This window comes from Streptomyces iconiensis, from assembly GCF_028657195.3.
In the GTDB taxonomy this organism is placed as follows: Bacteria; Actinomycetota; Actinomycetes; order Streptomycetales; family Streptomycetaceae; genus Streptomyces; species Streptomyces iconiensis.
On record NZ_JANCPR020000016.1, the window covers coordinates 1 to 57,671 of the forward strand.

A 57,671-nucleotide genomic window follows, 5' to 3' on the forward strand; every position below is an offset into this window, starting at 1 on the left:
TCGAGCTGAGCGGCTGGAGGGCCGTGCAGCCGGCGCACCGGCCGCACCGGGGCCGGGTGCGCGGCTGGCGGCACGGCCGCTACTTCGACGGGCCGTACGTGGCCGCCTACGGGGCCGGCGGCGGCAAAGCCACCGTTGCCGAGATGCGGGACGCGATGGGCATCGACTGGACCGACGTACGCGAAGAACTGACCGAAGCCATCCCACCCGCCTACACCCAGTGGATCGGCCGCGCCTTCCTCGCCTCCCGCATGGAGGTGGCCGCGTGAGTGCGCGTGTAATGCCGCTGAGGCGGGCCAACGGGCTGCGCCTGCTGGATCTGTGCTGCGGCGCCGGGGGCTTGGCCATGGGCTACTACCTTGCCGGGTTCGACGTTGTCGGCGTTGATATCACCCCGCAGCCGAACTATCCCTTCACCTTCCACCAGGCCGACGCGCTCACCTTCCGGCTGGACGGCTTCGACCTGGTGCACGCCTCCTGGCCCTGCCAGCACTTCGCCCGCGTCACCTCCTGGCGAGGCAGCCAGGGCAACCACCCCGACCTGCTCACTCCCGGCCGCGTGCGGCTGGAAGCCTCCGGGATTCCGTGGGTCATCGAGAACGTGCCCGAAGCACCGGTGCGCCCGGACTACCTGCTGTGCGGCACACAGTTCGGCCTGAACATCCGCCGCCACCGGGCCTTTGAGACCTCCTGGGGCGGCGGCGGTGACCTGGTCGCCCCGTGCTGGCACCGGCCCGGCCTTCTCGCCTTCGCGCACAAGGGCGAGCGCGCCTACGCCGACGCCATGGGCTGCACCTGGATGACCAACCGCGAGGCCCGCCAGGCCGCACCCCCCGCCTACACCCAGCACATCGCCCGCCAGTTCCTCACCCACGAAGGGAGGGCAGCCGCATGACCACCGACCTGTTGAACGCCGCGCTGGCCGCCGCTGGGCGCGGCCTGCCCGTGCTTCCCCTGCGCAGGGGCAAAGTGCCCTTCGGGAACTGCCCGGCCTGCGTGCGGAACGTCTGCGGTGGCCGGCCGAACATGAAGACTCCCGGCCCCTGCGCCTGCCCGGCCCCCTGTCACGCCTGGGCCGCCGCCACCACCGACCCCCACACCCTCAACTCGCCCGCGTGGGCACGGGTGTGGCGGGAGGCGGCGGCGGTGGCCTACCACCCCGGCGGCGCCGGGCTCACCGTCGTGGACCTCGACCATGCCGGCGCGGTCGGCTGGGCCCGGACCACGTTGCCGGCCACCCGGACCGTGGCGACCACGCGCGGAGAGCACTGGATCTACCGGGGCGCCATGCGCTCGGTGAACGGAGTGCGTGACGGCGTGGACATCAAGTCCACGATGGCCTACGCCCGGTGGCTGGGCCCCGGCGCCGGCACCGTGACGGCGCTACCGGATGCGGTGCGCGCGCTGGCCGTAAAGGAACCCGCCCCGGTCCGGCCGGCGCCCGTCGTCACCGTGCCCGCAGGGGCCGGGAGCGGAGAGTGCCCGCACCGCACGCCGGTCTTCCTTGAGCGTGGCATCGCCATGGCCGTGCAGTGCATCTCCGAGGCGCGCAGCGCGGTGCACGCGAACGTCTACCGCTCGTTCCTCGCCGTGCTCTCCACGCACGGCGGGTGCGGCTGCCTCACCGAGAACCACATCAACCGGCTGTTCGCTGCCGCGCAGGCCAGGGGCGAGAGCGCCCGGCACTGCGCCGACGCGTGGAACAACGCCCGCACCCGACTGGGGGTGTAGCCATGCCCGACGAGGAAAAGACTCCTGGCCGTGAGGTCATCACCGACTACGCGCAATCCCACTTCCGCTACTTCCGCACTGCCGACGGGACCGTGTACGCGCAGAAGAACGGCCACCCCGTCGCCCGCCCCATCCGCTCCCAGGGCACAACCGGCAGCCACCGGCAGGAACTCATGGTCGGCCTCTACCGCGACGGATGCGGCGTGTTCAACGGAACCGCTCTGAAGGAGGCGTTGGACTTGATCGAAGCACTCGCACTCACCGAGGACGTGCAGCCCGTGAACATCCGCGTCGCGCCCGGATTCGACGGGGCAACCTGGCTGGACCTGGGCCGCGCCGATGGGCAGTCCGTCCGTATCCACCCCACCGGCTGGGACATCACCACCCCCGACCCCCGTGAGGTGTGCTGGCGGCGCACCCAGCTCACCGGGGAACTCCCCCTGCCGGCCAAGGACAACGACGGCAAGGGCATCGACCTGCTCCTGCGGCTGTGCAACTTCGCCGGCGCGGAGACCGAATGCCTGGCCCTCGCCTGGCTGATCGGCTGCCTGGGCCCGTCCGTGCCGGTTCCCGCGCCGTTCCTCACCGGTCCGCAGGGTGCGGGTAAGTCCACGGGCGGGCGGATGCTTATCAGGGTCATCGAGGGCATGAGCGGTGATCTGCGCCGGGCGCCGAAGGATGAGGAGAACCTGATCGCGGCGGTGGCGGCAGGGTGGGTGACCGCGCTGGACAACCTCTCGCACATGACTCCGGACCTGTCGGATGCGATGTGCTGCATCGTCACCGGGGCCGAGAACGTCAAGCGCGCTCTGTTCACCGACGGGGATGTCTTCCGCGCCCGCTACCGCCGTCCCCTGCTGCTGACCGGCATCGACGTGGGGGTCATCCGGCCCGACCTCGCTGAACGGCTCCTGCCGTTGCGGCTGGAGCGGCCAAAGGTCCGCCGCACCGAGGCGGAGCTGTGGGCGGAGTACGCGGAGGTGCTGCCCGTGGTTCTCGGGTCCCTTCTCGACCTCACGGTCAAGGTCCGCGCGGCCGAAGCGGAGACCCCAACGGATCTGCGGATGGCGGACTTCGCGCACCTGTGCGCGCAGCTCGACGCGGCGACCGGCTTCGGAGCGCTGGCCGCCTACCGTGCCCGCCTGGACGACCTCAACGACGACGTGATCGAGGGGGACCTGCTCGCGCAGACCGTCCTCCAACACGCCGCCACCATCGAGCCGGGCGCAGAGCAGCGGATGACATCCACCGAGTGGCTGGCCTGCCTCAGTCGCCTCTACAGCGGCGAGGACCTGCGTCCTCTGCCCAAAGGGTGGCCGACCACGGGCAAAGTCCTCTCCGACCGCCTCAAGCGCCTTCAGCCCACCCTCGCCGCCCGTGGCGTGCTCATCGACTCCGGACGCACCTTTGAGGGCCGCTACCTCGAAATGACCCGCCAACCGACCCCGCCCCCGAGTGAACAGAAGCGGATGTTCTGACCGCCGCTCGTTCGGACAAGCAAGAAGAGCACCACGGTCGCAACGAGGGTGGTGCTCTTCTTGCTGTTCGGCGCCGTGCGCCGCTCAAAAGACGTGCCGCGCAGCGGCTCCTTCTCACGTCTTGAGCCGCCCGCACCACAACAGACACCCCTCTCTTTTTCCTAAGTAGAGGGACGCTGCGTCATGTGCGTCATGCGAGCCGAAAAACGGCCCCTGACCTGCTGCTACAGCCATGACGCAGAGGGCAACCCCTGCGTCATGGCTGCGTCATGTGCGTCATGGAAGCCGGACCACCTGCGTCATGGATGACGCAGACCAAGCCCTCTGCGTCATCCCAAAACCGCAGGTCAGACACCGTGCATGACGCAGATGACGCACATGACGCAGAAATCCGCACCTCAGACACACGCGCAGAGCCGCTCGCGGCACCCGAACCCACCGCGTAGACCCCACCCCAACCGACGAGGAGTCGCACCATGGCCCGCCCCAAGATGCTCAAACTCCCCGAAGTCCTCGAAGAGATCGGCATGAGCCGCCCCGCCTTCTACCGCATGCGCGCACGCGGCCAGGCCCCAAAGCTCATCAAGCTTCCGAACGGCCATATTCGCGTGCGCCGCAGCGACCTTGACGACTGGTGGGACCGCCACGAGGACGAAGCCGCCTGACCAACCATCCATACGGGGCCCGGCTCGCGCCGGGTCCCGCTCAGTGAAAGGCCCCGAATGGGCAGCACGTACGACGTTCGTATCTGGGCCGTGCGGCAGCGCAGGGACCGCAAGCAGGCTTCAGCGGAACTCCGCTGGAAGACGGGCAGCACGCCGCACTCGCAGACCTTCCAGACCAAGACCCTCGCCGACGGCCGCCGGGCGGAGCTGCTGCGAGCTGTGCACGCCGGCGAGCCGTTCGACGAGGAGACCGGCGTACCGGTCAAGGAGCTGCGGGACCGAAACGATGTGAGCTGGTACCAGCACGCTCGCGACTACATCGCGATGAAGTGGCCTCACTCCCCCGGTTCCACCCGTCGGACGCTGGCTGAAGCGATGGCGACCGTCACCCCGGCGCTGGTGAAGGACACCAAGGGCATGGCTGACGCCGAGACAGTGCGCACAGCGCTTTATGGCTGGGCCTTCAACATCACGCGACGAGATGAGGAACCGCCTGCCGACGTGGCCAAGGTGCTCGACTGGTTCGAGCGGAAGTCGCTGCCGACATCGACACTGTCCGACCGAATGCGCGTCCGGTCGGCCCTGGAAGCTCTCACCAAGAAGCTGGACGGTACAACGGCTGCGGCGAGCACCATCCGCCGGAAGCGGGCCATCTTCCACAACGCGCTCGGCTACGCGGTGGAGGCCGAGCGACTGCCCGCGAACCCCCTCCCCCAGGTTCAGTGGAAGGCCCCTGAGCAGGTGGCGGAGGAGGTAGATCCTGCCTGCGTACCGGGACCGCGCCAGGCGGCGGCCCTGCTCGACACCGTGCGGACGCAGTCCCCGCGTGGCCGTCACCTGGTGGCGTTCTTCGGCTGCATGTACTTCGCTGCGGCACGGCCGGCGGAGGTCATCGGGCTCCGTCGGGACGACTGCGACCTGCCGCGCCGTGGGTGGGGCACGCTGCGACTGCGGGAGACGCATCCCCGATCCGGTTCGGCATGGACCGATACCGGCAAGCCGCACGACAAGCGGGGGTTGAAGCACCGGCCCCGCAAGGCGGTGCGGGTGGTCCCCATCCCCCCAGACCTGGTGGCGCTTCTGCGCTGGCACATCACCGCGTACGGCGTCGCTCCTGACGGCCGCCTCTTCCGGACGCTACGCGGCGGGCTCATCCAGGACACCGGGTACGGAGAGGTCTGGGCCGAAGCCCGGAAGCGCGCTCTGACACCCGCCCAGCACGCCTCTCCGCTGGCCAAACGACCGTATGACCTCCGCCACGCGGCCGTGTCCATGTGGCTCAGTTCCGGGGTGGAGCCACAGGCAGTTGCCCAGCGCGCCGGCCACAGCGTGGCCGTGCTGTTCCGCGTCTACGCCAAGTGTCTTGACGGGGCGGCGGCGGATGCGAACGCCCGGATCGAAGCCGCGCTGCGGGATGGCCAGCAGCCCTCGGGGGCTGCCCCACGGGGGTCCCACACGCGCTGGTCAGTACGTGATTCAGGGTGAGACACACCGGGATATTCCGCATATCCCGCCCCTGCAGCCGAACCGGACAGCAGAAGGGGCCCGTGACCAGCTTTTCCGCTGGTCACGGGCCCCTTCAATACTGTGGCGGCGCTAGGATTCGAACCTAGGAAGGCTAAGCCGGCAGATTTACAGTCTGCTCCCTTTGGCCGCTCGGGCACACCGCCTGGGATTGCTGCCTGGCGCTCGCGTGAGGCGGTGCGCCGTGGCAACGGTGTAAACCATACCCGATGGCGGGGGGTGGTTCGCCACCCGGTTGATCAGCCGCCGCACGGACGGCGGCGCGGTCCCGCGTGAGGTGTGGGTGGCTAGGCTTGCCGCACGGTCCGCCGGGGACCGCCATTCCGACACACTACGTACGAGGAGCCAACTCACCATGGCCGACTCCAGTTTCGACGTCGTCTCGAAGGTCGAGCGGCAGGAGGTCGACAACGCGCTGCACCAGGCGGCGAAGGAGATCTCCCAGCGTTACGACTTCAAGGGTGTGGACGCCTCGATCGACTGGTCGGGCGAGAAGATCGAGATGCGGGCGAACTCGGAGGAGCGGGTGAAGGCTGTGCTCGACATCTTCCAGTCGAAGCTCGTCAAGCGGGGCATTTCGCTCAAGGCCCTGGAGACCGGGGAGCCGCAGGCGTCCGGCAAGGAGTACCGGATCACTGGTTCGCTCCAGCAGGGGATCTCGCAGGACAACGCGAAGAAGGTCGCGAAGATCATCCGGGACGAGGGCCCCAAGGGCGTCAAGGCTCAGGTCCAGGGCGACGAGCTGCGCGTCTCCGCCAAGAGCAGGGACAGCCTTCAGGAAGTGATCGCGCTGCTGAAGGGCAAGGATCTCGACTTCGCCCTGCAGTTCGAGAACTACCGCTGACTGTACGGCGCTTCCTGAGCGGCCACGTCCCCGACGGGCGTGGCCGCTTCCGTGTGTACGGGGGCGGCACCGCTCGCGTCACCCGCGCCCCCTGAGCCTCCGCCCGCGTGCGCCGCGTCGTCCGGAGCCAGGTCGTCCGGAGCCGCGTCGTCCGGGGCATCGGTGCCGCCCGCGTTGCCTATGCCGACCCCGTACTGACCGCCCGTGGCGCCCGCGTGGCGGAGTCGGCGGAAGCTGAGCAGGGCTGCGGCGAGGCTGACGGTCAGGCCGGCGACGGCCGCCGTGCGCATGCCGTGGGTGAAGGCGTCGCGGGCCGCGGTGAGGACGGCTTCGCCTGCCTGGCCGGGGAGTTGGTCGCTGACGGCGACTGCTCCGCCGAGGGTCTCGCGGGCGTGCTCGACGGCGGACGCGGGAACGGAGGACGGGACGGCGTCGGTGAACTCGCGGCGGTAGACGGCCGTTCCGACGCTGCCGAGCAGGGCCATGCCGAGCGCTCCGCCGAACTCCTGGACGCATTCGAGCAGTCCGGAGGCCGCACCCGCCTGTTCGGGCGGGGCCGTACCGACGACGAGGTCGGTGATGAGGGTGGAGACCATGGCGACACCTGTCGCGTAGACCCCGGCGCCTATGAGGATGCCCCACAGCGGGGTGTCGGACTGGAGGCGGGAGAGGGCCAGGAATCCCGCTGCCGCGACGGCGAATCCGGCGCCGATGATGTACGCGCGGTTGATCCGCCGCGCGAGCTGCACGCTGAGCGGGGCCGCTATACCGACACCTAGTGAGGGCACGAGGCTCCACAGGGCCGCGCGGAGTGGGCTCATGCCCAGGACCGATTGCAGGTACTGGGTGGTGAAGATCGCGAAGCCGACCATGATGAACATCGCCACGAGGTTGGTGGCCACCGCGGCGCCGAATCCGGGCCGCCGGAAGAGCGTCAGGTCGAGCAGCGGGTGCGTGACGGTGCGTTGGCGGTGCACGAAGTAAAGCCCGACCGCGCCGCCGGCTGCGAGGGCGAGCACGGAGGTGGGCGCGTACCCGTCGGCGGCCAGTTCCTTGATGCCGTAGATCACCGGGAGGATCGCGGCGAGGGAGAGCAGGGAGCTGAGCCAGTCGAAGCGGCCGGCACCGGGGTTTCTGAACTCGGGGACCAGCACCGGTGCGAGCGCGAGCAGCAGAACCATCGCCGGCAGGTTGACCAGAAAGACCGAGCCCCACCAGAAGTGCTCCAGGAGCACGCCGCTGATGACGGGGCCGACCGCGACGCCCCCGACCATGACGGCCGACCAGATGGAGATGGCGGTCGCGCGCTGGCGTGCGTCGTGGAAGAGGTTCCGGATCAGCGCGAGCGTGGAGGGCATCAGGGTCGCTCCGCCGACGCCGAGGAGGGCGCGGGCCCCTATGAGCATTTCGGGGCTGGTGGCGTAGGCGGCGAGGACCGAGGCCAGGCCGAAGGCGAGCGCGCCGCTCAGCAGCAGCCTGCGGCGCCCTATCCGGTCGCCGAGCGCGCCCATGGTGAGCAGGAGACCACCGAGCACGAAGCCGTAGATGTCGAAGATCCACAGCTGTTCCGTCGCGCTGGGCGCCAGTTCTCGGGAGATGAAGGGGACGGCGAAGTACAGGACCGAGACATCCATGGAGACCAGAAGCAGCGCCAGGAGGAGGACGAGGAGGGCCGTCCACTCCCGGCGCCCAGCGGTGGCGGCGTGCACGGCAGCACGCGGCGGCGGTGTGACCATGCGCAGAACTATACGTACGTCTAAGACGCTTGTCTATGACGTTTGTGTAAGACGCCCGTCTAGGCGCTGCGGTACCGTCTGGGCATGGGACATCGCGAGGATCTGCTGGAGGGCGCGAAGCGCTGCCTGCTGGAGAAGGGGTACGGGCGCACGACGGCGCGGGACATCGTGCAGGCGTCGGGGACGAACCTCGCCTCGATCGGCTACCACTACGGCTCGAAGGACGCCCTTCTCCGAGAGGCGCTCTTCGCATGGATGGGCGAGTGGGCCGACGAGGTGGAGGCGGCCGTCACGCGCCAGGTGCGGCCCGGATCGACGCGGGTCGAGCGGTTCATGGCCGGGTGGACGGCCATCGCGGAGCTGGTCGGCAAGCACCGGCGCATGTGGGACGCGTCCATCGAGCTGATCCTGCGCTCCAGCGACGACAACGACGTGCGCGCGCACTTCCAGGCGGCGCTGCCCGAGGCGCGCGGCGGGCTCGTCGCGATTCTGAACGGTGTGCCGGAGGACGAGGTCACGGAGGAGGACCTGCGGACCTTCGGGCGGCTCTACTACCTGCTGATGTCCGGGCTCGTGCTGGAGGGGACGCTGTCCCCCGGCGATCAGGTGCCGGGAGAGGCGCTGGTCGAGGCGATGCGCCGGATCTCCGACGACACATGAGAGGCCGCGCCTGAGCGGCGCGGCCTCGGGAGAAGCAGAGAAGCACGGGGACACCGGAGCGCCCGGGAGCACCGGGGACTCCTGGCGGGCCGAGCACACCCGGCGTGCGGAAAAGGGCGTCTACCAGCGGTAGTGCGGGTAGGCGGCCGGCGTTTCGGTGGACACGATCTCGCGGCCCAGCGGCACCAGCGAGACCGGCACCATCTTGAAGTGGGCCACGCCGAACGGGATGCCGATGATGCTCAGGCACAGGCCGATGCCCAGCGTGATGTGGCCCAGGGTGAGCCAGAGCCCCGCGAAGATGAACCAGACGACGTTGCCGATACCGGAGGCGGCGCCGGCGCCCGGCCGTACGACCGTGGTGCGGCCGAATGGCCACAGCGCGTAGCCCGCGATACGGAAACAGGCCAGGCCCCACGGGATCGTGATCACGAGGATGCAGCAGATGACGCCGGCGAGCAGATAGCCGAGGGCCATCCACAGCCCGGAAAAGATCAGCCAGATGATGTTGAGGAGGGTCTTCACCCGCGCCAGCCTGCCATCTTCTCCAGCCGGGCAACACGCTCGGCCATCGGCGGATGTGTGGAGAAGAGCTTGGAGAGTCCCTCGCCCTTGCGGAACGGGTTCGCGATCATCATGTGTCCCGCCGTCTCCAGGCGGGGCTCGGGCGGGAGCGGCAACTGCTGTGTGCCCAGCTCCAGTTTGCGCAGCGCCGAGGCGAGCGCGAGGGGGTCACCGGTCAGCTGGGCGCCCGCGGCGTCGGCCTCGTACTCGCGTGAGCGGGAGACGGCGAGCTGGATGAGCGAGGCGGCGACCGGGCCCAGGACCATGATCAGCAGCATGCCGAACAGACCAGGGCCCTCGTCGTCGTCCGAGCGGCCGAAGGGGATCAGCCAGGCGAAGTTGACCAGGAACAGCACAACGGAGGCGAGGGCTCCGGCGACCGACGAGATGAGGATGTCGCGGTTGTAGACATGGCTCAGCTCATGGCCGATGACGCCGCGCAGCTCGCGCTCGTCGAGGAGGCGCAGGATGCCGTCGGTGCAGCAGACGGCCGCGTTCCTGGGGTTGCGGCCGGTCGCGAAGGCGTTCGGCGCCTGGGTCGGCGAGAGGTAGAGCCGGGGCATGGGCTGGCGCGCGGCGGTCGACAGCTCACGCACCATCCGGTACAGCTGCGGCGCCTCGAACTCGCTGACAGGGCGGGCACGCATGGCGCGCAGGGCGAGCTTGCCGCTGTTCCAGTAGGCGTACGCGTTGGTACCGAGCGCGATCAGCAGAGCGAGGATCAGACCCGTCGTGCCGAAGAAGCCCCCGATGACGAGGATGAGCGCGGACAGCCCCCCGAGAAGCAGAGCTGTCCTCAGCCCGTTGTGTCGGCGGTGCACGGTACGCCCTCCAGATGGTGCGGCAGGGGCCCCAAGCCAGGTGGTGTCAGGAGGTGCCAGGTGGTGCCTCCACCTCCAGCGGCCCCTTCCAGTGGACCCTCCCTCCCCAGGTCAACGGATCGCGGGTGGGCGCAGTTCCCTCACGCCGCCTGCCCGGACCCTCCTCACCTGCCCGCACCGCCGGCAGGGATCACTGGTAGGCGCTCTCCACCAGGCGTGCCTTGTAGAGCCTGCCGCCCGGGCGCTGGGTGGCCGCCGAGGGCCAGCGGAAGTGCACCCAGGAGGTGCCGAACGGGTTGCTGGCGTCCTGAGGTGCCGAGGTCCACAGTCCCTCGCCGCTGCTGTGGCGTGAGAAGGACTTCACGTACTTACGGGTACTGCTGACTTCCATGGCGGCCGGATTCCGTTTGTCGACCTTGTAGACGTGGCCGCTGTCGGTGACGTACAGCACGTTGGTGTCCGTGTAGTCGGGCTGTACGTCGTGGCCGTTGCCCGCGATGGCCCACTCCCCCGCCTTGACCAGCTTGATGTTCTGGTACGTCCCTTCGACGCGGTAGGAGCGCAGTACGGTGCCGCCGACGGCCCACAGGAGGTTGAACAGCGGGTCCCACAGGACGCCGTGTGCCTGACGGAAGGGATAGGAGCGCAGGTATTTCAGCGAGCTGATGCTGCCGTTCGCCGGCCCGTACAGATGCAGCGAGCCGCCGTTCTTGCCGGGGTCGGTGCGGGTGCCGGCCACGACGACGGCACCGGGGCCGCGTACGCGCTCGATGCAGTGCGGGTAGTTGTTGAACGTCGCCTGCCACAGGAGCTTCTTGTCGCTGCGGCGGCGGATCTCGGCATGCCCCTTGCCGTTGCCCGGGCTGCCTCCGGCGACCATGAAGACCGGTCCGTCGTTGTTGGTGTCCCGGAAACGGGTCTCCAGGACGTCTCCCCAGCCGGGGTTGAAGCTCCACTTGATGTTGGCGTCGGTGAACTGGTCACCTCTGTTGAAGACGCAGACGTTGTTCCTGTTCACGTCGAGCACGGCGAGTTGGTAGGCGGGCGCCGCCTGGGACTGCCCCGTGGCCAGTGCGCCCAGTGGCAGGGCCGCACCCGCCGCCACGGTCCCTCTCAGCAGGCTGCGTCTGTCGATGCTCATGTCGCGTGTGTCCCCCTCGTCCGGAACGGCCCGATGACCACCCTCGTACCGGAGACGCCCCCGCACAGCGGGAGGTTACGGCTCCGGTTGTGCGGGTTCCGAGGGGGCGGGAGAGCGGTGCCTCGCCCGGCGCCGTACCGGGCGGCCAGGGGCGGGAGCGGGAGCGGGTGCCGGCCCCGCGGGGTCAGAAGAGCGTGGTGTCGGCGAACCGCAGGATCAGCTGCGGGGCGCCGGAGACCGCGAGCGCGAGCACGCCCGTGAGCGCGACCGTCACCGTCAGCGGCACCGTGAACCTGACCGGCACGGGTCCCGCGCCACCGGGGGCGCCCGCACCGGCCATGAGGGGCTCGCCGGGGACGCGCTCGCCCTCGCCGGCTCCCGCGCCCGTACGGAAGAGGATGGCGGTCCACTTGAGGTAGTAGACGAGGGCGATCACGACGTTGACCGCCATGACGACGGCCAGCCAGCCCAGGCCCGCGTCGACGGCCGCGTCGAAGACCGTGACCTTGGCGAACAGGCCGATGATGCCCGGAGGCAGTCCGGCGAGGCAGAGCAGGAAGAAGCCGAGCGCGAGTGCAGCGAAGGGGTGCGCGTCGACCAGGCCCCTGTAGTCGGTGATCCGGTTGCTCCGGACGCCGCGGCCGACTACGGCTGCCACTCCGAAGGCTCCGAGGTTCACGACGGCGTACATCAGCGCGTAGGCGACCGTCGCGCCCACGGCCCTTCCCGGGTCGTCCGCGTACGCAGCCGAGGCGATCGGCACCAGCAAGTAGCCGGCCTGTGCGACGGAGGACCAGGCCAGCAGCCGTACGGCGCTGTGCGCGCGGTCGGCGCGCTGGCGCAGCGCGGCGAGGTTGCCGACGCTCATGGTGAGCGCGGCGAGCACGGCCAGCGCGGGGCCCCAGGTGCCGGCGTAGGAAGGGAACGCTCTGACGGTGACGAGGATCAGCCCGGAGAAGCCCGCAGCCTTGCCGATGACCGACAAGTAGGCGGCGACCGGCAAAGGCGCACCTACGTAGGTCTCCGGTACCCAGAAGTGGAAGGGCGCGGCGGCCGTCTTGAACGCGAAGCCCACCAGGGTCAGTGCGACGCCCGTGGCGGCGAGCGTGCCCAGGCGGCTGTCGGCGGCGGGGAGCCCCTCGGCGACGGCGTCCAGGTGCATGCTGCCGGTGGCGGCGTAGACGAAGCTGACGCCCAGGAGCATCACGGCGGTCGCGGTGACCGAGGACAGGAAGAACTTCAGCGCGGCCTCGGAGGACAGCCGCTGCCCGCGCCGCAGGCCCACCAGAGCGAACGCGGGGAGCGAGGCGACCTCCAGTGCGACCACGAGCGTGGCCAGGTCGCGCGAGGCCGGCAGCAGCGCGGCCCCGGCGGCCGAGGACAGCAGCAGGAACCAGAACTCGCCCGCGGGCAGCCGCTCCTCCTCGACGGCCGTCAGGGACAGCAGCGCCGTCACGAAGGCGCCGCCGAGCACCAGTAGCTGGATGGCGAGCGTGAACGGGTCGGCGACGTAACTGCACGCGCGGGAGCCCTCGGTGAGGCAGAAGGTCGTCCTGTTCTCGCCGACGAGCGGGATGATCGCCAGTCCGGCCACCGCGAGCCCTCCGGCGGAGACCCAGCCCAGGAGGCGCTTGTGGCGGTCTTCCAGGAAGAGGTCCAGGACGAGCACGGCCAGCGCGACGACGGCCGCGACGGCGGGAGGTGCCAGGGCGGCCCAGTCGACGGACTGGACGAGGCTCTGGTCGCTGGTGAGCGTCTGCCGTCCTTCGGAGGCGAGGGCTGCGAGTGCGGGGGGTGTCATCGGGTCACTCCTGGCAGGAGGCTCTGCACGGCCGGGTCGGTGAGCCCCAGGAGGGCCGCGGGCCACAGCCCGGCGAGGACGGTGAGGACGACCAGGGGCGTCCAGGCAGCGAACTCGTACGTACGGACGTCGGGCATCGTGGCGAGGCGTGCCCGGCCAGGTGCGGCCGGCCGGCCCGCCTCGGCCGGTCCGCCCGGCCCCGTCGGGTCGGGCCGGGAGCTGTCAGCGGCGGCCGGTTCCGCTCCCGCGGGGTGCGGCGCGTGATCGGGCTCGGCGGGGTCTCCCATGCAGACACGGCGTACGACGACGAGCATGTAGGCCGCCGTCAGGAGGGTGCCGACGGCTCCGAACGCCATGAAGACCAGGAACGCGGGCCGGCTGAGCCCCGGGGCCGGGTCGAAGGCGCCCAGGAGCGCGAGCAGTTCGCCCCAGAAGCCGGCGAGCCCCGGCAGGCCCAGGGAGGCGACGGCTGCGAAGGCGAGGAGCCCGCCGAAGCGTGGTGCCTTGCCGTAGAGCGCGGCGCCGCTGGCGCCGGAGAGGCTGTCGAGGTCGGTGGTGCCCGCGCGGTCCTTCAGCGCGCCGACGAGGAAGAAGAGCAGGCCGGTGATGAGGCCGTGGGCGATGTTGGCGAAGAGGGCGCCGTTGACGCCGGTGTGGGTGAGGGTGGCGATGCCCAGGAGTACGAAGCCCATGTGGCCGACCGACGAGTAGGCGATGAGCCGCTTCAGGTCGCCCTTGGCGCCCTTGGCGCCCTTGCGCGCGAGGGCGAGGCAGGCCAGCGACCCGTAGATGATGCCGACCACGGCGAAGGCGGCCAGATACGGCGCGAACGTCTGCGCGCCCTCCGGCGCCGCGGGCAACAGGATGCGCACGAACCCATAGGTGCCCATCTTCAGCAGAACGCCGGCGAGCAGTACCGAGCCCACGGTCGGAGCCGCCGTGTGCGCGTCGGGGAGCCAACTGTGCAGCGGCCACATGGGCGCCTTCACGGCGAGGCCCACTCCGATGGCGAGCGCGGCGACGATCTGTGCCGTACGGCCGACCCCGGAGCCCTGTGCCTCTGCGAGCCGCACCATGTCGAACGTACCGGCGTTCAGGCCGAGTACGAGCAGGCCGAGCAGCATCACGACGGAGCCGAGCAGCGTGTAGAGGATGAACTTCCAGGCCGCCGGCCCGCGCCCGCCGCTCTCCTTGCCCGCGCTCCCGGCCGGGGCGCCATGTGCGGCGCCCTCCGGCTGGCCCCAGCGGGCGATGAGGAAGTACATCGGGATGAGCACCATCTCGAACGCCAGGAAGAACAGCATCAGGTCGAGCACGGCGAACGTGGCGAGGGTGCCGCACTCCAGGACCAGCAGCAGCGCCACGAACGCCCTGGGGCTCGGGCCCGCTGGCATCTTGAAGTAGCTGTAGAGCGCGCACAGGAACGTCAGCAGCGCGGTCAGCACCAGCAGTGGCAGCGAGACACCGTCCGTGCCGAAGTGCAGCCGGACACCGAGCGCCGGAATCCAGCTGACGCTCGACTCGGCCTGCATGGCGGCCGGTTCACCGTGGTCGAACCCGACCGCCAGCGCCACGGCCGCAACCAGGACGGCGCCTGTGACGGTCACGCCGTGCCGCAGCACCGCCTGGTCGGGGTCGCGGCCCCGCAGCCCCGGAGGCGCGGGCAGCAGGGCCGCCACGGCGCCGAGCAGCGGCACGACCACGACGGCGAGGAGAAGCGCCTGCATCACGGTGTCGTCGAACGGCATCACGATCACGCGCCTCCGTTTCCGGTCGCGGCGAGCACGGCGGCGATCGCGAGCACGAGGGAGCCCGCGAGGAGCGCGCCGAGATAGGTCTGCACATTGCCCGTCTGGGCCCTGCGTACGGCGGCGCCCAACAGGCGCGAGCCGCGTCCCGCGCCGTTCACGTAGGCGTCGACGACCTCGCGGTCGAGGAAGCGTACGAGCCGCGCGGCGCCCTGTACGGGGCGTACGACCAGCGCCGTGTAGGCGGCGTCCAGGTGGAAGCCCGCTGCGGCGTGCCGGTGCAGCGGTCCGAGCAGCAGCAGTCCTGGATCGGCGTCGGTATCCGGGTGGAGCGCGGCGTGCGCCGTGGTGTGCCGCCAGGTCGCGTACGTCAGGATGCCGCCGACCAGTGCGACACCGGTGGCGAGCACGGACGTGGTCAGCGTCGGCGCGAGCGAACCGCCGTCGAACCAGTCGGGCAGCGCGAGGAAGCCCAGGCCGAACGCGAGTGAGGGCACCGCGAGCACCCATAGGACAACGGTCATGACGGCGGGTTCGCGCGGATGCCCATGGGCCTCACGCTCGGGCTCGGGGCTCGCCAGCTCGGTCTCGGGCGCCTGTGAGGGCACCTCGTCAGGCACGTGTTCGGCCGCCTTCTCGCTGTCCACGGCGAGCGGCGCCGACGCGGCCCGGCCCCGGAAGGCGAGCAGCCACAGGCGTGCCGCGTACGCGGCGGTGAGCAGCGCGGTGAGCAGTCCTGCCGCCAGGACGATCCAGCCGGCGGCCACGGGGACGCCGTGCTCGTCGCCGAAAGCGGCGTGCTCGGCTGCGGCGAGCACCGCCTCCTTGGAGAAGAAGCCGGCGAACGGTGGGATCGCGGCGAGCGCGAGCAGCGCGACACTCATCGTCCAGTAGGCGTCGGGGGCGCGCTTGGCGATACCGCCCGTACGGGCCATGACCGTGAGGGAGTTGGTGCCGGCGGCGTGGATGAGGACGCCGGCGGCGAGGAAGAGCAGGGCCTTGAACGCGCCGTGCGCCAGCAGGTGGAAGACGGCGGCGCCCCGGTCGGCGACGGCCAGCGCGCCCGTCATGTACGCGAGTTGGCTGAGGGTGGAGTACGCGAGTACCCGTTTGATGTCGTCCTGCGCGAGCGCGGCCAGTGCGGCGCCCGCCATGGTGACGGCCGCCATGAGCGCCATGACGACCAGCGCGACGGCCGAGGCGGCGAAGACCGGCAGCAGCCGCGCGACGAAGTAGACACCGGCGGCGACCATCGTCGCCGCGTGGATCAGCGCGGAGACCGGTGTGGGGCCCGCCATGGCGTCGGGCAGCCAGGAGTGCAGCGGGAACTGTGCCGACTTCCCGGCCACACCGGCGAGCAACAGGAGCGCGATCAGCGTGGGGCGCTCCAGTTCGAGCCCGGACAGCTCCGAGGTCAGGCGCGTGACGATCGAGCTGATGCGGAAGGTGCCCGCCTCGGAGGCGAGGGCGAGGATGCCGATGAGGAACGGCACGTCACCGAGCTTGGTGACCAGGAACGCCTTGAGGGACGCCGCACGCGCCGCCGGCGTCTCCCAGTAGTGCCCGACCAGGAAGTACGAGCAGATGCCCATGATCTCCCAGCCGACGAGCAGCACGATCAGGTCGTCGCTGTAGACGACCAGGAACATCGCGGCCGTGAAGAGGGAGACGAGCGCGGCGTAGGACGGATAGCGGGGGTCGTCGCGCAAGTAGCCGGTGGAGTAGAGCTGCACGCAGGTCGCGACGGCGCCGACGAGGACCGCGACGAGAACGGCGAACCCGTCCACGTTCAGGGCGAGCTGGATGTTCAGCGCGTCGTTGCCCGTGGGCGTCAGCTCCGTCGCGGCACGCAGCGGGGCACCGCCGCCCTGGCGTACCGCGACGATCACCGCGAGAACGGCGGCGACGGCGGTGGGCAGGACCGCGAGGGGGCGTACGAATCCGGGCGCGCTGCGGCCCGCGAGCAGACCGGCGACGGCGCCGAGGAAGGGCAGGACGGGAACGAGCGCTGCGAGGGTCATGGTGCTCACGCGTGCTGCCTCCCCGCGGGGTCGGGGCCTGGCCCCGGGCCGTTGTCAGTGGCGGGTGTCACACTCGCCTCATCGCTTGAACCGCCGCCCGAGCCGCCCTGTGGCCCCTCGCTCTCGCGGAGGTCCCTGAGTCTGTCGATGTCGCTGCTGCCGCGGTTGCGGTAGACGAGCAGCACGATGGCCAGACCGATGCCGATCTCGGCGGCGGCGATGGCGATGACGAAGAGGGTGAGCGCCTGGCCCGCGTGCAGTGCGTCGCGGAGCCAGACGTCGAAGGCGACGAGGTTGAGGTTGACGGCGTTGAGCATCAGCTCGACGGACATCAGCACCAGGATCACGTTGCGGCGTGCGAGGACGCCGTAGAGGCCGACGCAGAAGAGGAGGGCAGCGAGCACGGCGGGATAGGCGAGGTGCATCAACGCTCGCCGCCCTTCCGGCGCTTGGAGAGGACGATGGCGCCGACGAGCGCGGCGAGGAGCAGCACGGACAGGGCCTCGAACGGGAGGACCCAGTGCCGGAAGAGAGCGACCCCTGTGACCTTGGCCGAGCCGGCGACGGATTCGTCGAGGTCGATCCAGGTGGAGCGGAAGGCGTCGACGACGACGGTGACGAGCGTCGCCGCAGCCGCGAGGGCGACGGCGAGCGCGATCCAGCGGTTGCCGGAGTCCGCGTCGGCTGTCGCCTGGGCACGGACCTCGGCGTACGAGGGGTCGTCACGGGTGATGGGCGGGACTATGGGCGCCTTGGTGAGCATCAGTCCGAACAGGAGGAGGACGACGACGGACCCTACGTAGATCAGGACCTGGACCCAGGCGATGAACTCCGCCGTGAGGAGCAGGTATTCGACGGCGACACCACCGAGCGCGGCGACCAGCCAGAGCGCCGCGTGCACCAGCCGCTTGGTGGTGACGGTGACGAGTGCGGCGCCGAGGGTGGCGAGCCCGACGAGGACGAAGACGATCTCGACACCCGTCGGGGACAGAAACCCGGGGTGGCCGGCGGCGAGATTCACGCTTCGCCCTCCCGCGGCTCCGTCTGTGCCGGGTCATGGGACTGGGCCGCCTGGGACTGGCCCTGAGACGGAGCCTGAGACGGGGACTGTCCCTCTGCCGGGGCCTCTGCCGGGCCCTCTGCCTGTGCCTGGGCCTGGGCGGTGAGCTTGTCCGCTGTCTTGCGGGCCGCCGCCAGTTCCTTGGGTTCCTCGGCCGCCTCGTCGAGTGCGGGCGGTTCGGGCACGGTCCACATCCATTCGCGGAGCCGGTCGCGTTCGTGGGTCAGCTCATGGATGTCGGTCTCCGCGTACTCGAACTCCGGTGACCAGAACAGCGCGTCGAAAGGACACACCTCGATGCAGATACCGCAGTACATGCACAGGGCGAAGTCGATGGCGAAGCGGTCGAGGACGTTGCGGCTGCGCTCCCGGCCGCCGGGTGCGGCCGGCGGCACCGTCTCCTTGTGGGAGTCGATGTAGATGCACCAGTCGGGGCACTCGCGGGCGCACAGCATGCAGACCGTGCAGTTCTCCTCGAAGAGCCCGATGACACCGCGGGAGCGGGGCGGCAGTTCGGGTTGCGCGTCCGGGTAGTGCGCGGTGACCGAACGGCGGGTCATCGTACGGAGGGTGACGGCCAGGCCCTTGGCGAGGCCGGTGCCGAAGACGGGGCGTGACACGGCTACATCACCACCTTGACGACGCCCGTGAGGGCGATCTGGAGAAGGGCGAGCGGAACGAGCGTCGTCCAGGCCAGGCGCTGGACCTGGTCCTCACGCAGCCGCGGATAGCTGACCCGCAGCCAGATGACGCCGAAGGCGAGGACTCCGGTCTTCAACAGGGTCCACACCCAGCCGACCGAACCGGCGAACGGGCCGTGCCAGCCGCCGAGGAAGAGTACGGAGGTGAGCGCGGACAGGACGACGATGCCCGCGTACTCGGCGAGCAGGAAGAGCGCGAAGCGCAGTCCCGTGTACTCGGTGTAGGCGCCGAAGATGATCTCCGAGTCGGCGACGGGCGCGTCGAAGGGCGGCCGTTGCAGCTCGGCGAGGCCCGCCGTGAAGAAGACGACGGCACCGATGAGCTGCCAGGGCAGCCACCACCACTCCCACACGCCGAGGATGCCCGGCAGCGAGAGGGTGCCGGCGGCCATGGCGACGGAGGCGGCGGAGAGCAGCATCGGCAGCTCATACGCCATGAGTTGAGCCGCGGTACGCAGGCCGCCGAGGAGCGAGAACTTGTTGGCCGAGGCCCAGCCGCCCATGAGCGAGCCGAGGACGCCCACGCCCATCACGGCGAGGACGAAGAAGATCCCCGCGTCGATGGCGTGGACCACGCCGCCGTCGGGCGCGACGGGGATCGCGACCAGCACGAGCATGTACGGGATCAGCGCGACGGCGGGCGCGAGCTGGAAGACCCGCCGGTCGGCGCCGGCCGGGACGATGTCCTCCTTCTGCGCGAACTTGACGCCGTCGGCGACGAGTTGGGCCCAGCCGTGGAACCCGCCCGCGTACATCGGTCCGACGCGGCCCTGCATATGGGCCATGACCTTGTGCTCGGTCTGGCCCACGAGGAGGGGAAGGATGAGGAAGGCGAGGAGGACCGCGGCGATGCGCGCGGTGACGTCGAGGGCGTCCATCAGTCCTCCTCGCCTTCTCTCTCACCGTTCTCGTCCTCGGCCTTGCCCTTGCTCTCGCCCTGGCCTTCACCCTTGCTTTCGCTGGTGCTCTCGCCCTTGCCCTGGCCTTCGCCGGCGCTCTGGCCTCCGCCGGCGCTCTGGCCTTCGCCGACGCTCTGGCCTTCGCCCGTACCCTCGTCGGCCGCCGGGGCCGGCTTGTGCCAGGGTGCGTCGCCGCCGGGCGCGGGTCCGCTGCCGGGCGCGGGTTCGCCTCCTGTTGCCGGAGGGGCGGCCGTGTCCGGTGCGGCCGGAGAGGCGGCATCCTTCGGTGCCGCCTCCGGGGCCGCTGCCGAGGCCGCCTCCGGTGCCGCCTCGCCCGGGGTTCGCTGGCTGGCCGAGCCCGCGCCGGCCGAACGGGCGCGGCGGGGGCGGTCGGTGGCGCCCGCTCCCGCGCGGGAGCGGGCGGGGCGTGCGGGTGCCGGGGGGAGCTGGCCTTTGAGGGGGCCCCACTCGTTGGGATCGGGGACGCCGGGCGGGAGCATCTGGCGGCGCTTGGGCCCGCCGTGCCCCGACTCACCCGGTTCCTTGGCGCCCGGCCACGCCTTGGCGACACGGGCCGCGAGGACGAAGTCCTTGCGCAGCGGGTGCCCCTCGAACGCGTCGGGGAGCAGCAACGGGGCGAGGTGGGGGTGGCCGGTGAAGCCGACGCCGAACATCTCGTGGGTCTCGCGCTCGTGCCAGGCGGCGCCCGCGTACACGCCGGTGGCGGTCGCGAGTACCGGTGCCTCGTGCGGAACGGTCGTACGGACGAGCAGCCGCCGCAGCGGCGTGCCCGTACCGGGGTCGGGCAGCGCGACCACGTGCGCGCAGACATGGAACCCGGTGCCCGGCTCGTCGACGGCGCTCAGCCAGTCGAAGTAGGTGCATCCCAACTCGTCGCGGGCGACGGTCAGTGCGTCCACCCACGCCTCGGAAGGCACGTCGGCGGTGAGCAGTCCGTACGCTTCCGCTGCCGTGGCGCCCTCGCCGAACAGCTCGGGCGCGCTGCGCGGCAGCCAGCCCGCGGGCGCTGAGGGCTCGGTCACCGTTCGGCCCCCCGCTCGTCCTCGCCGGAGGACGCGGGGCGGGCCGGGGGCTCGACCAGGCCGCTGGTGAGCGCGGCGGCCGAGGGCCAGCTCTGCCCGCTCGCCGCCGCCCCGTCATCGTTGCCCGTTCCGGCACCGCCGTTGTCCGGCCCTGCGGCACCGTTGCCCTGCCCGGCGGCACCGTTGTCCGGCGCCGGCGTGTAGCGCTGGGCCGTCGACTCGTTCGCGATCTTCTCCTGGAGCTTCAGGACGCCCTGGAGCAGTGCCTCGGGCCGGGGCGGGCAGCCGGGGACGTAGACGTCGACGGGGATGATCTGGTCGACGCCCTTGGTGACGGAGTAGGAGTCCCAGTACGGGCCGCCGCAGTTGGAGCAGGCGCCGAAGGAGATGACGTACTTCGGTTCGGGCATCTGCTCGTGCAGCCGTTTGACGGCGGGGGCCATCTTGTCCGTGACCGTGCCGGAGACCACCATCAGGTCGGCCTGCCGCGGTCCGGGCGCGAACGGGATCACGCCCAGCCGGATGAAGTCGTGGCGTGCCATCGAGGCGGCGATGAACTCGATGGCGCAGCAGGCCAGCCCGAAGTTGAAGACCCAGAGGCTGTAGCGGCGGCCCCAGTTGAGGATCACCTTCATGGGCTGCGGCGCGAGCCGCGCGAGTGGCCCGAGCCGCATGGGCTCGGGCAGGTCAACCGCTGTGCCGGAGGAAGCGGGGGTGCCTGAGGCAGCCGGGAGGTTGCCGGGGTCCCCGTCCGGGGCTCTCGTTACGTCCATTCCAGGACGCCCTTCTTGTACGCGTACAGCAGACCGACGGCCAGGAAGCCGAGGAAGATGAACATCTCCACCAGCGTGATTCCGCCGAACCCCGGCGCCGCGAACACCGTGGCCCAGGGGAAGAGGAAGACCGAGTCGACGGCGAAGATGACGTACAGGAACGCGTAGACGTAGTAACGGACCTGCGTATGGGCCCAGTCCCCGCCCACGGGGTCGACACCGCACTCGTACGTCAGCATCTTCTCGCGCGTGGGCACGACCGGCCGCAGCAGCCGCCCCCCGACGAAGGCCACGCATACGAAGAGCACTCCGACCACCGCGACCAGCCCGACGACCGTATAGCCGTGGAAATAGTCCGGCACGTCCGCCCCGTCCTGTCCTGTGTTGGTGTGTCGGTGCTTGTCGATGGGTGCGTTCGACGATCTGTACGCACGGGAGTCTAGGCCCTGAGACGCCTGTAGAGGACCGTCGCGTCACACTCCGTGGTGCCACAGGTGGGGTTAACCCCACCGTCCGCCCCCGTACGCACCCCATGGCATCGGCCGGGGCGACCGGGCAGGCTGGGGCGTATGACCGCGAGCCCCCTGTCGCCTCCCGCCGCACCGGCCGAGTCGCCTCCCCCGCCCCGGCCGGTGCTGTCGGCACAGAGCTGTCGTGAGGTCGCGCACCTTCTCGTCAACCCGTTCTTCGACACCCTCGCCTTCGTCTACATCGTCTCGTGCGTCTTCGTGGGCGGCTTTCTCGCGATCACGGTCGTCGGACTGCCCGTACTCGCCGCCTGCCTGCTGGGCTGCCGCCAGATCGGCAAGGCCGAGCGCGCCCGTGCCCGCGCGCTGCTGCGGCTCCAGATCGACGAGCCCAGCCCGCTGCACGCGGAGCGGCCCGGGGTGCTGGCGTGGGTGTGGGCCCAGCTCAAGGACCCCGTTGCGTGGCGCCATGCGCTCTACTTCTTCATACGGCTGCCGTGGGGCTGGTTCACGTTCGGCGTGACCCTGATCTCGTTCGTCGCGTGGCCGGCGCTGCCGTGGGTGGCGCGTGGGCTGACCAACGTCGACCGCGCGCTCGTACGGACGTTGCTCTCGCCCTCCGACGAACTGGAGCGGCGGGTCGCCGAGTTGGAGTCTGATCGTGGGGTGGTGGTGGACACCGCCGCGGCCGACCTGCGCCGGATCGAACGCGACCTGCACGACGGCGCACAGGCACGCCTGGTCGCACTCGCCATGGAACTCGGCCTCGCCAAAGAAAAACTCCTCGAAGACCCCCAAGCCGGCGCCCGCATGGTCGACGACGCACACGGCGAAGTGAAACTCGCCCTCCAGGAACTACGCGACCTCGCCCGCGGCATCCACCCCGCCATCCTCACCGACCGCGGACTCGGCCCCGCACTCACCGCACTCGGCGGACGCTGCACCGTCCCCGTCCGCGTACACACCGACCTCAAAGAACGCCCCGCCGCCGCCATCGAAGGCATCGCCTACTTCACCGTCTCCGAACTCCTCCAGAACGTCAGCAAACACAGCGCAGCACACCACGCCTCCGTAGAGGTATGGCGCTCAGCCAACCGCCTCCTGATCCAGGTATGGGACAACGGACAAGGCGGCGCCACCGCCGAAACCGGCACAGGACTCGCAGGACTCGCCGACCGACTCAACGCCGTCGACGGACTACTCCTCCTCGACTCCCCCACCAACGGACCCACCACCATCACCGCCGAACTCCCCTGGCGATAAACCCGGCGGCGAGGCCGGCCCGCGAGCCGTGCGAGGGGCGAGCGGCGAGGGGTGGGCGTGAGGTGGGGAAAACCCCCCGTTCAGAACGCCTGCTCACGTCATTCCGGGGCGGGACCGTGGAACGGATGCTTGAGGCATGGCTAGGGAGACCGCAGTGCGGCGTTCATGGGTGCGAGTGTGTGTGGGAGCGCCGGTTTCGGGCCGGACGATGCGGGAGCTGCTGTACGCGTTCAGCGGTCTGCCCATCGCGGTGATCTCGTTCGCCTACGCGATCACCGCGCTGGCCACCGGCATCGGCCTGCTGATCACGTTCCTGGGGATCCCGGTGCTGGCCGTCGGCCTCGCGGGATGCCGGGGGCTGGGCCACATGGAGCGGGGCAGGGCGCGGGCGCTGCTGCGGCTGGAGGTGACGGAGCCCGAGCCGGTGCGTACCCTCCAGCGTTCCGGCGGACTGACCGCATGGGTGGGCGCGGTGCTGCGCAGCGGTGTCTCCTGGCGGCACATGCTCTATTCGCTGCTGCACCTTCCGTGGGCGCTGTTCAGCTTCACGGCGAGCCTGTTCTTCTGGCTGTACGGATGGGGGCTGTTCCTCTATCCCCTGTGGCAGTGGATCATCCCCTCGTACGCGCACAAGGCCCCGATGCAGATCAGCGACAACGGCCTCACCATCGGCGCTCCCACCGATCCCGACGCGTGGGTGCTGAACGACGCCGCCGGGACCACGCTCGTCGCCGCGTTCGGGCTGCTGCTCGTTCTGGTGACGCCGTGGATCGTCCGTGGGCTCGTACAGATCGACAAGCTGCTGGTCCTGGGCCTGCTGGGGCCCTCTTCGCTGGCCACGCGCGTATGGGAGCTGGAGTCTGATCGTGGGGTGGTGGTGGACACCGCCGCGGCCGACCTGCGCCGGATCGAACGCGACCTGCACGACGGCGCACAGGCACGCCTGGTCGCACTCGCCATGGAACTCGGCCTCGCCAAAGAAAAACTCCTCGAAGACCCCCAAGCCGGCGCCCGCATGGTCGACGACGCACACGGCGAAGTGAAACTCGCCCTCCAGGAACTACGCGACCTCGCCCGCGGCATCCACCCCGCCATCCTCACCGACCGCGGACTCGGCCCCGCACTCACCGCACTCGGCGGACGCTGCACCGTCCCCGTCCGCGTACACACCGACCTTGAAGAACGCCCCGCCGCCGCCATCGAAGGCATCGCCTACTTCACCGTCTCCGAACTCCTCCAGAACGTCAGCAAACACAGCGCAGCACACCACGCCTCCGTAGAGGTATGGCGCTCAGCCAACCGCCTCCTGATCCAGGTATGGGACAACGGACAAGGCGGCGCCACCGCCGAAACCGGCACAGGACTCGCAGGACTCGCCGACCGACTCAACGCCGTCGACGGACTACTCCTCCTCGACTCCCCCACCAACGGACCCACCACCATCACCGCCGAACTCCCCTGGCGATAAGGCCCTGGAACGGCCCGGTGCCTGTCCGCTCAGCTCCCCTCAGCGCCTTGCCCCTTCAGCGCCTCACTGCCTCACCGCCGCCCCGCCCCTCCCTCTCCCCCTCAACCGTCCCCGTGCGCGCGTTCGCACTGGCGCGCGTACCGTCCGTCGCCCGATGGGCTTCAGGGGGAAAGCGTCCCGCGATCTGGGATGCTGGGAGGGTCGTGGCCGGGCTGGGTGGGGGGAGCGTTGTGGAGCGCAGGGTACGCGTTGTGATCGCGGAGGACTCGGTGCTGCTGCGGGAAGGACTCACGCGGCTGTTGACGGACCGGGGGTACGAGGTCGTCGCGGGCGTCGGTGACGGGGAAGCGCTGGTCAAGACGGTCGCCGAGCTGGCGGCCGAGGGGCAGCTCCCGGATGTGGTGGTGGCGGACGTACGGATGCCGCCGACGCACACCGACGAAGGAGTGCGCGCGGCCGTGCGACTGCGGGAGGCACACGCGGGGCTCGGTGTGCTGGTTCTGTCGCAGTATGTGGAGGAGCAGTACGCGACGGAGTTGCTGGCCGGTTCCAGCAGGGGGGTCGGCTATCTGCTCAAGGACCGGGTGGCCGAGGTGCGGGAGTTCGTGGACGCGGTGGCACGCGTCGCCGAGGGCGGTACGGCGCTCGACCCCGAGGTGGTCGCGCAGCTGCTCGGGCGGAGCCGTAAGCAGGATGTGCTGGCCGGGCTGACCCCGAGGGAGCGTGAGGTACTGGGCCTGATGGCAGAGGGCCGCACGAACTCCGCGATCGCACGGGAGCTGGTGGTCAGCCACGGCGCGGTGGAGAAGCATGTGAGCAACATCTTCCTGAAGCTGGGCCTCTCACAGAGTGACGCGGATCACCGCCGGGTGCTGGCGGTGCTGACGTACCTGGATTCGTAGCGGCACAGGAGCGGGGCCGGTCGGCGCGCGATGGCGGCACCGGGCGGCGAGGAACGGCGGCTACGGGCGGGGACCAGGGAAAACAGGGCACTTGAGGAGCGCCCAAGGGGGTGGGCAGACCGTGGGAGCCCAGGGTGAACACGTGTCTCAGAAAGCTGTCCAGCATGGGATCACCTTCGGGAAGGCAACCCTTAGCGACGTACGATGGCGAGCGAGCCGCCGCCTTGAGGGAGGTCCGATCCACAGTGACCAGTCAGGTCAGTAGCCCAGTCGGGCAGCAGTCCGGCCCTGAGAAAGGGCAGGACAGCGGACGCGACACCGGCAGCAAGGAGATCCGGCGCCTGGACCGGGTCATCATCCGGTTTGCGGGAGACTCCGGTGACGGCATGCAGCTCACCGGTGACCGCTTCACATCTGAAACGGCTTCGTTCGGGAACGACCTGTCGACGCTGCCGAACTTCCCGGCGGAGATCCGCGCGCCCGCGGGTACCCTGCCCGGCGTCTCCAGCTTCCAGCTGCACTTCGCCGACCACGACATCCTGACCCCGGGCGACGCACCCAACGTGCTCGTCGCCATGAACCCGGCGGCGCTGAAGGCGAACATCGCCGACGTGCCGCGGGGCGCCGAGATCATCGTCAACACCGACGAGTTCACCAAGCGGGCCATGGCGAAGGTCGGCTACGACTCCAACCCGCTGGAGGACGGCTCGCTCGACGGGTACAGCGTGCACCAGGTGCCGCTGACGACGCTCACCGTCGAGGCACTCAAGGAGTACGACCTGGGCCGCAAGGAGGCGGGGCGCTCCAAGAACATGTTCGCGCTCGGCCTGCTGTCGTGGATGTACCACCGGCCCACGGAGCAGACAGAAGCGTTCCTTCGGCGGAAGTTCGCGAAGAAGCCGGCGGTCGCGGAAGCGAACGTCTCGGCGTTCCGCGCGGGCTGGAACTTCGGCGAGACCACAGAGGACTTCGCCGTCTCCTACGAAGTGGCCCCGGCATCGGCCGCGTTCCCGCCCGGTACCTACAGGAACATCTCGGGCAACCTCGCACTGTCCTACGGCCTGGTCGCCGCGTCTCAGCAGGCGGACCTGCCGCTCTTCCTCGGCTCGTACCCCATCACCCCGGCCTCCGACGTGCTGCACGAGCTGAGCAAACACAAGAACTTCGGCGTACGCACCTTCCAGGCCGAGGACGAGATCGCGGGCATCGGTGCCGCGCTCGGTGCGGCTTTCGGCGGTTCGCTCGCGGTGACCACCACCTCGGGGCCGGGCGTCGCGCTCAAGTCCGAGACGATCGGGCTCGCCGTCTCGCTCGAACTGCCGCTGCTCATCATCGACATCCAGCGCGGCGGCCCCTCGACCGGCCTGCCGACCAAGACCGAGCAGGCCGACCTGCTCCAGGCGATGTTCGGCCGCAACGGCGAGGCACCGGTGCCGATCGTGGCCCCGTCCACGCCGGCCGACTGCTTCACGGCCGCACTCGACGCCGCCCGTATCGCACTGACGTACCGCACCCCGGTCTTCCTGCTCTCGGACGGCTATCTCGCCAACGGCTCCGAGCCCTGGCGCGTCCCGGACGTGAACGAACTCCCTGACCTGCGCACACAGTTCGCGACCGGCCCGAACCACGAGCTGGACGACGGTACCGAGGTCTTCTGGCCGTACAAGCGCGACCCGCACACGCTCGCCCGCCCCTGGGCCGTACCCGGCACCCCCGGCCTCGAACACCGCATCGGCGGCATCGAGAAGCAGGACGGCACGGGCAACATCTCCTACGACCCCGCCAACCATGAGTTCATGGTCCGCACCCGTCAGGCCAAGGTCGACGGCGTCGACGTGCCCGAGCTGGAGGTCGACGACCTGACGGGCGAGGCCAGACTGCTGGTGCTCGGCTGGGGTTCGACCTACGGGCCCATCACGGCCGCGGTACGCAGAATCCGCAACAGCGGCGGCGAGATCGCGCAGGCCCATCTGCGCAACCTCAACCCGTTCCCCCGGAATCTCGGTGAGGTGCTGCGGCGTTACGACAAGGTGGTCGTACCCGAGATGAACCTCGGTCAGCTGTCCACTCTGATCCGCGCCAAGTACCTCGTCGACGCACAGCCTTATACGCAGGTCAACGGCATGCCCTTCAAGGCAGAGCAGCTCGCGACCGCACTCAAGGAGGCCATCGCAAATGGCTGAGACTTCTCCTGGTCTCGCTCAGGAGGCTCCTCCCAACGGGGATGCCGCCGCCAAGGGGCCCGAGGCACTCTCGCTGGTGCCCAGGGCCGTGGGCAAGCAGACGATGAAGGACTTCAAGTCCGACCAGGAAGTCCGCTGGTGCCCCGGCTGCGGCGACTACGCCGTGCTCGCCGCCGTCCAGGGCTTCATGCCCGAACTCGGTCTGGCGAAGGAGAACATCGTCTTCGTCTCCGGTATCGGGTGCTCCTCGCGCTTCCCGTACTACATGAACACCTACGGGATGCACTCCATCCACGGCCGCGCCCCGGCCATCGCCACGGGACTGGCCTCGGCGCGGCAGGACCTGAGCGTGTGGGTGGTCACCGGTGACGGCGACGCGCTGTCCATCGGCGGCAACCACCTGATCCACGCGCTGCGGCGCAATGTGAACCTGAAGATCCTGCTGTTCAACAACCGGATCTACGGCCTCACCAAGGGGCAGTACAGCCCCACGTCGGAGGCCGGAAAGATCACGAAGTCGACCCCGATGGGATCGCTGGACGCGCCGTTCAACCCCGTCTCGCTCGCACTCGGCGCCGAGGCCAGCTTCGTCGCCCGTACGGTCGACTCGGACCGCAAGCACCTCACCAGCGTGCTGCGCGCGGCGGCCGACCACCCTGGCACGGCGCTCGTGGAGATCTACCAGAACTGCAACATCTTCAACGACGGCGCCTTCGAAGTGCTGAAGTCCGCCTCTTCTCCGCAGGCGGAGGACAAGGCGCAGGAGGCCGTGATCCGGCTGGAGCACGGCGAGCCCATCCGCTTCGGTGCGCCCGCCGAGGACGGCCTCGGCTCCCAGGGCGTCGTACGCGACCCCGCCAGCGGTGAGCTGCGCATCGTGGACGTACGGGAGGAGGGCACCGCCTCCGTGCTGGTGCACGACGCCTCGGCCGACTCGCCCGGCACCGCGTTCGCGCTCTCACGCCTCGCGGACGCGGACACGCTGTTCCACACGCCCATCGGCGTGCTGCGCGACGTGCGCCGTCCCGTGTACGAGAAGGAGATGGCGGAGCAGCTCGAACGCGCCGTCGAGCAGGGCGGCAAGGGCGACCTCTCCGCGCTTCTGCACGGCAGCGACACCTGGACCGTCGTCGGCTGACGTACAGACACGTACGGACGTACGGCCTGACAACAGGCAGAGGCCCGGCACCACTTGTGGGTGCCGGGCCTCTGCCGTGCCCTCACCGCACGGCGGACGACGGGCGGCGGGCGGGCAGCGGCCAGCGGGGCGGGGGCAGCGGGCGACAGGACCAAAATCCGGAACGGAAATGACAGCCGGGCCCGTCGGCCGTTACCTTCTGTCTGCCGGAGTCACGATCGGGAGGGTCCATGAGGACGCGAACCACGGAACGCACGGGCCTGATGTACGGCTTCGCCGCCTACGGCATGTGGGGGCTGCTCCCGCTCTACTGGCACGCGCTCAAGGACACCGGCGCCGCCGAGGTGCTGTCCCAGCGGATGGTGTGGTCACTGCCCACCGCACTTGTCATCCTCGTGCTGCTGCGCCGCTGGTCCTGGATACCCGCGCTCGTCCGCCAGCCCAAGAAGCTCGGCCTGGTGCTGCTGGCGGCCGTCGTGATCACCGTCAACTGGGGCCTGTTCATCTGGTCGGTGGCCGCCGACCGGGTGCTGGAATCCTCCCTCGGCTACTTCATCAACCCGCTCGTCTCCATCGCGTTCGGCGTGCTCATCCTGCGCGAACGGCTGCGCCCCGCACAGTGGGTGGCCGTCGGCGTCGGAGCGCTCTCCGTGGTCGTGATGACCTTCGCGTACGGCAAGCTGCCGTGGCTCTCCCTCTGCCTGGCGCTCAGCTTCGCCACCTACGGGCTGATCAAGAAGCGCATCAAGCTGGACGGTGTGGAAGGGTTCAGCGCCGAGACGGCCGTACAGTTCCTGCCCGCGCTCGGCTTCCTCATCTTCCTCGGCGTGCGGGGCGACTCCACGTTCACCGCTGACGGCGTGGCCCACACACTGCTTCTGGTCTTCTCCGGTCTGGCCACCGCGCTGCCGCTGATCTTCTTCGGCGGCGCCGCCGTACGTCTGCCCCTCTCCACCATCGGCCTGCTCCAGTACATGGCCCCTGCCTTCATGTTCGTCCTCGGCGTCACCGTCTTCCACGAGGAGATGCCGCCCGAGCGCTGGGCAGGCTTCGCTCTCGTATGGGCCGCCCTCTGCCTCCTCACCTGGGACGCCCTGCGCAAGGCCCACAGGGGCCACGTCGAACTGCGCGAGGCGACCGCTGCCGCCGCGCAGGCTCGCGCCCAGGAGGAACGGGACGCGGCAGAGGGCCAGGACGCGACGGTGGAACGGGACACTCCGGACGGTCCGGCCCCCGTCTCGCCCCGCTAGCCGTCTCGCCCCGCTAGCCGTCTCGCCCCGCTAGCCGACTCGCCCCGCTAGCCGACTCGCCATCTCCCCGCGCCCCGCCTGCGGTTGCGCTGCGAGCGCTGCATGTGAGTGTGAGCGCTGCATGTCGCCGTCCGCCCCGTGGCGCCGTGGCGGGACCGAGCGGGTGTGCGCTCGGCGGGCTACGCCGTTATGTCGCGGCCGGTGAACCGTGCCCAGGCCGCCGAGCCGAAGACGGCGGTGTAAAGAGCCTGGACGCCGAGGTTCTTGAGGATGTCGTCCCAGTAGACCGGGTCGCGCAGAACGTCCGCGAAGCTGAGCCAGTAGTGCGGGAAGAGGAACGGGTGGACCGCGTGCAGCTGCGGGATCGTATTGACGATCTGCACGGTGATCAGCAGGCCCACCGTCGCGGCCATGGCGGCTATGCCGCTGTTGGTGAGCGTGGAGATGAACAGGCCCAGTGCCGCGAGGCCCAGCAGGCTGACCGCCACCAGCACCGCGACGGCGAGGCAGCGCAGCAGCCCCTCGCTGAAGGGTATGGCCGTGCCCGAGAGCAGGGTGACCTCCCCCGTGGGGAAGAGCAGAGCGCCGGTGATCAGGGCCGAGACGGCGACGGTGAGGGTCGCGGCAAGGCAGAAGACCAGCACCGTCGTGAACTTCGCCAGCAGCAGACGGGTCCGGCCCGAGGGAGCCACCAGGAGATAGCGGAGGGTGCCCGCGCTGGCCTCGCCCGCGACGGAGTCACCCGCTATGACGCCGATGCTCATCGGGAGGAAGAAGGGCAGGGTGGCGGCGAGCGAGGTGAAGACGAGGAACAGGCCGTTGTTGGTGATCTGCGAGATGAACGCGGGCCCCTCCCCGCCGCCCGAGCCGATCGAACCCCCGTCGCTGGTCTCGATCCTGACGGCGACCCCCACGAGGATCGGCACCGCGGCGAGCACCGCCAGCAGCGCCAGGGTGCGCCAGCGGCGGAAGGTGATGGTCAGCTCACTGCGGAAGAGCCCCAGCGACCACACGGCACGGGAGCGCGCCGGTGCTCCGGCGGCAGCGGCGCCGTCCGGCCGCTCGGCGCCGGGGCGCCCGGAAGCCCGCTCCTCGGTCAGTTCAGCCCGCGACATCAAAGCCCTCCCCGGTGAGCTGGACGAACACGTCTTCCAGCGAGGCGCGTTTCACCCCGAAGGCGCGGACCCTCACCCCGGCCTCCACCAGTGCGGCGTTCAGCTCGGCGAGGTCGGCAGCCGGGGGGTCGCCCGTGATCTCGTCCCCCTCGGTGACCAGGTCGGTGACGCCCCGCTCCTTCAGTACGCGGGCCGCTTCGGCCGTGTCGGGGGTGGTGACGGCCAGCTTGCCGCGTGCTCCCGCCGCCGACATCTCGGCGACGGTGCCCTGGGTGATGAGCCGGCCTCTGTTCATGACCGCGGTGTGCGTGCAGACCTGCTCGATCTCGTCGAGCAGGTGCGAGGAGAGGAAGACGGTGATCCCGTCTCCCGCCAGCTCGCGCACCAGGGACCGGATCTCGCGCATGCCCTGGGGGTCGAGACCGTTGGTCGGCTCGTCCAGGACCAGCAGTTCGCGGGGCTGGAGCAGCGCGGCGGCGAGGCCGAGGCGCTGTTTCATGCCCAGGGAGTACGCGCGTGCCTTCTTGCTGCCCGCAGCCGCCAGGCCCACCCGCTCCAGCGCGTGTCCGACACGTGCGGTGCGGGTTGCCGGGTCGGCTGTGGGGTCGGCGGCGTCGTACCGCAGCAGGTTGTCGCGGCCCGAGAGGAATCCGTAGAGCGCGGGGCCCTCGATGAGCGCGCCGACGCGGGGCAGCACATGGCGTGCCGCGCGGGGCATGGGCTCGCCGAGCAGGACGGCGCCGCCTTCGGTCGGCTCGATGAGGCCGAGGAGCATCCGGATGGTGGTGGTCTTGCCCGACCCGTTGGGCCCGAGGAAGCCGAAGACGCTGCCGCGTGGCACGGAGAGGTCGAGGGCGTCGACGGCGAGCTGGCCGCCGCGGTAGCGCTTGGTGAGTCCCCGGGTCGAGATCACGGCGCTGTCTGTGGTGCTCGCGGCGGTCTGCCCTGCCATGTGCCCCCCTCAACCTCTCCGTTCGGTGGCGTTCCGGCGCGCTTCCCCCCTGGTGGCGGGAGGCTGCGCCGTCCTCAAGTCCCGTACACGGCGTCCATGGGCGATGCCGTATACGGGGTGACCGTCGGGCGACGCCCGTACGCGTCCTACTTCGAGTCCGCGTTGGCCGCCTTGACGAGGCCGTCCTTGGTGACGGCTCCGACGTAGACCTTGCCGTCGTCGGTCATCAGTGCGTTGACGAGGCGGGTGCTGACGACACGGCCGGTGCCGAAGTCGCCCTTGACCTCGTCGGTGAGGCCGTCGAGCAGCTTCTCGGCGCGGTCGCCGCCCTTGCCCGCCTCGCCTTCCTTGCCCGCCGGGCCGTTCTTGCCGCCGATGCCGCCCGGCATGCCGGTGTCGAACGAGGCGACCTTGTTCCAGTCGCTGGCGCCCTTGTTGACGATGTCGAGGCCCGCCAGACCGGAGAGTCCGGGCTTCTCACCGTCGAACTTCTTGCCGTCGTGCTTCTTGCCGTCGAATGCCTTGCCTCCCGGCTTGGCGTGCGGCTTGGCCTCGGTGACCTTGGTGCCCTTCGGCGGCTTGAAGTCGAAGGTGCCGGCGGACGGCTTGCCGAAATCGACCTTGGCGTAGGCGATGTCGATGGCGGGCTTGTCGCCCTCCTTCGGCGTGAGCGTGAACTTCAGGGGCACGCCGTTGTCGGCGTCGACGGCTATGCGTATCGACTCGACGGTCGTGTCGGGTGCGCCCTTGGGCTTGATCACGAGCTGGTAGGCGTCCCGGCCCGCTATCTTCGCGGTGCCCTCGACGCTGACGGAGGTGGACTTCCCCACCGCCTTGAGTGCCTGCTCGGCGGCCTTCTGCGGGGTGACGGAATCGGGCATCTTCTCGTGGTCGGTACCGGGCGCCTTGCCCTTGGCGTCCCGGGGCGCCTTGGCGTGCCAGGCGGAGTTGGTGCCGCTGTCGAAGCCCCACACGTCCCGGTCGTTGTGGATGAGGCTGTACTCGGCGGCGTCCTCCATGACCGAGAGGCGCTGCTTGTCGGGCCCGTCGGCGGCGAAGCGCAGGGTGTGCTCGCCGGAGGCCAGCTCCATCAGTTTGCTGTCGGGAGAGGCGGCGGAGCCGCTGTCCTTCTTGCCGCCCGAGCCGTCCTCCGCGCCGGATCCGGCGCCGGGGCCGCCGCCGAAGCCGCCGCCTCCGGAGCCCGAGCCGGGTATGGACGGGAGCCCGAGGTCGGTATTGATCTTCACGGTGCCGGACATGTGCTGAACGTCCGAGGCGGCCATCTTGGCCACCAGCTTCTCGGCCGAGATCTTGGGCAGGTCGGGATTACCGGTGCTGGCGAGCGCGGGGACCAGGCCGACGGTGAGGGCAGCCACCCCCGCCACGGCAGCCGGTACGCCGTACCGCACTGCCTTGCTCCTGGTCTTCCTCGGTTGGATCTGTGCCATCTGTCTGTCCTACCTCCGTGGTCGGCGGCGGTTCCTAGGTCGCACTCGTCCACCCCTGGCCGCCATTCTCACCCGAATCGGTGCGGGGTGTGCTGCCTCCATGGCATCAAATCCGCAGCCGCCGCGCGTCAGCCGAGAGAGGCAACTCCCCGTACTCCCCCGGGATGACGTCCTCTCCACCTTTCGGTGAGGCGCCCGGCGCCAGGTCAGGCGCCCCGCCGCGGAGGCACGCCCGTTCGGGGCTCGCGCCCCAACGGCGTCCGGTGCCGGTGAGTTCACCCGGCGCGGTGGACCACGGCCGTGCACAGCGAGGTCAGTGCGGACTTCGCGGCGTTGTCGGGAAGCGGTGCGAGCATCTCGCGGGCCTCGTCCGCGTAGCGGACGGTGGAGCGGCGGGCCTGCTCCAGCGCGGGGTGCGCGCGCAGCGCTGCCAGCGCCTCCGCATGCCGTCCGTCGTCCGTGAGGTCCCCGCCGAGCAGCGCGCACAGCTCGTGGTCCTCGGCCGTCGCGTCCGGGGAACTCGCGCGCGCGCGTACGTACAGCACCGGCAGCGTCGGAATGCCCTCGCGCAGATCGGTACCGGGGGTCTTGCCCGACTCCCGCTCGTCGCTGGCGATGTCGAGGACGTCGTCGGCGAGCTGGAAGGCGACGCCGATCCGCTCGCAGTACTGGGTGAGCACGGAGACCGTGCGCTCGTCGGCCCCCGACATCATCGCGCCGAACCGGCCGGCGACGGCGATCAGCGAGCCCGTCTTGCCCGCGATCACATCGAGGTAGTGGTCGATGGGGTCGTGCCCGTCGGCGGGCCCCGCGGTCTCCATGATCTGGCCTGTGACGAGCCGTTCGAACGCTTCGGCCTGGATACGGACGGCCTCGGGGCCGAGGTCGGCCAGTATGTGCGAGGCGCGCGCGAAGAGGAAGTCGCCGGTGAGAACGGCGACGGAGTTGTCCCAGTTGGCGTTGGCGCTGGGGACACCCCTGCGTACGTCGGCCTCGTCCATGACGTCGTCGTGGTAGAGCGTCGCGAGGTGGGTCAGCTCGACAACCACGGCCGAGGGGACGACACCTGGCGCATACGGGTCGCCGAACTGTGCCCCCAGCGTCACCAGCAGTGGCCGGAAACGTTTTCCGCCGGCCTTCACCAGATGCTGGGCCGCCTCCGTGATGAACGGCACGTCGCTCTTCGTGGCCTCGATGAGGCCCTCCTCAACGGCCGCCAACCCTGCTTGGACATCAGCTTCAAGAGCCTGGTCCCGCACGCTCAGCCCGAAGGGCCCGACGACGGTCACGAGGGGTACTCCTGTCTGCGTACATGGAACGATCAGCGGGCAGCGGATCGCGCAGCGTTTTCCGGGACGGCACGTTCTCTCATTGGCCGAGTGTCACCCATTGGTTGAGTGTCACCAACACCTGGCAGCGTAACCGGTCACATAACGATCACGGTCGGCGCCCGCCCGTCAGACCGGTCTTGGCACGCCATGCGCGGACATACGGGATATGTTGCAAGTCACCTTTGATTGCGGTTTGCCGACGAGTATCCGGGACAGCAGAGGCACTCGAATCGCCGAACGTGTCAGGAGCACCACCCGTGACCCCCAAATCAAGCCAGAAGTCCGTCCCGGACAGTGGCGAGGAGAGAGCGGAAAGGGAGTTCCTGGGGCAGCCACGCGGGCTGTTGACGCTCTCAGGGCTTGAGGTCTGGGAGCGTTTCTCGTTCCTCGGGATGCAGGCCATCCTCGTGCTCTTCTTCTCCGCCTCCGAGGCGGACAACGGGCTCGGAATGGAGCCGGGCGCCGCCGCCTCCGTCGCCGCCGGATACAGCACCCTCGTCTACCTGCTGTCGGTGGCGGGCGGCTGGATCGCCGACCGGATGCTCGGCTCGTACCGCTCGGTGCTCTACGGGGGCGTGTTGATCGCCTGTGGTCACTACGCCATGGCCGTCCCCCATCCCGCCTCCACGTGGATCGGCCTCGGGCTGATCAGCGCGGGCACAGGCATGCTCAAGCCGAACGTCGCGGCCATGGTCGGCAAGCTGTACACCGCCACCGACGAGCGCCGCGACGCCGGTTTCTCGCTCTACTACATGAGCATCAACATCGGCGCCTTCTTCGGCCCGATCATCACCGGGCTGCTCGGCGAGGACATCAACTGGCACTGGGGCTTCTCGGCCGCCGCCGTCGGCATGACCTTCGGCCTCATCCAGTACGTCGCGGGCCGCCGCAACCTCGCGGGGCGCAAGGCGGCGGCAGAGTACGCGCTGCCGCCGGCCGCGATGCGCCGCGCGGTGTGGCTGATCGCGGGCGGCATCGTGGTGGCCGCCGCGCTGTGTGTGCTGCTCGCCTGGCTCGGCGCGCTGTCGCTCGCGGGGTTCGTGGACGCGCTCACCTACGTCGCGATGGCGGCGCCCCTCGCGTACTTCACGGTGATCTGGCGCAGCCCGCGCGTGAACCGCGAGGAACGCGGCAGGCTGCGGCCGTTCCTGGTGCTGTGGCTGGCGTCCGTGGCGTTCAACTTCGTGCTCTTCCAGTCGTACACGGTGCTCGTCCTGCTCACCAACGAGCACGTGAACACCAGCGTCTTCGGCTACCACGTGCCGTCCAGCTGGATCAGCTCCGCGCTCGGTGCCGTCTCCGTGCTGTCGGCGCCCTTCATCGCCGGCACCTGGCAGCGGATGGGCACGCGCCAGCCTCACGCCTCGAACAAGCTCGCACTCGGCGTGCTCCTCGGAGGGCTCGGCTTCTTCGTGCTGGTGCCCGCGCTGCTGGGCACATCGGGCGAGGCGTGGCAGCTCAGCCTCGTCTGGGTCGTGCTCGCCGTGCTGTTCATCGGCGTCGGCGACGTGCTGCTGGAGTCGACCGGCATGTCCGCGACGACCAAGTTGGCGCCGGCCGCCTTCAGCAGCCAGGGCCTCGCCCTGTGGTTCCTCTCGCTCGCGCTCGCCACCGGCATCCAGGCGCAGACCGTGAAGTTCTACGGGCAGATCAATGACGCGCTCTACTTCACCCTCAACGGTGCCGTCGCCGTCGTCGTCGCGCTGTGCGTCTTCGCGGCGGCGCCCTGGCTGCGCCGCACCATGCACCCCGTCCGCTGACCCGATCCCCCAGGTGTCCGAGGATTCCCCTTATGCACATCCGCACCATTGAAGACTTCCCCCACCGGATCGTCCGCGAGGACGTCTGGATCCCCCTGCCAGGGGGAGAGCGCCTGTACGCGCGCGTCTGGCGCCCCGTCACGGACGAACCCGTGCCGGTGCTCCTGGAGTACCTGCCGTACCGCCTGAGCGACTGGACGGCCCCGCGCGACGCGCAGCGCCATCCCTGGTACGCGGGCCACGGCTACGCCTCCGTACGCGTCGACGTACGCGGCCACGGCAACTCCGAGGGGCTGCCGGGCGACGAGTACGACGAGACGGAGCTGTCCGACGGCATCGCCGTCATCGAATGGCTCGCCGCACAGCCCTGGTCGACGGGCAAGGTCGGCATGTTCGGCATCTCCTGGGGCGGCTTCAACAGCCTCCAGCTCGCCGCACGCGCGCCCGAGGCGCTCAAGGCGGTCGTCACCGTCTGCTCCGCCGACGACCGCTACGACAACGACGTGCACTACACGGGCGGCTCCGTACTCGCCGTCGACATGCACGCCTGGGCTTCCACCATGCTCGCCTTCGTCTCCCGCCCGCCCGACCCCGCGCAGGTGGGCGACGCCTGGCGCGACATGTGGCAGCGCAGGCTGGAGGCCGTCGACCCGTTCATCCACACCTGGCTCGCCCACCAGTCCCGTGACGACTACTGGAGGCACGGCAGCGTCTGCGAGGACTACTCCTCCATCAAGGCGGCCGTCCTCGCCGTCGGCGGCTGGCACGACCCGTACCGCGACACCGTCCTGCGCCTGGTCGAGCACTTGGACTCGCCCGTACGCGGGCTCATCGGCCCCTGGTCGCACCAGTACCCGGACCGGGGTCTGCCGCCCGGACCCGCCATCGGCTTTCTCCAGGAGACGCTGCGCTGGTGGGACAAGTGGCTCAAGGGTGAGGAGACGGGGGTCATGGAGGAGCCGCTCCTGCGCTCCTGGATCAGCGAGTCGCACCCTCCGGCCACCGTCTACCCCGAGCTGGCGGGACGCTGGGTCGGCGACGACTCCTGGCCCTCGCCGAACGTCACCATGACCCCCTACGAGCTGCCGGGCAGCGGGCCCTTCCTCGTGCGCTCGCCTCAGCAGACCGGGGTCGACGCGGGCCGCTACTTCCCGTTCGGTAACGACTCCGACCTGCCGCCCGACCAGCGCGAGGAGGACGGGCGTTCCGTCTGCTTCGACTCGGCGCGGCTCGATGAGCGCGTCGAGATCGTCGGCCGTCCGCGGGTACGCCTGCGGATCACTTCCGACGTACCGCGCGGACAGGTCATCGCCCGCGTGTGCGACGTGGCGCCCGACGGCTCCTCCACGCTCGTCACGCGCGGCGTCCTCAACCTGCTCGCGCGGCACGGTCGCGACCGTGCGGTGGAGTGGGAGCCGGGCGCTACGGAGGACGTCACCTTCGAACTCAACGGGATCGGGCACGCCTTCCCGCCGGGCCACCGGGTGCGGCTCGCGCTGTCCTCCGCGTACTGGCCGTGGGTGTGGCCCCACGCGGGCAGCGAGGCCGGCTGGGCCCTCGACCCCGCGGCGAGCACGCTGGAGCTGCCCGTACGCGCTCCCGTCGCCGAGCGTGCGCCCATCCGCTTCGAGGAGCCCGAGCAGGCCGAACCGCTCGGCGTCCACTACCCCGCCGGCGGCGAGCAGCGGCCCGAGCGGGTCGTCGTACGGGATGTCGCCGCCGGGGAATGGCGGCTGGAGGTCGATCCGCGTTACGGGGGCACCCGTGTGTACCCGGACGGGCTGGAGTTCACCGAGGACGCGCTGGAGACGTACGTCATCCAGGAGGCCGACCCGCTCAGCGCGCGGACGCATTCGGCGTGGTCGGTCCGGCTGCACCGGCCCGACCTGGGCTGGGACGCGCGGGTGAACACCCGCTCCCAGATCACCACGGACGGGACCGACTTCCTCACCTCGAACGAGGTGGTGTGCACGGAGGGCGGCACCGAAGTGTTCCGCCGTAGCTGGGAACGGCGGATTCCGCGCACCGCGGGCTGAGCGGACACCGCGGGTCGAGCGCGCACCGCCGGTTGCACGAGCACTCCACCGGTGGCTGAACGAGTGTGGGGGAAGGCCGCGTGATGGCCTTCCCCCACACTCGTGCGCAAGGGGATCCGCCCCTGGAGAGAGGGCCCGGACAAGAGGCCCTAAGAGGGCGAGAGGTCCCATGAGGACACAACAGTGCTCTGAGAAGGCAAGAGGGCTCGGAGAAGGGCGCCGGGAAGGGGAACGCGCTACAGGGTGATCGCCTCGGCCAGGCGCCGGGAGGCGTACCCGGTGCCTACGACGAAGCGCATCACCGGCCCGTAGGAGGCCGCCGCCGGGAGCCCGGTGAAGTAGAGGTGGGGCACCGAGGACCGGAAGCCGGGGCCCAGGAGGGGTGCGGGGCCCGAGCGGGCGAGGGCCGCGCGGATACCGGGCCCGAGGAAGCCCAGCGATGAGATGTCGGGTCGGTAGCCGGTCGCGGCGATGATGTGGTCGGCCTCGATCGGCACCCCGCCGGCGAGTTCCAGTAGCGCGCCGCCGTACCGCGCGGCCCGCGTCCGCACGATGCGGCGCCCCTGGGTGACCCCGACACGTCCCGTGAAGCGCTCGCGCAGCCACCAGGCGCCCAGCGGGCCGAGGACACGGCGCACGAGTCCGTGGCGTACGGGGGCGGGCAGGTGGCGGAAGGTGCCCGCGTAGTAGGTGAGCCCGTACAGCGACCACGCGCGCCCGAAGGGCGATTCGGGGCGCAGCCGGGGCTGGTGGTCGGGAGGGTCACCGAAGCCGACGGCCATGCGTCCGCGCGCGACGACGCGTACGGAAGCTGCACCCGCCTCGGCGGCGAGGACAGCGGTCTCCAGCGCCGACTGGCCGGCGCCGACGACCACGAGGTCACGGTCGGCGAACTGCTTCATGTCGGTGTGCTGCGAACTGTGGGAGACGGGCCCTGTGGGGGACAGTCCGTCCGGCGCCGCGGCGGCCAGCGCGCGGGGCACATGGGCGAAGCCGGTCAGCCCGGAGGCGACGACGACGGCACGCGCGGCGCACAGCTCCCCGGAGTCGAGCTTCACCTCGAAACCTCCCCCGCGGGGCTCGACCGAGGCGACCCGTACGCGCTCCAGTCCGGGCACCAGTCGCCGCTGGAACCACTCCCCGTAGCGCGCGAACGTCTCCACGGGTACGAGGTCCCAGTCGGACTCGTACCGCCGCTCCCCCGCGGACTCGCAGTAGTCCACCAGTGTGTGTCCCGGCTGGGGCGCGTCGATGTTGGACGCTACTGGTGTCGATTTCAGGAGCATTCCCTCGGGCATGTGGTCGCGCCAGCTGACCATCGGCTCCCCGAAGACCCGGGTGTGCACTCCGCGTGCGTGCAGGTGCGCGGCGGTCGACAGGCCGTAGGGGCCCGCGCCGATCACCACTACTGGGGCGTGTCCGGTCGTCCTCACCAATTCCCTCCCCTTGATCGAGCGTTGCACGAGTTGATCGGGCGTTGTACGAGTTGATCGGGCGTTGCACGAGCGGTCTGCGGGGCCTGCCCACCGGGCCGGACCGTCCCCCGTGCGGTGGCCTCATGGGTGGCATCCATGGAGTGACCTCATGGAACGCCGTCCGCTGAGTGACCTCATGGACGGCAGGCGCGTGAGCGTCGCCACAGCTGCCACAGGTGCTTGATCCCCGGACGTACGAGCCGCGCGGCCATCACGGCTGCCGGGAGCGGGTCGTCGGCCGCACACCAGGCCAGTTCGGTGCCGCGCGGCTTCGCCGGTGTGTGCGGGGTGCGGTAGGCGCGGCCTCCCGCACGCGTGTAGGCGAGACGCGCGGCAGGGTCGATGTGCTCCACCATGTACCGCCGCCCGTCCCGCTGTTCGCCCTCGGGCACCGCGCGTCCCGTGAGGTCGAGGTGCTGGGCGCGTACGACGTCGAGTCCCGCGTCGTTCTCGAACAGCCGGAACTGGGCCCCCATACGGGGATTGAAGTCCAGTAGCTTGTACTGCCCGTCGCGGCGGTCGTAGCGCCAGTCGAGGTCGATGATCCCGGAGAAGCCGAGCTGCTTGACGAACTGCGCTGAGATCGCGGCCAGTTCGCGGTTGTCCGCCACGTAAGCGGCGGCCGTCATGCCCGCGTGCGGAGGCCAGGAGCGCACTTTCACGCCCGTGAACATCGTGCGGGGTTCGCTCTCCCCCGCGAAGTACGCGTGCACGATCCAGTCCTCCGCGTCCTCCAGGGGCAGATACTCCTGGAGGATCACGCCGGGCCGCTCGCCCCAGCCGCGTGCCAGTGCGAGCAGTTCACGTGGGCCCGCGATGCGCGTGGTGCCCGTGACGGCGGGACGTGCGCGGCGTACGAACGCCTCGCGGTTCTTGGCGACGACGGGGAAGCGTGCCGTGGCGGCGAAGCGCTCCACCGCCTCGTACGACTCGGGTGAGCTGCTGGCGGGCGAGGCCACGCCGTGCTCGGCGCACAGCTCGTGCAGGCCCTGCTTGCTCGCCAGCCGCCTCGGTAACTCCGGCTCCACGCGCGGGAAGAGGAAGTGCTCGCGCAGCTCACGCTGGTGCTCCGCGATGAGCACGGCGGCCTCTTCGTCCGTCGGGATCAGTACGGCGGGACGTCCCACACGGCGCCCGGCGCGCAGCAGCCCGGACAGCAGCCGGTCGGCGTCCTCGCGGCCCGAGGTGGGCCACACGAACGGCGCGCGCAGATAGCGCGAGCGGGCAGCGGGTGTCCAGCGGTCCTCGGTGATCGCGTACATCGGCACTCCGAGCCGGCCGAGGCTGCGGATCGCCCCGACTCCGCCGTGGTGCAGCGGGTAGTCTCCGATCTTCACGATCAGCCCGGGAACGGACCGGTCGATGCTGAAGCGCGCGCCCTTGCTCGCCACTCGTCCCCCCTACGGGCACGGCTCGGCTCGGCTCGCTGCTGGCCCCTGACGGCCCTCCGTGACCGCAGACCCCCTGATGGATGGCGTCTCGGTGACCGCAGTTCCCCCGGCGGCGGTCTCCGTGATCGCGGTCCCCGTGACGGCGGGCTCCCCCTCCGTGCCCCCAAAGCACGCTAAGCCTGAACATCCGGTTCCGCCAAGGTCTTTCCGGACAATGCGCGCTTCACCGGCCATACCTTTGCCGCACCTTCGCGACCTTCACGGCGCCCATACGGGGCCATAGCCTGATCGCCATGAGTACACCCGACGACCTCTTCGGCCCGGACAACCTTCCGTACGGCCTCTTCACCACAGCGGACGACCCCGGCCACCGCCGCGTCGGCGTCCGCTACGGCGCGCGCGTGCTCGACGCGGGCGCCGCGGCGGCGGCACACGGCTCCCCGCACGCCGAACTCCTCCGGCAGCCCTCGCTCAACCCGCTGATGGCGGCCGGACGCCACGTATGGCAGGCCGTACGGGGCGCACTGCGCTCCTGGCTCACGGACGAGGCGCACCGCGAGGCCACCGAGCGCCATCTGATTCCGCTCGACGAGGTCACCCTGCACCTGCCCTTCGAGGTCGCCGACTACGTCGACTTCTACGCCAGCGAGCACCACGCCACGAACGTCGGCCGGATCTTCCGTCCCGACGGGGACGCGCTCACGCCCAACTGGAAGCATCTGCCCATCGGTTACCACGGGCGTGCGGGCACCGTCGTGGTCTCCGGCACCCCCGTCGTACGCCCCCAGGGTCAGCGCAAGCCCCCGTCCGAGCCGCTGCCGCTCTTCGGGCCCTCGCAGCGGCTGGACATCGAGGCGGAGGTCGGCTTCGTCGTCGGCACTCCCAGCGCACAGGGCACAGCCGTCGGCCTGCCGGACTTCCGCGACCACGTGTTCGGGGTGACGCTGCTCAACGACTGGTCGGCGCGTGATCTCCAGGCGTGGGAGTACGTTCCGCTGGGCCCCTTCCTCGGCAAGTCCTTCGCGACCTCCGTCTCGCCGTGGATCACGCCCCTCGAAGCGCTGGACGCGGCGCGGGTTGCGCCGCCTTCGCGGGACTTCCCGCTCCTGCCGTACCTGGACGACTCAGCGGACGGCATCGCACCCGGCGGCCTCGACCTGCGGATCACCGTACGGCTCAACGGCCATACGATCGCCGAGCCGCCGTTCTCCGCGATGTACTGGACGGCGGCGCAGCAGCTCGCGCACATGACGGTCAACGGCGCTTCCCTGCGCACCGGTGACCTCTACGGGTCGGGGACCGTCAGCGGGCCCGAACACTCCCAGCGTGGCTGCTTGCTGGAGCTGACCTGGGGTGGGCGCGAACCGTTGGTCCTCCCGGACGGGAAGCGGGCGTTTCTTGAGGACGGTGACGAGGTGAGTCTCTCCGCGTGGGCCCCCGGGCCGGGGGACACCCGGATCGGCCTCGGCGACGTCACTGGGCGTGTGGCCCCGCCCCGGTAGTCCTTGCGCGCCGGGGCCCCTGGCCGCCCCTGCTGTGCTTTGCGGGGTGTCCCCTCCTTTGCCCGTGCTGCCGGGGAGTGGGTGCCCCCGCAGGTGCTTCGCGGGATCCCCGAGCGTCTCGGCTGAGCGCGCCGTTCCCCGCGCCCCTTCGGGGGCGGGGGGGGGGGTGGTGGGGGTGTGCGGCGGGGGTCGTTATTCGGGTTCGGGTGGGGTCGGCTCTCCGGAGAGCACGGTCAGGATGCCTTCGCCGTAGGTTGCCAGTTTCTTTTCGCCGACTCCGCCGATGCTGCCCAACTCACCGAGCGTTGACGGGTGTTGGGTGGCGATCTCGCGGAGTGTGGCGTCGTGGAAGACGACGTATGCCGGGACGCCCTGCTCTCTGGCCTGTTCGCCGCGCCAGGCGCGCAGGGCCTCGAAGACGGGCTGGGCCTCCTCGGGCAGGTCGACGGGCGCGGCCTTGGCGCGGCCTGACCTGCCCCCTGTGGCGGAGCCGGACGGCTTGGCCACGGGGGCCGGGTCCTTGCGCATGTGTACCTCGCGCTCGCCGCGCAGCACATCGGCGCTGGCCTCGGTGAGGACGAGCGTGCCGTGTTCGCCCTCGATCTCCAGGAGGTCCTGGGCGAGCAACTGCCGTACGACGCCGCGCCATTCGGCCTCGCCCAGCTCGCTGCCGATGCCGAACACCTTCAGCGCGTCGTGGTCGAACTGGATGACCTTGGCGCTTCTGCGGCCCAGCAGAATGTCCACGATCTGCCCTGAGCCGAACTTCTGGCCTCGCTCGTTCTTGAGCCGTACGACGGTCGAGAGCACCTTCTGCGCAGGTACGGTGCCGTCCCAGGACTCGGGTGGGGTCAGGCACGTGTCGCAGTTGCCGCACGCGGTCTCGGCCGCCCCCTCCTCGGGCGCCTGGCCGAAGTAGGCGAGCAGCTGGCCCCTGCGGCAGCTCACCGTCTCGCACAGGGACAGCATGGCGTCCAGGTGTGCGCGCGCACGGCGCTGGAAGGCGGCGTCGCCCTCGCCGCCCTCGATGAGCTTGCGCTGCTGGACGACGTCCTGGAGCCCGTACGCGAGCCAGGCCGTCGAGGGCAGTCCGTCGCGGCCTGCGCGGCCCGTCTCCTGGTAGTACCCCTCGACGGACTTGGGCAGGTCGAGGTGGGCGACGAAGCGCACGTCCGGCTTGTCGATGCCCATGCCGAAGGCGATGGTGGCGACGACGACCAGCCCCTCCTCGCGCAGGAAGCGCGACTGATGCGCCGCGCGGGTGCCCGCGTCCAGGCCGGCGTGGTAGGGCACGGCCTCGACCCCGTTGCGGCACAGGAACTCGGCGGTGCGCTCGACCGAGTTGCGCGACAGGCAGTACACGATGCCCGCGTCTCCCTCGTGCTCGTCCTTGAGGAACCGCAGCAGCTGCTTCTTCGGGTCGCGCTTGGGGACGATGCGGTACTGGATGTTGGGCCGGTCGAAGCTGGCGACGAAGTCGCGCGCCTCGGTCAGCCCGAGCCGTTCGGTGATCTCGCGGTGCGTGGCCCGGGTCGCCGTGGCCGTCAGCGCGACGCGGGGCACATCGGGCCAGCGCTCGCGGAGCAGGGAGAGCGAGAGGTAGTCGGGGCGGAAGTCGTGGCCCCACTGGGCGACGCAGTGTGCCTCGTCGATCGCGAAGAGCGAGATCTTGCCGCGCTCCAGCAGCGCGGTGGTCGCCTCCAGGCGCAGCCGCTCGGGAGCGAGGTAGAGGAGGTCCAGCTCTCCCGCCAGGAACTCCGCCTCCATGACCCTGCGCTCTTCGAAGTCGAGCGTGGAGTTGATGAACCCGGCCCGCACACCGAGCGCGCGCAGCGCGTCCACCTGGTCCTGCATCAGCGCGATCAGCGGCGAGATCACCACGCCCGTACCGGATCTGACCAGCGAAGGGATCTGATAGCAGAGTGACTTGCCGCCGCCGGTCGGCATCAGCACCACGGCGTCGCCGCCGCGCGTCACGTGCTCGATGACCTCGCCCTGGCGACCGCGGAACGCGTCGTACCCGAAGACGCGGCGCAGCACGCGCAGCGCGTCCGACTCCGGCGCCCCGCCGGCACCCTCGGCACTCTCCTGAAGCATGCCGCCACGATAGGCGTCCGCGCTGACATCCGGAGACCGGGACGGGAACCCGGGACCCTCACGAGTCGGCCACTGCGGCTCCGCCACCGCCGTGGACCCGCGCTGCTACTTTGTCGTGATCCTGTAAATCAACTTTCGTGATCCTGTAGAACCACTTTGTCGTGATCTTGCAAGTCAACGCATGATCCCTGCGAACCAACGGAGGAGCACAACGTGCGCACGTCAGCGCGGATGACGGGGGCGATGGCCGCTGCGGCGGCTGTCGCGCTGCTGGTGAGCGGCTGCGGAAGCGGCAACGACGGCGGCGGGGACGGCGGGGACGGTGCGGACGGCAAGAACAAGCCGACCGCCGAGCCCTCGCCCACAGCGGAGAAGACCGCGAGCGGGAACGGTGGGAACGGCGGCGGCAAGGGCGAGCTGGCGGGGGTGTGGACGGCGCGGGCCGATGGCCAGAAGCTGATGCTGACGGTCGTCGGGGACGCGGCGTCCCTGCTGCGCGACAAGAAGATGTGCAGCGGACGCGTGATGAAGTCAGCGGGCGAGAGCGCGCTCGTCCTCAAGTGCCCCGCCGGTGTCGGCGAGGAGCGGTCCACCGGCAAGATCGGCTCGGTCAGCGCCAAGGCGCTGAAGGTCACCTGGAACGGCGGCGAAACCGACACCTACGCGCGCGTCGCGCAGGCCCCCGCCAAGCTGCCGAAGGACGTGAGCGACCTCGACAAGCTGCCGGATCTCAGCGACAAGCTCAAGGACGTCACGGAGGAACCCGGCAAGGTACGCGAGTACCCCGGGAACTGAGCCCGCCCCACCGCGCCGGCCGCCGCCGCGCGGGGCGCCCGGCAAGGTGCCGGTCGCGGGTACGCCGCCTCGCCCCGGCCCCTCGCGCGGTGCGCACGGGCCGGGGAGGTGACGCCTCAGGGCTCCCGTGGTGAGAGCAGGTGCACCGACTCCTGCTCGCGCGGATCGGTGCGGGCCACGACGACGGTCACCGGCTCGTCACCGGTGACCGGCATGTGCGGCATGTCGGCCGGTACGTACACCATGTCGCCGGGGTTCAGGACGTGCCGTTCGGTGAGGTCGTCGCCGTGCCATATCTCGTGCGAGCCGCTGACGACGTATATCGCCGACTCGTGCCCCTCGTGCAGATGGGGCTCACCGCGCGAATGCGCCGGAATGTGCAGCACATGCAGACACAGTCCTTTCGCGCCCACCGACTCGGCAGAGACGCCCTCGGTGAAGATACCGCCTTGTTTTCCCGCGTATCCGTCGTTTTCTCGACGGAGAATCACACAACCCATACTTCGAATTCCTACCGTTCCCGCACACCGTTTGTCACTGGGGCCTCAACAGCGGTCTCCGGGCCGCCAGTTGGCCTGATGGCCGGGCGGTGGCAGGGAAATGCCCGCCGAAGTGCAGCGACCTGTCACCTCGGTGCCCGCACCTACGGATCCGGCGGCCCTTTCGCGCTCCGGAATCTCTTGAACGGGGACGGGTCACCGATGTACGGGACGGGTCACCGGGGCATCACGGAACACCGCCGCCCGGCGCCCCTGCCGGGGTGCCGGGCGGCCGGTCCGGGTCGTGGGGCGGGCTACCGGACGAACACCCCGGCCTGGCCCGCCAGATCCAGGAAGTACTGCGGGGCGACGCCGAGCACGATCGTGACGATCACGCCGACGGCGATCGCTGACGTCGTCATCACGCTCGGTACCGCGACGCTCGGGCCGTCCGCCTGTGGCTCGCTGAAGAACATCAGGACGATGACGCGCAAGTAGAAGAACGCCGCGATGGCGGAGGCGATCACACCGACCACGACCAGCGGCCCGGCGCCGCCCTCGGCCGCCGCCTTGAACACCGCGAACTTGCCGGCGAAGCCCGACGTCAGCGGAATACCCGCGAACGCCAGCAGGAAGACCGCGAACACGGCGGCGAGCAGTGGCGAACGGCGGCCCAGCCCCGCCCACTTGGACAGGTGCGTCGCCTCGCCTCCCGCATCCCGTACGAGGGTGACCACGGCGAAGGCGCCCAGTGTCACGAAGGAGTAGGCCGCCAGGTAGAACAGGACGGAGGAGACGCCGTCCTCGGAGGTGGCGATGACGCCCGCGAGCAGGAAGCCGGCGTGCGCGATGGAGGAGTAGGCCAGCAGCCGCTTGATGTCCGTCTGCGTGATGGCCACCAGAGCGCCCGCGAGCATCGTCAGGATCGCGACGCCCCACATCACCGGACGCCAGTCCCAGCGCAGCCCCGGCAGCACCACGTACAGCAGCCGCAGCAGCGCGCCGAAAGCGGCCACCTTGGTCGCCGCCGCCATGAAACCGGTCACCGGGGTGGGAGCGCCCTGGTAGACGTCCGGGGTCCACATGTGGAAGGGAACGGCGCCGACCTTGAAGAGCAGGCCCATGATCACCAGCGCGCCGCCGATCAGCAGCAGCGCGTCGTTGCCCATGGTCTGCGCGAGCACGGGGTCGGTGGTCGCGTCGGCGTTGGAGATGACCCGTGCGATGCCCGAGTAGTTGACGGTTCCCGCGTAGCCGTAGAGCAGCGCGGTACCGAAGAGCAGGAACGCCGAGGAGAAGGCGCCCAGCAGGAAGTACTTGACCGCCGCCTCCTGCGACAGCAGCCGCCTGCGGCGCGCCAGCGCGCACAGCAGGTACAGCGGCAGCGAGAAGACCTCCAGCGCGATGAAGAGCGTCAACAGGTCGTTGGCCGCCGGGAAGAGCAGCATGCCGCCGACGGCGAAGAGCAGCAGCGGGAAGACCTCGGTGGTCGTCCACCCGGCCTTCGTCGCCTCCCGCTCCCCCTCACCGCCCGGCACGGAGGCCGGCTGCGCCGCGAAGGAGTCGACCTGCGCGCCCGGCGCTGAAGGCTCCAGGCGGCGCTCGGCGAAGATGAACACCGAGACGATGGCGACCAGAAGGATCGTGCCCTGCAGGAACAGCGCGGGACCGTCGACCGCGATGGCACCCATGCCGGCGATCTGCGCCTTGGTGCCTCCGGAACCGGTGGCCGCGAGGGCGACGACGGCGGCGAAGGCCGCCGCGAGGCCCAGCAGCGAGACGAACACCTGCGCGCCGTACCGCGACCTGCGCGGCAGGAACGCCTCAAGGACGATGCCGAGCGCCGCGACCCCGAGAACGATCAGTGTCGGGGACAGCTGGCTGAACTCGATGTCGGGCGCCTTGAGCTTCTCGCCCTCGGCCACCATCCACAGGCTGGGGACGGCCCCAGCCGAACCGAGCGCGCTCACTCGTGGTCACCTCCACTGTGCTTCGCCGGCTTGTAGTCGAACCAGCCATGGTCGGCGACTGGATGCTGCGGCTTGGGGTCCTTCTTCTGTACGTCCGACATGGTGTGCTCCACCGCCGGGTTCACGATCTGGGTGAGCGGCTTGGGAAAGAGGCCGAGCACGACGAGCAGCGCGATCAGCGGTGTCACGACGGCCAGTTCCCGCACCTTGAGGTCGGGCATACGCCGGATCTCCGGCTTCTCCACGGGCCCGGTCATCGTGCGCTGGTAGAGCAGCAGTACGTACAGCGCGGCGAGGATGATCCCGGCCGTGGCGACGATGCCGGCTACGGGGTAGCGGCTGAACGTGCCCGCCAGGACGAGAAATTCGCTGATGAACGGAGCGAGTCCCGGCAGCGACAGTGTCGCCAGGCCCCCGACCAGGAAGGTGCCCGCCAGTACGGGCGCCACCTTCTGCACTCCCCCGTAGTCCGCGATCAGACGCGAGCCGCGACGCGAGATGAGGAACCCGGCCACCAGCATCAGCGCCGCGGTTGAGATGCCATGGAAGACCATGTAGAGCGTCGCGCCGCCCTGGCCCTGGCTGGTCATCGCGAAGATGCCGAGCACGATGAAGCCGAAGTGCGAGATCGACGCGTAGGCCACCAGGCGCTTGATGTCGCGCTGTCCGACGGCGAGCAGTGCGCCGTAGATGATGCTGATCAGCGCGAGCACGATCACCACGGGTGTCGCCCACTGGCTGGCGCCGGGGAAGAGGCCCAGGCAGAAGCGGAGCATCGCGAAGGTGCCGACCTTGTCGACGACCGCCGTGATGAGCACCGCGACCGGCGCCGTCGCCTCGCCCATGGCGTTGGGCAGCCATGTGTGCAGCGGCCACAGCGGTGCCTTGACGGCGAACGCGAGGAAGAAGCCGAGGAACAGCAGCCGTTCGGTGTTGTCTGCCAGCGAGAAGTCACCGCTCGCGCGGGCCTGAGTGAGCTGCTGGAGCGAGAAGGTGCCCTCGCCGAGCTGGTCGGCGCTGGCCACGTACAGGCCGATGACGGCGGCCAGCATGATCAGTCCGCCGGCCAGGTTGTAGAGCAGGAACTTCACGGCCGCGTACGAGCGTTGCTTGGCGCCCTCCTCCTCGCCGGCCGCGTGCGCCTTGTCGCCGAAGCCGCCGATGAGGAAGTACATCGGGATGAGCATGGCTTCGAAGAAGATGTAGAACAGGAAGACATCGGTGGCGGCGAACGAGATGACCACCATGGCCTCGACGGCGAGGATCAGCGCGAAGAAGCCCTGGGTGGGGCGCCAGCGGCTCTTCACGCCGCCCGCGGCCGGGCCACCACCGCCCGGCGCACCGCTCCCGGCCGCCCCATCGGCGTCCTCGTCGGCGTCCGCGTCGTTCCAGCCGGCGCCGATGACGAACGGGATCAGCAGTGCCGTCAGCGCGATCATCACCGCGCCGATCCCGTCGACGCCCAGCTCGTAGCGCACCCCGAAGTCCGCGATCCAGGCCCGCGACTCGGTCATCTGGTAGCGGTCGCCGCCAGGGTCGAACCCGGCCAGGACCACGGCGGCGAGGACCAGCGTGGCCAGCGAGAAGAGCAGCGCCAGCCACTTGGCCGCCGTGCGCTTCGCCGCCGGGACGGCCGCCGTGGCCACAGCGCCGACGGCGGGCACCAGGGCCGTGACCGTCAGAAGAGGAAATGACATAACTCAGACCGCCCTCATCAGCAGGGTGGCGGCGATCAGCACCGCCGCGCCGCCGAACATCGAGACCGCGTACGAGCGGGCGAAACCGTTCTGGAGCCGCCGCAGCCGCCCGGACAGTCCGCCGAAGGTGGCGGCCGTGCCGTTCACGGCGCCGTCGACCACCTTGTTGTCGGCGTAGACCAGGCTGCGGGTGAGGTACGTGCCGCCGTTGACCAGCACGATGTGGTTGAAGTCGTCCTGGAGCAGGTCCCGCCTGGCCGCGCGGGTCAGCAGCGAACCGCGCGGTGCGACCGAGGGCACCGTGCGGCGCCCGTACTGGAGCCAGGCGGCACCCACGCCGATGACGAGCGCGACGACCGTGGCGGAGGTGACCGCCGTGGCCGAGAGCGGCGAGTGCCCGTGCTCGAACTGGGTCACCGGTTCGAGCCAGTTGACGAACGACTCGTTGAACTTGAACAGCCCACCGGCGAATACCGAACCGAACGCGAGCACGACCATCGGGATGGTCATGGACCTGGGCGACTCGTGCGGATGGGGTTCGTTCCCCTCGGCATCGGGCTTCCAGCGCTTCTCCCCGAAGAAGGTCATCGCCATCACGCGCGTCATGTAGTACGCCGTGATCGCGGCGCCCAGCAGGGTCACGGCGCCCAGGATCCAGCCCTGGGTACCGCCCTTGGCGAAGGCCGCCTCGATGATCTGGTCCTTGGAGAAGAACCCGGACAGCCCGGGGAAGCCGATGATGGCGAGATAGCCCAGGCCGAACGTCACGAACGTGACCGGCATGTGCTTGCGCAGGCCCCCGTAGTGGCGCATGTTCACCTCGTCGTTCATCCCGTGCATCACGGAACCGGCGCCGAGGAAGAGCCCCGCCTTGAAGAAGCCGTGCGTCACCAGGTGCATGATCGCGAACGCGTAGCCGATCGGGCCGAGTCCGGCCGCGAGGATCATGTAGCCGATCTGCGACATCGTCGAGCCCGCCAGGGCCTTCTTGATGTCGTCCTTCGCACAACCGACGATCGCACCGAACAGCAGCGTCACCGCGCCGACGACCACCACCACGGTCTGCGCGTCGGGCGCCGCGTTGAAGATCGCCCCGGAACGGGTGATGAGGTAGACGCCCGCCGTCACCATCGTCGCCGCGTGGATGAGGGCCGAGACCGGAGTCGGGCCCTCCATCGCGTCGCCCAGCCACGACTGGAGCGGCACCTGCGCCGACTTGCCGCACGCCGCGAGCAGCAGCATCAGCCCGACGGCCGTCAGCTTGCCCTCACTCGCGTCCGTCGCGCTGGAGAGCACGGGCGCGAAGGCGAAGGAACCGAAGGTGGTGAACATCAGGAAGATCGCGATGGCCAGGCCCGCGTCGCCGACGCGGTTGACCAGGAACGCCTTCTTCGCCGCAGCAGCGGCGCTCGGCTTGTCCTGCCAGAAACCGATCAGCAGGTACGAGGCGAGCCCGACACCCTCCCAGCCGACGTACAGCAGCAAGTAGTTGTCGGCGAGGACCAGCAGCAGCATCGCAGCGAGGAAGAGGTTGAGATAGCCGAAGAAGCGGCGCCTGCGCGGGTCGTGCTCCATATAGCCGACCGAGTAGATGTGGATGAGCGTGCCCACACCCGTGATCAGCAGGACGAACGTCATCGACAACTGGTCGAGCTGGAAGGCGACATCGGCCTGGAAACCCTCGACCGGCACCCAGGACCACAGGTGCGAGTGCAGCGAGCGGTCGTCGCCGCTCCTGCCCAGCATGTCGAGGAAGAACAGCACACCGATCACAAAAGAGGCACCGGAGAGCAGGCAGGCGAGCCAGTGGCCCGCACGGTCCAGGCGCCGCCCCCCGCACAACAGCACCGCCGCGCCCAACAGGGGTGCGCCGACGAGCAGTCCGATCATGGAATCCACTGGTTCGTACCCCTCACAACTTCATCAGGCTGGCATCGTCGACCGAGGCCGAGTGGCGGGAGCGGTAGAGCATCACGATGATCGCCAGGCCGACCACGACCTCGGCCGCGGCGACGACCATGACGAAGAACGCCATGACCTGGCCGTCGAGGTTGCCGTGCATCCGGGAGAAGGCGACCAGCGTCAGGTTGGCCGCGTTGAGCATCAGCTCGATGCTCATGAACACCACGATGGCGTTGCGCCGGACGAGCACGCCGGACGCGCCGATGGTGAACAGCAACGCTGCCAGGTAGACGTAGTTGATGGGGCTCACTTGGCGGCCTCCTCGGGCTCCGGCGCTGAGTCGCCCTCGGCCTCGGCCGTCGGCCCCTGCGGGGTGGTGGGCTGGCCGTGGTACTCCGCCGTGCGCTGCTCCAGCGCCGCGAGGGACGCCATCTGCTCGGTGCTGACCTCGCGGATCTGGCCGCGCTCACGCAGCGTCGAGCTGACGCTGATCGCGGCGGGCGTCCCGTCCGGGAGCAGACCGGGCCTGTCAACGGCGTTGTGCCGGGCGTAGACACCGGGTGCGGGCAGCGGGGGAAGCTGCTTGCCGCCCCGCACCCGCTCCTCGGCCTGCTCGCGCTGGCTCTTGGTCTTCTCGATGCGCTCGCGGTGCGTGAGAAGCGTGGCGCCGACGGCTGCGACGGTGAGCAGCGCGCCGACGACCTCGAAGGCGACGACGTACTTGGTGAACAGGAGGGTGGCCAGCGCGGGCACGTTGCCCTCGGCGTTGGCCGCGCCCAGTCCCGTGAAGCTGCCGACGGACGCCTGGCCGATGCCCGCGATCAGCAGGATGCCGAGCCCGAGCGCGCAGCCGAGTGCCAGCCAGCGCTGGCCCTTGAGCGTCTCCTTGAGGGAGTCGGCAGCGCTGACGCCGACGAGCATCAGCACGAACAGGAACAGCATCATGACCGCGCCGGTGTAGACGACGATCTGGACGACGCCGAGGAAGTAGGCGCCGTTCGCGAGGTAGAACATCGCGAGGATGATCATCGTCGCCGCGAGGCACAGGGCGCTGTGGACGGCACGGCGCATCAGCACCGTGCCGAGGCCGCCGAGCACCGCGACCGTGCCCAGCACCCAGAACTGGACGGCTTCGCCCGTTGAGGTGGAGGTGGCGGCGAGGGTGTTCATCGTTCGCCCTCCCCTGCCCCGGTCTCGGTACCGCCCGTCATGGGGCCGCGCCCGGCCGCCGCACCGCTCGCGGCTGCGGAAGCGGCGGGCTCGGCGGGGCCGAAGGTCTCGGCCGACTCCTGCGGTACGCCGGTGTCCGTCCGTGTCTGCGGCACCGTGCCGGGCGCTGCCTCGGTCACCAGGCCCTGGTAGTAGTCCTTCTCCGTCATGCCGGGGAAGATCGCGTGCGGCGATTCGACCATGTCCTCCTCCAGGCCCGCGAGGAGCTGTTCCTTGGTGTAGATGAGCGACTCGCGGGAGGAGTCGGCGAGTTCGTACTCGTTCGTCATCGTCAGCGCGCGGGTCGGGCACGCCTCGACGCACAGGCCGCACAGGATGCAGCGCAGGTAGTTGATCTGGTAGACGCGGCCGTAGCGCTCACCGGGCGAGTACCGCTCCTCCTCGGTGTTGTCCGCGCCCTCGACGTAGATGGCGTCGGCGGGGCAGGCCCAGGCGCACAGCTCACAGCCGATGCACTTCTCCAGCCCGTCGGGGTGCCTGTTGAGCTGGTGGCGGCCGTGGAAGCGGGGCGCTGTCGGCTTCTTGTACTCGGGGTACTGCTCGGTCAGCCGCTTCTTGAACATGCCCTTGAAGGTCACGCCGAAGCCGGCCACGGGGTTGTCAGGCATCTTCGGTCCCCCTTTCTTCGGTACTTCCGGCGGTCCCGGCGGTTCCCGGGGGCCCAGCGGCGACAGGCTCGCGCTCACGTGCGGCGCGCGAGGGACGGCGGGGTACGGGTGGCAGCTTCTGGCCGGGCAGTGGCGGCACGGGGTAGCCACCTGCCATGGGGTCGAACGGCACGTCGGATGCCGCCTGTTCGGGCTCCTCGTCCTCCTCGCCGCCGCCGCGGAAGAAGTCGACGACGAAGGTGATCAGCAGGAGCGCGAGCGCGGTGCCCGCGACCCAGTAGACGACCTCGCTGTAGGCGTAGCCCTCGTTGCGCATGGCGCGCACGGTGGCCACGAGCATCAGCCAGACCAGCGCGACGGGGATGAGGACCTTCCAGCCCAGCTTCATGAACTGGTCGTAGCGCACGCGCGGCAGCGTGCCGCGCAGCCATACGAACAGGAAGAGCATCACGACGACCTTGCCGATGAACCAGAGCATCGGCCACCAGCCGTGGTTGGCGCCCTCCCAGTAGGTGGAGATCGGCGCGGGCGCACGCCAGCCGCCGAGGAAGAGGGTGACCGCGAGCGCCGAGACCGTGACCATGTGGACGTACTCGGTGAGCATGAACATCGCGAACTTGATCGAGCTGTACTCGGTCTGGAAGCCCGCCACGAGGTCGCCCTCGGACTCCGGCATGTCGAACGGCGCGCGGTGTGCCTCGCCGACCATCGACACCATGTAGATCAGGAAGGAAACCGGCAGCAGCCACGCGAACCAGCCGTCGGCCTGTGCCCCGACGATCGTCGAGGTGGACATCGACCCGGAGTACAGGAAGACGGCGGCGAAGCTGAGCCCCATCGCGATCTCGTAGCTGATGATCTGGGCCGTGGCACGCACGCCGCCGAGCAGCGGATACGTCGAGCCGGACGACCAGCCGGCCAGCACCACGCCGTACGCCGCGATGGACGAGCTGGCGAGGATGAACAGCACCGCCACCGGCATGTCCGTGAGCTGCATCGTCGTACGGGTTCCGAAGATCGAGATCTCGTTGCCCGCCGGCCCGAACGGAATGACACCGATGGCCATGAAGGCCGGTACGGCGCCGATGATCGGCGCCAGTACGTAGACGGCCTTGTCGGAGCCCTTGACGACGATGTCTTCCTTGAGCATCAGCTTCACGCCGTCGGCGAGCGACTGGAGCATGCCCCAGGGTCCGTGCCTGTTGGGCCCGATGCGCAGCTGCATCCAGCCGACGAGCTTGCGCTCGAAGACGATGGAGATCAGCACGGTCAGCATCAGGAACGCGAAGCAGAAGACCGCCTTGATCGCGATCAGCCAGAACGGATCATGGCCGAACATCGACAGATCCTCCGCCGCGAGGGTCTGCGGTACGGCGCTCATGCGCTTACCTCCTGGGGTGTCTCCTGGAGCGCTGAAGCGGCGCCGATACGGACCACGTCACCGGGGAGCGCCCCGGTGTCCGCTGTCACGCCGGCGCCCGCCGAGTTGAGCGGCAGCCACACCACACGGTCGGGCATCGGCGTGATCTTGAGCGGCAGGCTGGTCTCGCCCCGGGGGCCCGTGACGGTCAGCGGTTCGCCGTCCTTGACGCCGGCCTCGGCAGCCGTGGCCGGCGAGAGCCGCGCGAGCGCCTCGTGCCGGGTACCGGCGAGCGCCTCGTCGCCCTCCTGGAGCCTGCCCCGGTCGAGCAGCAGCCGGTGGCCCGCGAGTACGGCCTCGCCACGGGACGGCTGCGGCACCGGGCGTGCCGCGGTCACCGGCGGCGACTGCTGCTCGACAGGGTTGCCGCCCCAGTACCCGAGCCGGTTCATCTCGGCGCGGACCGTACGGACATCGGGCAGCCCCAGGTGCACGTCGAGCGCGTCGGCGAGCATCGTGAGGACGCGCGCGTCGGGCTGTACGTGGCGGCGGGTCATCTGGTCGGGCTTCAGCGCGGGCTCGAACATCCGCGCGCGGCCCTCCCAGTTGAGGAAGGTGCCCGACTTCTCCGCGACGGCGGAGACGGGCAGCACCACGTCGGCCCGCTCGGTGACGGGCCCGGGACGCAGCTCCAGGCTGACGAGGAAGCCGACCGCGTCCAGCGCCTCGACGGCCCGCGCGGGGTCGGGCAGGTCCTCGACGCCGACACCGCCGACGACCAGCGCGGACAGCTCGCCGGTCGCGGCTGCCTCGATGATCTGCGAGGTGTCACGCCCGTAGGTGGCCGGGAGTTCGGCAACGCCCCAGGCCCGCGCCACCTCGTCGCGTGCCCGTGCGTCGGTCGCGGGCCTGGCGCCCGGCAGCAGCGCGGGGAAGGCGCCGGCCTCGATGGCGCCGCGCTCACCCGCGCGGCGCGGCACCCACACCAGCGTGGCGCCGGTCGCCGTGGCGGCCCTGGCGGCTGCGGTGAGCGCGCCGGGAACGGCGGCGAGCCGCTCGCCGACGACGAGCACGGAGCCCTCGGCCCGCAGTGCCTCGGCCGCTGCCGTGCCCTCGGCCTCCAGCCCTACGCCGCCCGCCAGCGCGTCCAGCCACTCGGTCTCGGTGCCGGGTGCGGCAGGCAGCAGTGTGCCGCCCGCCTTGGCCAGGCCCCGGGTGGCGTGCGTGGCGAGCGCGTAGGTGCGCTGGCCCTTGGTCCGCCACGCCTTGCGCAGCCGCAGGAAGATGCCGGGCGCCTCCTCCTCGGCCTCGATCCCGGCCAGCAGCACGGTGGGGGCCGCCTCAAGGGCGCTGTAGGTGAGACTGCCCCCTCCCCCGGACTCCGTCCGGGAGCCGACCCCCAGGTCACGGCCGCGTCCCGCGATGTGCGCCGCGAGGAAGTCGGCCTCCTCGGCCGAGTGGACGCGGGCACGGAAGTCCACGTCGTTGGTCCTGAGCGCGATCCGCGCGAACTTGGCGTAGGCGTAGGCGTCCTCGACGGTGACCCGCCCACCCGCGAGCACTCCGGCACGCCCGCGCGCGCCTTCGAGCCCGCGCGCCGCGGCCTCCAGCGCCTCGGGCCAGCTGGCGGGCGCCAGTTCGCCGTCCTCGCCCCGCACGAGCGGGGTCGCGAGCCGGTCGGGGCGCTGCGCGTAGCGGAACCCGAAGCGGCCCTTGTCGCAGAGCCACTCCTCGTTGACCTCGGGGTCGGTGGCCGCGAGGCGGCGCATGACCTTGCCGCGCCTGTGGTCCGTACGCGTGGCGCAGCCGCCGGAGCAGTGCTCGCAGACGGACGGCGAGGAGACGAGGTCGAAGGGCCGGGAGCGGAACCGGTAGGCGGCCGAGGTGAGCGCGCCGACCGGGCAGATCTGGATGGTGTTGCCGGAGAAGTACGACTCGAAGGGGTCGCCCTCGCCGGTGCCGACCTGCTGGAGCGCGCCGCGCTCCAGCAGCTCGATCATGGGGTCGCCCGCGATCTGCTCAGAGAAGCGGGTGCAGCGCGCGCACAGGACGCACCGCTCGCGGTCCAGCAGCACCTGCTTCGAGATCGCGACCGGTTTCTCGTAGGTGCGCTTCTTGCCCTCGAAGCGGGAGTCGGCGCCACCGTGCGACATCGCCTGGTTCTGGAGCGGGCACTCGCCGCCCTTGTCGCAGACGGGGCAGTCCAGCGGGTGGTTGATGAGCAGCAGCTCCATCACCCCGCGCTGAGCCTTGCCCGCGACCTCGGAGGTCAGGTGCGTCTTGACGACCATGCCGTCGGTGCACTGGATGGTGCACGACGCCATGGGCTTGCGCTGTCCCTCGACCTCCACGATGCACTGGCGGCAGGCGCCGGCGGGTTCGAGGAGCGGGTGGTCGCAGAAGCGCGGGATCTCGATGCCGAGTTGCTCGGCGGCGCGGATGACCAGGGTGCCCTTGGGGACACTGATCTCCGCACCGTCGACGGTCAGCGAGACCAGGTCTTCCGGCGGCACCGGCGCCTCCCCTCCGCCGGAGGAGGTGGCAGGAGTGGTGACGGTCACGCGTTCACCTCCAGGTGAGCGGAGTCGGGCTTGTCGGCCCAGGCCGTGGACTTACGGGGGTCGAAGGGGCAGCCGCGGCCC

The 57,671-nt window shown here is 70.2% G+C and carries 48 protein-coding genes, 1 tRNA gene and 1 pseudogene (1 of these 50 running past the window's edge); 18 read left to right on the forward strand and 32 right to left on the reverse strand.

The annotated features are described in order from the left end of the window. From NMN56_RS17355 to NMN56_RS17380, 6 genes and pseudogenes are all read left to right on the forward strand, one after another. A pseudogene (locus NMN56_RS17355) lies at positions 1-269 on the forward strand (DNA methylase); the annotation flags it as partial. After that, a complete protein-coding gene (locus NMN56_RS17360) occupies positions 266-895 on the forward strand; it encodes a class I SAM-dependent methyltransferase (protein ID WP_274040378.1) in 630 nt (209 codons plus the stop codon). The pseudogene NMN56_RS17355 and the gene NMN56_RS17360, both read left to right, overlap by 4 nt. Beyond that, positions 892-1,731 (forward strand): bifunctional DNA primase/polymerase, encoded by an 840-nt coding sequence (locus NMN56_RS17365; protein ID WP_274040379.1) that lies wholly within the window; start codon positions 892-894, stop codon positions 1,729-1,731. Before NMN56_RS17360 ends, NMN56_RS17365 begins: the two co-directional genes overlap by 4 nt. A gap of 2 nt (positions 1,732-1,733) precedes the next feature. Next, on the forward strand, positions 1,734-3,209 hold the full coding sequence (locus NMN56_RS17370; RefSeq protein WP_274040380.1) for an ATP-binding protein: 1,476 nt from the start codon (positions 1,734-1,736) through the stop codon (positions 3,207-3,209). A gap of 476 nt (positions 3,210-3,685) precedes the next feature. Then, entirely contained in the window at positions 3,686-3,874 is a 189-nt protein-coding gene (locus NMN56_RS17375) for a helix-turn-helix transcriptional regulator (protein ID WP_274040381.1), read from the forward strand. A 57-nt stretch (positions 3,875-3,931) separates the two neighbouring features. Continuing rightward, positions 3,932-5,359: a tyrosine-type recombinase/integrase gene (locus NMN56_RS17380; RefSeq protein WP_274040382.1), complete on the forward strand. Its 1,428-nt coding sequence runs from the start codon at positions 3,932-3,934 to the stop codon at positions 5,357-5,359. Between the two features lie 103 nt (positions 5,360-5,462). Here NMN56_RS17380 and NMN56_RS17385 read toward each other — a convergent pair. Next, positions 5,463-5,544, reverse strand: a tRNA-Tyr gene (locus NMN56_RS17385). Between the two features lie 209 nt (positions 5,545-5,753). Between NMN56_RS17385 and NMN56_RS17390 the strand changes: the two genes are divergently transcribed. Further along, complete coding sequence (locus tag NMN56_RS17390; RefSeq protein ID WP_274040383.1) at positions 5,754-6,242, forward strand: YajQ family cyclic di-GMP-binding protein; 489 nt, start codon at positions 5,754-5,756, stop codon at positions 6,240-6,242. Here the strand turns inward: NMN56_RS17390 and NMN56_RS17395 are convergent. Next, the gene (locus NMN56_RS17395; protein ID WP_274040384.1) at positions 6,233-7,978 is read right to left on the reverse strand and encodes an MFS transporter; all 1,746 of its coding nucleotides are present in this window, start codon (positions 7,976-7,978) and stop codon (positions 6,233-6,235) included. The two genes, NMN56_RS17390 and NMN56_RS17395, sit on opposite strands and share 10 nt — an antisense overlap. An 84-nt stretch (positions 7,979-8,062) precedes the next feature. Between NMN56_RS17395 and NMN56_RS17400 the strand changes: the two genes are divergently transcribed. Then, on the forward strand, positions 8,063-8,638 hold the full coding sequence (locus tag NMN56_RS17400; protein WP_274040385.1) for a TetR/AcrR family transcriptional regulator: 576 nt from the start codon (positions 8,063-8,065) through the stop codon (positions 8,636-8,638). A 120-nt stretch (positions 8,639-8,758) separates the two neighbouring features. Here the strand turns inward: NMN56_RS17400 and NMN56_RS17405 are convergent, their stop codons facing one another. From NMN56_RS17405 to NMN56_RS17465, 13 genes are all read right to left on the reverse strand, one after another. Beyond that, positions 8,759-9,163 (reverse strand): YccF domain-containing protein, encoded by a 405-nt coding sequence (locus NMN56_RS17405; RefSeq protein ID WP_274040386.1) that lies wholly within the window; start codon positions 9,161-9,163, stop codon positions 8,759-8,761. Continuing rightward, the gene (gene htpX / locus NMN56_RS17410) at positions 9,160-10,023 is read right to left on the reverse strand and encodes a zinc metalloprotease HtpX (protein ID WP_274040387.1); all 864 of its coding nucleotides are present in this window, start codon (positions 10,021-10,023) and stop codon (positions 9,160-9,162) included. The genes NMN56_RS17405 and htpX overlap by 4 nt, the downstream gene beginning before the upstream one ends. Before the next feature lie 190 nt (positions 10,024-10,213). Then, positions 10,214-11,164, reverse strand: a complete 951-nt coding sequence (locus tag NMN56_RS17415; protein ID WP_274040388.1) for a hypothetical protein — start codon at positions 11,162-11,164, stop codon at positions 10,214-10,216. 184 nt (positions 11,165-11,348) lie between these two features. Further along, positions 11,349-12,965, reverse strand: a complete 1,617-nt coding sequence (locus NMN56_RS17420) for an NADH-quinone oxidoreductase subunit N (RefSeq protein WP_274040389.1) — start codon at positions 12,963-12,965, stop codon at positions 11,349-11,351. Continuing rightward, positions 12,962-14,713: a complex I subunit 4 family protein gene (locus NMN56_RS17425; protein WP_274040552.1), complete on the reverse strand. Its 1,752-nt coding sequence runs from the start codon at positions 14,711-14,713 to the stop codon at positions 12,962-12,964. Before NMN56_RS17425 ends, NMN56_RS17420 begins: the two co-directional genes overlap by 4 nt. A gap of 5 nt (positions 14,714-14,718) precedes the next feature. Beyond that, on the reverse strand, positions 14,719-16,743 hold the full coding sequence (locus tag NMN56_RS17430; RefSeq protein ID WP_274040390.1) for an NADH-quinone oxidoreductase subunit 5 family protein: 2,025 nt from the start codon (positions 16,741-16,743) through the stop codon (positions 14,719-14,721). Then, the gene (gene nuoK / locus NMN56_RS17435; protein ID WP_274040391.1) at positions 16,740-17,159 is read right to left on the reverse strand and encodes an NADH-quinone oxidoreductase subunit NuoK; all 420 of its coding nucleotides are present in this window, start codon (positions 17,157-17,159) and stop codon (positions 16,740-16,742) included. Before nuoK (NMN56_RS17435) ends, NMN56_RS17430 begins: the two co-directional genes overlap by 4 nt. Beyond that, positions 17,159-17,755 carry an NADH-quinone oxidoreductase subunit J family protein gene (locus NMN56_RS17440; RefSeq protein ID WP_274040392.1) on the reverse strand — a complete coding sequence of 199 codons (597 nt, stop codon included), beginning with the start codon at positions 17,753-17,755 and terminating at the stop codon, positions 17,159-17,161. Before NMN56_RS17440 ends, nuoK (NMN56_RS17435) begins: the two co-directional genes overlap by 1 nt. Continuing rightward, complete coding sequence (locus tag NMN56_RS17445; protein ID WP_274040553.1) at positions 17,752-18,354, reverse strand: NuoI/complex I 23 kDa subunit family protein; 603 nt, start codon at positions 18,352-18,354, stop codon at positions 17,752-17,754. The genes NMN56_RS17440 and NMN56_RS17445 overlap by 4 nt, the downstream gene beginning before the upstream one ends. 62 nt (positions 18,355-18,416) lie before the next feature. After that, entirely contained in the window at positions 18,417-19,373 is a 957-nt protein-coding gene (locus tag NMN56_RS17450; protein ID WP_430542610.1) for a complex I subunit 1/NuoH family protein, read from the reverse strand. Continuing rightward, positions 19,373-20,437, reverse strand: a complete 1,065-nt coding sequence (locus tag NMN56_RS17455) for an NADH-quinone oxidoreductase subunit C (protein ID WP_274040393.1) — start codon at positions 20,435-20,437, stop codon at positions 19,373-19,375. Before NMN56_RS17455 ends, NMN56_RS17450 begins: the two co-directional genes overlap by 1 nt. Further along, on the reverse strand, positions 20,434-21,210 hold the full coding sequence (locus NMN56_RS17460; RefSeq protein WP_274040394.1) for an NADH-quinone oxidoreductase subunit B: 777 nt from the start codon (positions 21,208-21,210) through the stop codon (positions 20,434-20,436). Before NMN56_RS17460 ends, NMN56_RS17455 begins: the two co-directional genes overlap by 4 nt. Then, the gene (locus NMN56_RS17465) at positions 21,201-21,572 is read right to left on the reverse strand and encodes an NADH-quinone oxidoreductase subunit A (protein WP_274040395.1); all 372 of its coding nucleotides are present in this window, start codon (positions 21,570-21,572) and stop codon (positions 21,201-21,203) included. Before NMN56_RS17465 ends, NMN56_RS17460 begins: the two co-directional genes overlap by 10 nt. Before the next feature lie 207 nt (positions 21,573-21,779). Between NMN56_RS17465 and NMN56_RS17470 the strand changes: the two genes are divergently transcribed. The 6 genes from NMN56_RS17470 to rarD all read left to right on the forward strand — a co-directional run bounded on the left by NMN56_RS17470 (position 21,780) and on the right by rarD (position 29,881). Then, a complete protein-coding gene (locus NMN56_RS17470; RefSeq protein WP_274040396.1) occupies positions 21,780-22,940 on the forward strand; it encodes a sensor histidine kinase in 1,161 nt (386 codons plus the stop codon). 136 nt (positions 22,941-23,076) lie between these two features. Continuing rightward, positions 23,077-24,408, forward strand: a complete 1,332-nt coding sequence (locus NMN56_RS17475; protein ID WP_274040397.1) for a sensor histidine kinase — start codon at positions 23,077-23,079, stop codon at positions 24,406-24,408. A gap of 230 nt (positions 24,409-24,638) precedes the next feature. After that, the gene (locus NMN56_RS17480; protein ID WP_274040398.1) at positions 24,639-25,310 is read left to right on the forward strand and encodes a response regulator transcription factor; all 672 of its coding nucleotides are present in this window, start codon (positions 24,639-24,641) and stop codon (positions 25,308-25,310) included. Positions 25,311-25,555: 245 nt separating this feature from the next. Continuing rightward, a complete protein-coding gene (locus NMN56_RS17485) occupies positions 25,556-27,493 on the forward strand; it encodes a 2-oxoacid:acceptor oxidoreductase subunit alpha (RefSeq protein ID WP_274040399.1) in 1,938 nt (645 codons plus the stop codon). A gap of 103 nt (positions 27,494-27,596) precedes the next feature. Then, on the forward strand, positions 27,597-28,631 hold the full coding sequence (locus NMN56_RS17490) for a 2-oxoacid:ferredoxin oxidoreductase subunit beta (RefSeq protein ID WP_274040555.1): 1,035 nt from the start codon (positions 27,597-27,599) through the stop codon (positions 28,629-28,631). A gap of 230 nt (positions 28,632-28,861) precedes the next feature. Then, entirely contained in the window at positions 28,862-29,881 is a 1,020-nt protein-coding gene (gene rarD / locus NMN56_RS17495) for an EamA family transporter RarD (RefSeq protein ID WP_274040400.1), read from the forward strand. Positions 29,882-30,060: 179 nt separating this feature from the next. Here the strand turns inward: rarD and NMN56_RS17500 are convergent, their stop codons facing one another. The 4 genes from NMN56_RS17500 to NMN56_RS17515 form a co-directional block, all read right to left on the reverse strand. Beyond that, entirely contained in the window at positions 30,061-30,996 is a 936-nt protein-coding gene (locus tag NMN56_RS17500; protein WP_274040401.1) for an ABC transporter permease, read from the reverse strand. Next, a complete protein-coding gene (locus NMN56_RS17505) occupies positions 30,983-31,948 on the reverse strand; it encodes an ABC transporter ATP-binding protein (RefSeq protein WP_274040402.1) in 966 nt (321 codons plus the stop codon). The genes NMN56_RS17500 and NMN56_RS17505 overlap by 14 nt, the downstream gene beginning before the upstream one ends. 146 nt (positions 31,949-32,094) lie before the next feature. After that, the gene (locus NMN56_RS17510) at positions 32,095-33,396 is read right to left on the reverse strand and encodes a LolA family protein (protein WP_274040403.1); all 1,302 of its coding nucleotides are present in this window, start codon (positions 33,394-33,396) and stop codon (positions 32,095-32,097) included. Between the two features lie 275 nt (positions 33,397-33,671). Continuing rightward, complete coding sequence (locus tag NMN56_RS17515) at positions 33,672-34,685, reverse strand: polyprenyl synthetase family protein (RefSeq protein WP_274040404.1); 1,014 nt, start codon at positions 34,683-34,685, stop codon at positions 33,672-33,674. 299 nt (positions 34,686-34,984) lie between these two features. Between NMN56_RS17515 and NMN56_RS17520 the strand changes: the two genes are divergently transcribed. Then, on the forward strand, positions 34,985-36,487 hold the full coding sequence (locus NMN56_RS17520) for a peptide MFS transporter (protein WP_274040405.1): 1,503 nt from the start codon (positions 34,985-34,987) through the stop codon (positions 36,485-36,487). 32 nt (positions 36,488-36,519) lie between these two features. Further along, positions 36,520-38,523, forward strand: coding sequence for a CocE/NonD family hydrolase (locus NMN56_RS17525; RefSeq protein ID WP_274040406.1), 2,004 nt, complete (start codon positions 36,520-36,522; stop codon positions 38,521-38,523). 236 nt (positions 38,524-38,759) lie between these two features. Here NMN56_RS17525 and NMN56_RS17530 read toward each other — a convergent pair whose 3' ends face one another. Both NMN56_RS17530 and NMN56_RS17535 read right to left on the reverse strand, forming a co-directional pair. Beyond that, positions 38,760-39,959, reverse strand: coding sequence for an NAD(P)-binding domain-containing protein (locus tag NMN56_RS17530; RefSeq protein ID WP_430542612.1), 1,200 nt, complete (start codon positions 39,957-39,959; stop codon positions 38,760-38,762). A 173-nt stretch (positions 39,960-40,132) separates the two neighbouring features. Next, complete coding sequence (locus NMN56_RS17535; RefSeq protein ID WP_274040408.1) at positions 40,133-41,389, reverse strand: carboxylate--amine ligase; 1,257 nt, start codon at positions 41,387-41,389, stop codon at positions 40,133-40,135. A gap of 293 nt (positions 41,390-41,682) precedes the next feature. Here NMN56_RS17535 and fahA point away from each other — a divergent pair, with 293 nt between their 5' ends. Next, complete coding sequence (gene fahA / locus NMN56_RS17540) at positions 41,683-42,891, forward strand: fumarylacetoacetase (RefSeq protein WP_274040409.1); 1,209 nt, start codon at positions 41,683-41,685, stop codon at positions 42,889-42,891. A gap of 192 nt (positions 42,892-43,083) precedes the next feature. Here fahA and recQ read toward each other — a convergent pair whose 3' ends face one another. Then, complete coding sequence (gene recQ / locus NMN56_RS17545) at positions 43,084-44,988, reverse strand: DNA helicase RecQ (protein ID WP_274040410.1); 1,905 nt, start codon at positions 44,986-44,988, stop codon at positions 43,084-43,086. Positions 44,989-45,201: 213 nt separating this feature from the next. On the opposite strand from recQ, the gene NMN56_RS17550 reads away from it, so the two are divergent. After that, positions 45,202-45,783 carry a hypothetical protein gene (locus tag NMN56_RS17550; protein ID WP_274040411.1) on the forward strand — a complete coding sequence of 194 codons (582 nt, stop codon included), beginning with the start codon at positions 45,202-45,204 and terminating at the stop codon, positions 45,781-45,783. 116 nt (positions 45,784-45,899) lie between these two features. Here NMN56_RS17550 and NMN56_RS17555 read toward each other — a convergent pair whose 3' ends face one another. The 10 genes from NMN56_RS17555 to nuoF form a co-directional block, all read right to left on the reverse strand. Beyond that, positions 45,900-46,283 (reverse strand): cupin domain-containing protein, encoded by a 384-nt coding sequence (locus NMN56_RS17555; RefSeq protein ID WP_274040412.1) that lies wholly within the window; start codon positions 46,281-46,283, stop codon positions 45,900-45,902. A 293-nt stretch (positions 46,284-46,576) separates the two neighbouring features. Continuing rightward, positions 46,577-48,190: an NADH-quinone oxidoreductase subunit NuoN gene (gene nuoN / locus NMN56_RS17560; protein WP_274040556.1), complete on the reverse strand. Its 1,614-nt coding sequence runs from the start codon at positions 48,188-48,190 to the stop codon at positions 46,577-46,579. A 38-nt stretch (positions 48,191-48,228) separates the two neighbouring features. Continuing rightward, the gene (locus NMN56_RS17565; protein ID WP_274040413.1) at positions 48,229-49,929 is read right to left on the reverse strand and encodes an NADH-quinone oxidoreductase subunit M; all 1,701 of its coding nucleotides are present in this window, start codon (positions 49,927-49,929) and stop codon (positions 48,229-48,231) included. A 3-nt stretch (positions 49,930-49,932) separates the two neighbouring features. Next, positions 49,933-51,819 (reverse strand): NADH-quinone oxidoreductase subunit L, encoded by a 1,887-nt coding sequence (gene nuoL, locus NMN56_RS17570; RefSeq protein ID WP_430542614.1) that lies wholly within the window; start codon positions 51,817-51,819, stop codon positions 49,933-49,935. A gap of 22 nt (positions 51,820-51,841) precedes the next feature. Then, a complete protein-coding gene (nuoK, locus tag NMN56_RS17575; RefSeq protein ID WP_274040415.1) occupies positions 51,842-52,141 on the reverse strand; it encodes an NADH-quinone oxidoreductase subunit NuoK in 300 nt (99 codons plus the stop codon). After that, positions 52,138-53,001, reverse strand: coding sequence for an NADH-quinone oxidoreductase subunit J (locus tag NMN56_RS17580; protein ID WP_274040416.1), 864 nt, complete (start codon positions 52,999-53,001; stop codon positions 52,138-52,140). The genes nuoK (NMN56_RS17575) and NMN56_RS17580 overlap by 4 nt, the downstream gene beginning before the upstream one ends. Then, positions 52,998-53,669, reverse strand: coding sequence for an NADH-quinone oxidoreductase subunit NuoI (gene nuoI, locus NMN56_RS17585; RefSeq protein ID WP_274040417.1), 672 nt, complete (start codon positions 53,667-53,669; stop codon positions 52,998-53,000). The genes NMN56_RS17580 and nuoI overlap by 4 nt, the downstream gene beginning before the upstream one ends. Then, positions 53,662-55,050 carry an NADH-quinone oxidoreductase subunit NuoH gene (gene nuoH / locus NMN56_RS17590; RefSeq protein WP_274040418.1) on the reverse strand — a complete coding sequence of 463 codons (1,389 nt, stop codon included), beginning with the start codon at positions 55,048-55,050 and terminating at the stop codon, positions 53,662-53,664. The genes nuoI and nuoH overlap by 8 nt, the downstream gene beginning before the upstream one ends. Continuing rightward, positions 55,047-57,590: an NADH-quinone oxidoreductase subunit G gene (locus NMN56_RS17595; protein WP_274040419.1), complete on the reverse strand. Its 2,544-nt coding sequence runs from the start codon at positions 57,588-57,590 to the stop codon at positions 55,047-55,049. The genes nuoH and NMN56_RS17595 overlap by 4 nt, the downstream gene beginning before the upstream one ends. Beyond that, positions 57,587-57,671 carry the end of an NADH-quinone oxidoreductase subunit NuoF gene (nuoF, locus tag NMN56_RS17600; protein ID WP_274040557.1) on the reverse strand. It continues 1,265 nt past the right edge of the window, so only the last 85 of its 1,350 coding nucleotides appear in the window; the start codon falls outside the window, past its right edge; it ends in the stop codon at positions 57,587-57,589. The genes NMN56_RS17595 and nuoF overlap by 4 nt, the downstream gene beginning before the upstream one ends.

Excerpts from the sequence above, each read along its gene's own strand:
- NMN56_RS17365 (WP_274040379.1), top strand. The coding sequence starts at position 892 with ATGACCACCGACCTGTTGAACGCCGCGCTGGCCGCCGCTGGGCGCGGC.
- NMN56_RS17370 (WP_274040380.1), top strand. The coding sequence starts at position 1,734 with ATGCCCGACGAGGAAAAGACTCCTGGCCGTGAGGTCATCACCGACTAC.
- NMN56_RS17375 (WP_274040381.1), top strand. The coding sequence starts at position 3,686 with ATGGCCCGCCCCAAGATGCTCAAACTCCCCGAAGTCCTCGAAGAGATC.
- NMN56_RS17380 (WP_274040382.1), top strand. The coding sequence starts at position 3,932 with ATGGGCAGCACGTACGACGTTCGTATCTGGGCCGTGCGGCAGCGCAGG.
- NMN56_RS17390 (WP_274040383.1), top strand. The coding sequence starts at position 5,754 with ATGGCCGACTCCAGTTTCGACGTCGTCTCGAAGGTCGAGCGGCAGGAG.
- NMN56_RS17395 (WP_274040384.1), bottom strand. The coding sequence starts at position 7,978 with ATGGTCACACCGCCGCCGCGTGCTGCCGTGCACGCCGCCACCGCTGGG.
- NMN56_RS17400 (WP_274040385.1), top strand. The coding sequence starts at position 8,063 with ATGGGACATCGCGAGGATCTGCTGGAGGGCGCGAAGCGCTGCCTGCTG.
- NMN56_RS17415 (WP_274040388.1), bottom strand. The coding sequence starts at position 11,164 with ATGAGCATCGACAGACGCAGCCTGCTGAGAGGGACCGTGGCGGCGGGT.
- NMN56_RS17420 (WP_274040389.1), bottom strand. The coding sequence starts at position 12,965 with ATGACACCCCCCGCACTCGCAGCCCTCGCCTCCGAAGGACGGCAGACG.
- NMN56_RS17425 (WP_274040552.1), bottom strand. The coding sequence starts at position 14,713 with ATGCCGTTCGACGACACCGTGATGCAGGCGCTTCTCCTCGCCGTCGTG.
- nuoK (WP_274040391.1), bottom strand. The coding sequence starts at position 17,159 with ATGCACCTCGCCTATCCCGCCGTGCTCGCTGCCCTCCTCTTCTGCGTC.
- NMN56_RS17445 (WP_274040553.1), bottom strand. The coding sequence starts at position 18,354 with ATGACCCGCCGTTCGGTCACCGCGCACTACCCGGACGCGCAACCCGAA.
- NMN56_RS17450 (WP_430542610.1), bottom strand. The coding sequence starts at position 19,373 with ATGGACGCCCTCGACGTCACCGCGCGCATCGCCGCGGTCCTCCTCGCC.
- NMN56_RS17460 (WP_274040394.1), bottom strand. The coding sequence starts at position 21,210 with ATGGACGTAACGAGAGCCCCGGACGGGGACCCCGGCAACCTCCCGGCT.
- NMN56_RS17470 (WP_274040396.1), top strand. The coding sequence starts at position 21,780 with ATGACCGCGAGCCCCCTGTCGCCTCCCGCCGCACCGGCCGAGTCGCCT.
- NMN56_RS17475 (WP_274040397.1), top strand. The coding sequence starts at position 23,077 with ATGGCTAGGGAGACCGCAGTGCGGCGTTCATGGGTGCGAGTGTGTGTG.
- NMN56_RS17490 (WP_274040555.1), top strand. The coding sequence starts at position 27,597 with ATGAAGGACTTCAAGTCCGACCAGGAAGTCCGCTGGTGCCCCGGCTGC.
- rarD (WP_274040400.1), top strand. The coding sequence starts at position 28,862 with ATGAGGACGCGAACCACGGAACGCACGGGCCTGATGTACGGCTTCGCC.
- NMN56_RS17500 (WP_274040401.1), bottom strand. The coding sequence starts at position 30,996 with ATGTCGCGGGCTGAACTGACCGAGGAGCGGGCTTCCGGGCGCCCCGGC.
- NMN56_RS17505 (WP_274040402.1), bottom strand. The coding sequence starts at position 31,948 with ATGGCAGGGCAGACCGCCGCGAGCACCACAGACAGCGCCGTGATCTCG.
- NMN56_RS17510 (WP_274040403.1), bottom strand. The coding sequence starts at position 33,396 with ATGGCACAGATCCAACCGAGGAAGACCAGGAGCAAGGCAGTGCGGTAC.
- NMN56_RS17525 (WP_274040406.1), top strand. The coding sequence starts at position 36,520 with ATGCACATCCGCACCATTGAAGACTTCCCCCACCGGATCGTCCGCGAG.
- fahA (WP_274040409.1), top strand. The coding sequence starts at position 41,683 with ATGAGTACACCCGACGACCTCTTCGGCCCGGACAACCTTCCGTACGGC.
- recQ (WP_274040410.1), bottom strand. The coding sequence starts at position 44,988 with ATGCTTCAGGAGAGTGCCGAGGGTGCCGGCGGGGCGCCGGAGTCGGAC.
- NMN56_RS17555 (WP_274040412.1), bottom strand. The coding sequence starts at position 46,283 with ATGGGTTGTGTGATTCTCCGTCGAGAAAACGACGGATACGCGGGAAAA.
- nuoN (WP_274040556.1), bottom strand. The coding sequence starts at position 48,190 with ATGGTGGCCGAGGGCGAGAAGCTCAAGGCGCCCGACATCGAGTTCAGC.
- NMN56_RS17565 (WP_274040413.1), bottom strand. The coding sequence starts at position 49,929 with ATGTCATTTCCTCTTCTGACGGTCACGGCCCTGGTGCCCGCCGTCGGC.
- nuoL (WP_430542614.1), bottom strand. The coding sequence starts at position 51,819 with ATGATCGGACTGCTCGTCGGCGCACCCCTGTTGGGCGCGGCGGTGCTG.
- NMN56_RS17580 (WP_274040416.1), bottom strand. The coding sequence starts at position 53,001 with ATGAACACCCTCGCCGCCACCTCCACCTCAACGGGCGAAGCCGTCCAG.
- nuoI (WP_274040417.1), bottom strand. The coding sequence starts at position 53,669 with ATGCCTGACAACCCCGTGGCCGGCTTCGGCGTGACCTTCAAGGGCATG.
- nuoH (WP_274040418.1), bottom strand. The coding sequence starts at position 55,050 with ATGAGCGCCGTACCGCAGACCCTCGCGGCGGAGGATCTGTCGATGTTC.